This is a genomic window from Xenorhabdus koppenhoeferi (assembly GCF_900116635.1).
Lineage (GTDB): Bacteria > Pseudomonadota > Gammaproteobacteria > Enterobacterales > Enterobacteriaceae > Xenorhabdus > Xenorhabdus koppenhoeferi.
This window is the reverse complement of record NZ_FPBJ01000015.1, coordinates 1-57,671: the sequence shown is the minus strand read 5'-3', so window position 1 is coordinate 57,671 and position 57,671 is coordinate 1. Positions and strand designations below refer to the sequence as shown.

The window sequence follows — 57,671 nt, the reverse complement described above, 5'->3', positions numbered from 1 at the left end:
GCTGCCACCACCATCACCGACGGCCATATGGGTGATTTCAATTTTTGTACCCAATGCCGTAGCATTCGCCAACTTATCTGCGCCTAGCTGCGTCAACACCGCAAAATATTTGGTACTCATGGTCTAATCCTCATGTCATCAATAATATGTATTCCTGCACCCACAACATCTAAGCCGGATATCGTCACTTGTTCTGGGAAATAGGGGTAAACCACCAGCTCGTCACCGTCGTAACTGGCTGCCGCGTAGTAATACTCACCGCTTGTATCCAGATTGATATCCAACCCAATCAAATGCCGGCTGACTGGCTTGGCATCAGAAATCAGTTTTTCCAGTTCTTCGAACATCTCATTGGTGATACCGTTTTCCAGTACACCGATATCCAGCCGGAAGGTGCCCGGCTTATCGTTGGTCTGCCACCATTCCTTTACGCGAATGAGATACCCCAGCGGTTCAACTACCCGTCGAACCGCGCCAATCGTTCCTTTATGCTTGTGCAGGAACATCGAGCTTTTGATCACTTCTCTTTTGGTGCTTTCAGACCAGTGTTCATCCCAGCGATCCACTGACCACGCCCATGCCAGATAAGGCAACAACGATGCCGGACAGGTGTCTGGATTCCATAGTTCACGCAGCGGCACGTTGATCTTCTGCAATTCGGCACAGGCTTTGGCCGCAGCCAGTTCTAGCTGGGTAGAGCCCATCGGCAGAAGGCGATCATTCATCTGAGCCTCCCATCGTCAATGTAGTTTTGGTGCAGTAAGAAGCCTGGGTTTTATCCAGTACCACATCTTTCAGCGGGTTTTTCAGTTCCACGCGCTGGATGCCTTCCACATGCAATGCGGCATAAATTGCCGACAAGCAAATATCACGCCCCAGGCGATGTTGTGCTCCAACGTATTCTTTCAGCCTCTGCTCAGCCGCTTTGCGGATCGGTTCTGATTCCGGTGCCGGGAAGGTGTACAGCACCGCATCAATTTCATATTCCACAATGCTCGCTGACTGGACTTTCAGACGATCCGCCACTGGACGCACGTCTTCGTCATTCAGTGCTTTTTCGACTTTTTCCAGCAATTCTTTCGATGCCACCCCTTTGTCTTCACGAGACATGATGGTCACAGTGACGTTGGCAGGCGATGGGCTGATAGCCGAAGCATCTGCGACACGGCCGTCCGCACTGCGGGCATGGTATTCATAGGCACCTACAGGCCCCGCAACACTCAAGCCTTCAAAAGCCTGCGGAATGCGTACGCGGTAATCGTTGTCAGATTCCATCACTGCTGGAGTCGGTGGCATGGTTGAGTTGTCCGCAGGGCTTAGAACCATGCGGGATACGTTGTTGTTCGCACCCAATTGATCCAGATCGCTGCCTGTCGAATAGGCCACCATCACTGCACGGGCGGCTTCGTTAACGCGTTGACGTAAGAGCAGTTCACGATAAACATTCTCTTCCAGCAACTTGACCAAAGGTTCTGATTCCAGTTGCAGGGTTCGTGTAATAGCATCTTGCTGTTCTGCTGGATAAAGCGATATCAATCCTTTTTTACGCTCTTCCAGCAGTTGTTCATAATTCAGCGGCTCAATTACATCCGGCGGTGGCAACTGGCTTAAATCGATTGTTGGCATGCTTTACCTCTCAGGAATAGTCTTATCGGGAATAGTCTTACCGGGAATAGCTCACCGGAATAGAGAGTGAAAATTCCTTGACGGATTGATGATAAGTACCCGTGATATCCACCACCATTTTGCCGTCCTGTCCGGTTTCCATCGTGATGGATGTTAGCGTCACACGGGGTTCCCAGCGGCTGATTGCGGTATAACTGGCCGCCATAACCTGAAGCCGGAGCGCTGAGTTCTGTGGCCAGTCGATCAGTTCAGGTAATAAAGAGCCGTAGGTACGACGTGCAATACGGCTTCCCACGGGAGTTAATAAAATATCGCTGACGGATTGCCGGACGTGTGCTAGATCTGTCAACTCCCGGCCTGTTTGTCGGTTCATTCCTAAGTACATCATAATGGAGTTCCTGACATTCCAAGTGCTGGCACAGGGTGTGTATGGGTATGCACCACCACACCATTAGACTTGAATGTTCCTCCAGAGTGTGTAATATCACCCTCGATTTCTCCTTTCTTCGCTTTCAGCTCAACCGCACTTCCCTCCATCTTGAGTTCACCAGCTTTTAATCCAATTTCACCAGCCTTTAATCCGATCCCTTGACCAGCCTTTAATCCGATCTCTCTTCCCGCTTTTACTCCGAACTCCAGACCAGAATCCATTCCGATCTTTACACCAGCCTTTAATCCGATCTCTACAAGAGCTTCTAACCCGATTTTCGGGGCTTTCAGCTTGATTTCCTTACCAGCGTGTATTTCAATAGACTCTAAAGCTTCAATTTTTGCAGTTTTGATGTGGCGAACAGTCAATGCTCCTGACAGTGGTTCATACTCCATCATTGCTCCATCTGGAAACTGGATATGGGTCGCTTCAGGAGAAGTTGATGGTACCGGAAACTCATTTGAGAAAATTGCAGGCAATACAAAGGCGGTGGTCAGTTCACCACCTATGGACAATAATAAAACCTGCTCGCCGATACTGGGTGCCCACCATGTACGGGAGTGCCCTGCTCTGGATGTCAACCAATGTATCCAATTAGTTTTAAGCCCACCTGATGTAACTCGGCACATACCTTTTGTCGTATCTACTTCTGATACAACTCCTATTCGAATCAGATTACGTAATAAGCGCGTTATTTCAGTAAGTTGTGCATTCATAATATAAGCCTTAGCAGTATGTTCATGGCGTAAGAATGCCATGAAAAAACAGATGCAACATTAAATTGGGCTTGTAGGAACAGGCATACAAAAAAGAATAAAAATCAAATTAAATCAGTAAAATAAAAGCCTTCTTTCATTACAGAAGAAGGCTTTCTTGATGGGATACAATCACTCTGCTTTACACTGCCGGACAACGTCACGCACGTACTGTTGCAGGTAATCTAATTTGGTTTGATCGCGGATGATTCCGGCTCGGATATCGTAAATAGCGCGTCCAGCTTCTGCAGTGAGTTCGATTTGGGCTCCATCGCCCACGCTGCGGGTGCTGGTATTTCGGTCTTGGGTGAGCTGACAGGTAGCAAGGTTGGCGGCGGCGATTTGCACCCGCCGATAACCAGCAGCAATGTCAGTGCGCAAAGCAGCATTTTCTTCGGTAACATGAGTTAATTTTCCTGAATAGTATTCATTCAGTTTCGCAGCCCGATTTTGTGCTTCTTTCATTTGTTGGATGGCTGCCAGAGTTTCTGAACGCGCTTGTTGGTTGATAGCAACAAGCTGCGCAGCATGCTGTTGTTTCAATCCTGCCAATTCACTGATAAATAAGGAACAATGTCCCCACCAACCAGAAATCCCACCAATCACCAGACTGACAATTAAAGACGTTTTTTTCATCGTTCCAATTCCGACAAGCCAGTTAACCTGCATACTACAAATCTTTCGGTGCTTGTTTGATCAGCTCGCTGACAATCTTGGTCGATTTAGATGCGGGTTCTAATTTCAAATTTTCCAGAATATTTTTCAAAATTAGGGTTCGTTTCATCTGTTCTCTACGATTGAGCAGATAGGTCAGAATACCGAGGGTGATACTGGCAAACGCCCCAAGAATAAAGCTCCATTCATATAAAGACAGGCCGGAAAAAATAGCACTGATACTGGCACAGGTATAAGTAGCATGGCTGTATTTATCCATACATGCCTCTTAATCCCAAAGCTGGATAATGGGCTTGCTGGCTGCTGGCATGAACTCCGGCAATTCAATTTTTGTTCCATGAGGCAACACCGCGCCAAAATCAGCCAATCCTGGGTTTGCCTGTAACACGCGTTCTGTCATTCCCAGCGTACGTCCATAATAACGCCAGCATATGGAATCAACCGTTTCATTTTGTTGTGCGATAATTTGCATATACTCTCCTTTTTTTTGCAGAAAACAGTCTGTAAATCGAAGAGTTATGATCGAATAATCAGGAATATGCCTCAATAAGAGAAATTTGTTAGGCTGGTGGCACAAAAATAGACAACAGTTTCGTTTACTTGTTCTATTTATTTCACTTTCAAGTGCAGACATGGTTACTTCAGAAATATTAGCTTGCCTATCGAAAAGTATATCCACTCGCATTCTTTTCTCCCGCCAAATCTATTCTTCTATTGAACCCGAACTTCCCAACACATCGTTATCTAATAAGTTGTTTTTTAATGAATTTTGATAACTACTGAGTCTTTTTTCATAATGTGCGGATAATTCCGCTATCCAAACCAAAGCCAGTTCTTTGTCTTCCGCATGATTGCATTCGCAACTTGTTGCCATTCTGGCAATAAAATTAATACGTTGTGCTACCAATGATTCCATAAGAGATTCCACTGATATACCCGCCCCCATATAAAACTGTATATATATACAGTGCACTTAATTGGAAAAAAATTAAAGTGGTTTTTTTCTTTTATAAGGATAAAATTTAATAGTAAGTAACTATCATTTATTACTTTTATGGAAATATTTACTAATAACACCCTGCTACTTTTGTTATACCACTCCTTTTCATCTCTAGAGTTATTTAGTTTATATGTACAACGTCTATTATATTATTGATGTAAATAATATTAACTCAGTCACTGTTTTTATATATCCAATAGATTTCAAAATGCAGCGTGACGGCAAGGGAGTGAGTTCTCAGGAGCGTAGCAGACTATGTGACTGGGGTGAGTGAGTACAGCTAACAAAGCTGCGACTTGAAAGACGATGGGTATAATACGTTTATCTATGCTCCCTGTCTTTTTAGACGGGAGCATAGATCGGAAACGATGAAACAACTTAATTAATATAAAGCGTCAGTGCTATACCGGGTTTCATTTCTTTGATTTTAATGTTTTTATTCCAGTTTATCAGATCATTGAGATTGACATTATGGCGTTTGGCGATGCTGGAAAAAGAGTCGCCTCTACGTACCCGATAAGTGACAGGGCCACTATTATCGATTTTCAGTACTTGCCCGATTTTGAGCCGATCCGCTGTTTTCAGGCTATTCAATCGTTGTAAATCCCTATGAGTGGTATTGAAGCGCTTGGCTATCGCTGACAATGTATCTCCGGCACGAACTGTATATTGGCCTTGTTGTTGTAGTTTACGGGCGTTATGCGTAACAGACAGGCGGATATCCTTCAGAACGTTTTCATCAGTCAATGAGGTTTTAAACTGGCTGACGTTCTGTTTTGGCAGCATGATGTAATGCGGCCCATGAGGGGAAGTCATACCTTGTTTATAACCCGGATTATATGCTCTGACGGATGTTAACGATAGTCCAGATAGTTTAGCCGCTTGGGATAACATGATTGGTTGTCCTACCTCAACTTTGGTCAACGCTTGCTGATTGTTGGATTCTGGTAGTTTGAAACCGAATTCTTTGCTATGGCGAATAATGTTGCTTAATGCCAATATCTTGGGAACATAATACATCGTTTCCCGTGGCAGTGATAACGACCAGAAATCTGTCGGCTTTCCTTTCGCTGCATTGTTCCTGATTGCACGTATTACCCGGCCTTCACCGCTATTGTAAGCGGCGATGGTTAATAACCAGTCTCCATTGAACCGCTTGTTCAGCTGTTCAAACATATCCAGTGCGGCAGTCGTTGATGCCGCAACATCACGTCGGGCATCGTACCATTTGTCTTGTGTCAAACCATAATGGCGGCCTGTACTTGGGATAATCTGCCATAAACCTGCAGCCTTAGCGTAAGAGGTAGCATGGGGGTTAAAAGCACTCTCCACTATGGGCAGCAATACCAATTCCATTGGCATTTTTCGTTTATCAAGCTGCTCAACTATCCAATAGATGTACGGGCCTGCCCGCAACGTCACATTTTGGAGATAGCTCTTGTGTTTCAGGTAGTAATTTTGTTGCTTTAGCACTCTGCTATTACTAGGAATTTCCATCTTCAACTCATCACGGATATGTCCCCATAAATCTTGTTGGGTTGTCGGACTCTCCTTCCAGTTTGCAGAATCTTCTTGCCCTGCAATACTGTCTATTTTCTGATTCGTCGAAGACATCTTCTGTGTATGCTGCTGAGATGGAGCCTTTGGTTGCAGACTCGATTGACACCCAGCAAGCAAAACAGAAGCGAATAAGATCGCTTTTGTCTTCATGTTCTCTTTTGATGTTTGTCTAAAAGGTGAGCGATCATACTGACCTATTACGCAGAAGACAACCCAACAAAATCAAAATTGATCTTTATAAGCCCTTAATTGCTGAAAAACAGAAGAAAGTGATATTGAATTAGGTTTGATACCGATATTTTTTTGTAAATCAATATTGTGACAATTTAAGAAAACATTAATTTTTTTCTCTGTCTGTAAAGTTGTGGGTACTGTTGCTTGTCTATTTTCACGCCGCTCAATAATTTTTTGGTAATAATTGTGAATGGTTTGATTATCAGGCAATACTGCTTTTGCAAATGCCATATTTGCCGCTGTATATTCATGTGCACAGCAAATTAATGTGTCATCAGGTAGTGATGAAATTTTTCCAAGAGAAGAGAACATTTGTTCAGCGGTGCCTTCAAATAATCGCCCACAGCCGCCAGAAAATAACGTGTCCCCGCAAAATAAGTGGGGAGCTTGATAGAACGCGATGTGGCCGAGTGTATGGCCCGGCAATTCCATGACACGGAAAGAGAAGTGGGCGATTTCAATGGTTTCATGTTCGTGAACAATTTGGGTTGCGCCTTTTCTTCGGGTCTCTTCAGGTCCGTACACTGGTAATTCCGGGTGTTTTATGAGTAATCCGGGTACACCACCAACATGATCGTGATGGTGGTGTGTCAGGAAGATTGCCACAGGAATAAGTTGATTTGCTGCTAAAATGTCAATGACAGGCTGAGATTCTGCGGGATCGATAATGACACAACGTTTGTCTTCATCACAAAGTAACCAAATGTAGTTATCTAAAAGGGCTGAGATCCTGATAAGCTCCATCATATGCCTCATTTTCGTAGTAGATTTATAGTAGGTTGAAAGGAAGATGACATGCAAACAGCACGTTCAGTTAAGCAAATAACCCCTCCCGTTTCTTGGGCTGAGTTACCGTGGGGAGAATATTACCGCGTCGCTCTGGAACGTCAATTGGAACCTTGGTGGCCAAAGATTTTTGGTTTTCATTTATTGAAAATCGGTAGCTTAAGTACAGAAATTGATAGCCGTTCTTGTCTGGTCAGACATCAAGTCAACATCGGTTTGCAGGGGCAGAATATGGATGTAATGGCTGATCCCCACTATCTTCCTTTTGCCACTAAATCTGCTGATGCTTGCCTGTTGGCGCATATGTTGACTTATAGCATTAATCCTCATTGGTTGTTAAGAGAGGTGGATAGAATAATCATTGATGATGGCTGGTTGATTATCAGTGGTTTTAATCCAATAAGTGTATTGGGATTAAGGAAAGCGATTTCACCAATATATCGCCGACTGGTTTGTCGGGCACAAATGTTTTCTATGCTTCGTCAATTGGATTGGCTCCGTCTGCTAAACTACGAGGTGATTCATCACACGAACTTCCATGTTTTACCTTGGCAAAGCGGGGATAGTCGTTATGATGCTGCTGCATCAATATTTGGTTGCCTGAATGTGATTATTGCCCGCAAGCGGACAATACCTTTGACACTGAACCCTGCGCGGGCGACATTGTTAAAACCGAAGTTCAGTAATGCGTTGGGGACAGTGAAAAATTTCCACCGTCGTTAATGTTTTCACCGCCATAATTTGAGAGATAAAGGCGATAATTACAGGCTAATTTTCACTTTCGATATAACCATCATCTGATTGAGCGGGGTTGTTGGCGGCTGCCCGGGCCAGTTCATCGCAGATTTCGTTTTCCCGGTGTCCGGTATGACCCTTGACCCAACGCCAATCAATCTCATGTCGTGAGATAGCTTGATCAAGTCGTTGCCAGAGATCGATATTAATCACAGGTGATTTATCGGCTTTTTTCCAGCCGCGTTTTTTCCAATTGTGGATCCATTGAGTAATTCCTTGGCGGACATATTGGCTGTCAGTTGTCAGGATCACGGTGCAAGGGTGTTTCAGCGTCTCCAACCCGATAATCGCAGCCATTAACTCCATGCGATTGTTGGTCGTGAGAAAATAACCCCCGCTCATTTTTCTTTCATGTTGTTGGTAACGGAGTAAAATGCCATATCCGCCGGGGCCGGGATTGCCCAGGCAAGAACCATCGGTGAAAATTTCTACCTGTTTGTTCATCTTTGGTAGACTCTTCCTATATCATCTTTAATCAAAACTCTAAGTCTGACACAAAAAAACACTATGAGCACTGCAATTACCCGCCAAATTGTCCTTGATACCGAAACAACCGGTATGAACAAGTTAGGTGTTCACTATGAGGGACACAACATCATTGAAATTGGTGCGGTGGAAGTCATCAACCGTCGTTTGACGGGGCGCCATTTTCATATTTATATCAAACCTGAACGCTTGGTCGATCCTGAAGCGTTTGAAGTTCACGGCATCAGCGATGAATTTTTGCAAGATAAACTGTTATTTGCTGATATCGCCGATGAATTCATTGAATTTATTCGTGGAGCTGAATTGATTATCCATAATGCAACGTTCGATATCGGCTTTATGGATTATGAGTTTAGTAAGCTGAATCGTGATATTCCCCCAACGGCTGATTTTTGTACTATTACAGACAGCCTGATGCTGGCAAGGAGACTTTTCCCCGGCAAGCGTAATAACCTTGATGCGTTATGTGACCGTTATCAACTTGATAATTCGAAACGTACTCTCCACGGGGCATTGCTCGATGCCGAGATTCTGGCTGATGTCTATTTAGCGATGACTGGTGGCCAAACAGCACTGGCTTTTTCTATGGAAGGAGAAATTTCAAGCAATGCTTTGATTGCAGAAATTCAGAAAGTTACTCGCCCTCAGTCTGGATTAAAAGTTATTCATGCATCTGATGAAGAATTAATTCAGCATGAATCCCGCTTAGACTTGGTGGAAAAGAAAGGGGGAAGTTGTCTCTGGCGGTCAAAACCCGATCAGATACATTGACAAATCAGATACATTGACAAAATAGTGCAAAATGGAAGGAAATATATTGTTAAGGCTAAAAACTGTGCAAGTGAACCATTTTTTTATAAAAAGCGATTGACGGATTTTATCGTAGCCCGTACTATTCGTTCCGTTCTTAACCAGAACCCCCCGCGGTGCGGTAGTTCAGTTGGTTAGAATACCGGCCTGTCACGCCGGGGGTCGCGGGTTCGAGTCCCGTCCGCACCGCCAGAATTTAGAAGCCCTGAGTTTTAACTCGGGGCTTTTTAATTTTCGGTCAATAAAATAGTTTATTATAAACCTCAAATATTTTAACTATCTTGCCCCGTTTTTCATATTTATCAATAAAGTCATGATGTTATGTAAAGAATAATATCTTTACTATTTTCTCAAAAAACTGGCGGCTGAAATCGTTCTGGATACTGTTCATTCTAGTTTGTCTAGTAATTAAAATACATTACAAGTGAATTTTGTTTGTTTTGATGATGAAAATGATGAAATTTACCGTTATTGAAATCGATAACTTTTTTAAGCCAGAAGTCGTTCGCGTGTTCAGATCATGATTCTAATGTGGCAGAAACACTCGCGTTTTTAGCCTTGATTAAACTCTTGAGTATCGTGTTTAATACGTGGTTTTTATTGCGCAAATATTAGGGATATTATTCCTTTTTGCGCAATATCGCCTCCGGTTGTCTGTGTCAGCCTGAAAACTCGGCAAAACAACGGGGTAAATCAAAGAATTGTTGCAAATTGGAAATTAAGATAGTTTCCATTATCTGGCATTAATGATTGCGGTTTGTATGCTGCACTGCGAAAATTGGTTCTTAAGTTCACTAACGCTTTTATCCGACTTGGAGTAAAGAATGACCACTCGTAAAACCCTTGCTAATGCTATCCGCTTTTTGAGCATGGATGCTGTGCAGAAAGCAAAATCAGGGCATCCTGGCGCACCGATGGGAATGGCTGACATTGCTGAAGTACTGTGGCGCGACTATCTTAATCATAACCCTACTAACCCTAATTGGGCTGATCGTGACCGCTTTGTGTTATCTAATGGCCACGGTTCCATGCTGATTTATAGCTTACTGCACCTGACGGGTTATGATGTTTCCATCGACGATTTAAAGAATTTCCGCCAACTGCATTCCAAAACCCCGGGCCATCCAGAATATGGCTATACTTCAGGCGTTGAAACTACTACCGGCCCACTGGGGCAAGGTATCGCCAACGCGGTAGGCTTTGCGATTGCAGAACGGACGCTGGCAGCACAGTTCAACCGTTCTGGTCATGACATTGTCGATCACTACACTTATGTATTTATGGGTGATGGCTGCATGATGGAAGGTATCTCCCACGAAGTGTGCTCTTTGGCAGGTACTCTGAAACTGGGCAAACTAATTGCTTTCTATGATGACAACGGTATTTCTATTGATGGTGAAGTAGAAGGTTGGTTCACTGATGATACCGCAGCGCGCTTTGAAGCCTATGGCTGGCATGTTATCCGTGGTATCGACGGACATGATTCAGACGCTATTGCAGCAGCCATTGAATCAGCACGCAAAGAGATCGGTAAACCATCTTTGTTAATGTGTAAAACCACCATCGGCTTTGGTTCACCAAATAAAGCAGGTAAAGAAGAGTGCCACGGTGCCCCACTGGGTGATGCAGAAATCGAAGCCACCCGCAAGGCGCTGGGCTGGGAGCATCCTGCATTCGAAATTCCTCAGGATATTTACGCTGGTTGGAATGCACAAGATGCAGGTAAAGCCAAAGAAGCCGCATGGGCCGAAAAATTTGCAGCTTACGCAAAAGCGCATCCAGAGCTGGCAGCAGAGTTTACCCGCCGTGTCAGTGGTGAACTGCCAGAAAATTGGGAAGCAGAAGCTAACGCATTCATTGAGAACCTGCAACAGAATCCTGCTTCCATTGCCAGTCGTAAGGCATCACAAAATGCACTGGAAGCCTTCGGTAAAATTCTGCCAGAATTTATGGGTGGTTCCGCTGACTTAGCACCAAGTAACCTGACCATGTGGTCTGGTTCCAAGCCTTTGAATGAAGTTCAGGATGGTAATTACATCCACTACGGTGTACGTGAATTCGGTATGTCTGCCATCATGAACGGTATTGCCCTGCATGGCGGTTTTGTGCCTTATGGCGCAACATTCCTGATGTTTGTCGAATATGCCCGTAATGCTGTACGCATGGCGGCGTTGATGAAAATCCGCAGCATCTTTGTATATACCCATGATTCTATCGGCTTGGGTGAAGATGGCCCGACTCACCAGCCAGTTGAGCAAATCGCTAGCCTGCGTGTAACCCCGAATATGATCACATGGCGTCCATGTGATCAGGTTGAATCTGCAATTGCGTGGAAATATGCAATTGAGCGCAAAGATGGCCCGACTGCTCTGATCTTCTCCCGCCAAAATCTGGCACAGCAGGCGCGTACTGCTGAACAATTGGCGAATATCGAGAAAGGTGCTTATATCCTGAAAGATTGCGCGGGTCAGCCTGAATTGATCCTGATCTCGACTGGCTCTGAAGTTGAACTGGCAGTGAAAGCGGCTGAGCAATTAAGTGCAGAAGGTCGTCAGGTTCGCGTGGTATCCATGCCATCCACAGAGGTTTTCGACAAGCAAGATGCAGCATACCGTGAGGCAGTACTACCAGCGGCAGTATCTGCCCGTATTGCTGTAGAAGCGGGTATTGCTGATTACTGGTACAAATATGTTGGTATTAACGGCGCTATCGTCGGCATGAATACCTTCGGTGAATCTGCCCCTGCTGATGCTCTGTTTAAAGAGTTTGGTTTTACCGTTGAAAACGTAGTAGCCAAAGCGACATCCCTGCTCAAATAATTAGCAAACGAGACAGTAAGCGCATTCGCATCAAATTTTGTGTGAATGCGCTCTTTTTTTATTCAATTTTTACTTCATGATGCGATTAGTGGTGCTTGCCATCACGCTTTTTTTCTCGTAATCTGCCCCTTTATTAGCTGAACCGTTTCAGTTAAGTATATAAATCGATGTGTAAAATGTCTTGTCCATCACAGTCTAACTAATTTTGTGATGAATCATCCGTACAAGGCGCAGTTGCTCAGTTATTCTAAACGGTTGCATGACAACAGAGAAATTCAGGGAGTAACATGACAATCAGGATTGCGATTAACGGGTTTGGCAGAATAGGGCGGAGTATCTTGCGTGCTCTCTACGAATCCGGGCGTCGGGCTGAAATTTCGGTGATCGCTATCAATGAGCTGGCAGATGCAGAAGGTGTTGCTCACTTATTGAAATACGATTCCAGTCATGGGCGTTTTGCATGGGATGTACGCCTGAATAATGATTTATTGCAAGTAGGAGATGACAGTATCCGGCTGTTTCATCAGCCGGATATCTCAGCTTTACCGTGGAAAGAGCTGGGCATTGATATCGTACTTGATTGTACGGGTAAGTATGGTGAACGGGTGGATGGGGAATCCCATATCGCAAGTGGTGCCAAAAAAGTTCTGTTTGCACATCCGGGAGGAAATAATCTGGATGCAACGGTGGTATATGGTGTCAACCACCATTCATTAGTTGCAGAAGATCGAATTGTTTCCAATGCCTCCTGTACGACAAACTGCATCATTCCAATCATCAAAGTATTGGATGATGAATTCAATATTGAGTCTGGTACGGTGACAACCATTCATGCATCTATGAATGATCAGCCGGTGATTGATGCTTATCACCCTGATTTGCGTCGAACCCGGGCAGCCAGTCAATCTATTATTCCTGTCGATACAAAACTGGCGGCGGGGATCACTCGTATCTTCCCCAAATTCAGTGATCGGTTTGAAGCAATTTCTGTGCGGGTGCCCACCATCAATGTGACCGCGATTGATTTAAGCGTAACAGTTCACGCCACAGTGAATGTTGAAGATGTGAACCAACTCCTGCAAAAATCAGCGACCAGAAAGTTTCGTGGTATAGTGGATTATACTGATTTGCCGTTAGTTTCCACGGATTTTAACCACGATCCCCACAGTGCCATTGTGGATGGCACACAAACGAGAGTCAGCGGACACCATCTGATCAAAACTCTCGTGTGGTGTGATAATGAGTGGGGCTTTGCCAACCGGATGCTTGATACAACGCTGGCAATGGCTGCAACTGGTTTTAAATAATCATCTGTTGTATTGAGTTGTATTGAGTTGTATTGAACGCATTGACAAACAGCACACAGCAGAAGATTGAGTAATTTTATAGAGAATCAATGAGAGGATTCACCATGTCTGTAATTAAGATGGCTGATTTAGAGTTGGCAGGTAAACGTGTATTAATCCGCGCTGATCTGAATGTGCCTGTAAAAGATGGCAAAGTTACCTCTGATGCACGTATCCGTGCGTCTTTGCCGACGATCGAGGCCGCGTTGAATCAGGGAGCCAAGGTCATGGTTACTTCTCACCTGGGGCGCCCGACTGAGGGAGAATACAACGAAGAGTTCTCATTGAAACCTGTCGTTGATTACCTGAAAGGAAAACTGTCTTCTCCTGTTCGTCTGGAAAAAAATTATCTGGATGGTGTTGAAGTGGCGGAAGGCGAGTTAGTTGTACTGGAGAATGTCCGCTTCAACAAAGGTGAGAAAAAAGACGATGAAACATTATCGAGGCAATATGCAGCCCTGTGTGATGTGTACGTAATGGATGCTTTTGGTACAGCACACCGTGCTCAGGCATCAACCCACGGCGTTGCCAAATTTGCAACAATTGCGTGTGCGGGGCCGCTGCTGTCAGGTGAACTGGAAGCTCTGGGCAAAGCGTTGCGCAATCCGGTTCGTCCAATGGTGGCGATTGTCGGTGGTTCTAAAGTCTCAACTAAACTGACAGTTCTTGATTCACTGTCCAAAATTGCCGATCAGCTTATTGTCGGTGGTGGGATTGCCAATACTTTTGTTGCGGCAGAAGGGCATAATGTTGGTCGCTCCTTGTACGAAGACGATTTGATTCCAGAAGCGAAAAAATTGCTGGAAAGTTGTGATATCCCGGTTCCGACTGATGTTCGTGTTGCAACTGAATTTTCTGAAACTGCGGAAGCAACGCTGAAATCCACCAGCGAAATTAAAGATGAAGAACAGATCCTTGATTTGGGTGATGCTTCTGCTGAGCGTCTGGCTGAAATCCTGAAACACGCAAAAACCATTCTGTGGAATGGGCCAGTGGGTGTTTTTGAATTCCCTAACTTCCGTAAAGGAACCGAAATTGTTGCCCGCGCGATTGCTGAAAGTGATGCTTTCTCTATCGCAGGTGGCGGTGATACTTTAGCGGCAATCGACTTGTTCGAAATTGCTGACAAGATCTCTTATATCTCTACCGGTGGTGGTGCTTTCCTTGAGTTCGTTGAAGGTAAAAAACTGCCAGCCGTTGTGATGCTGGAAGAACGTGCTAACAGTAACTAAGTTTTGTGATAACAGGCAGCGTTGGCTGCCTGTTCAATGTCAATACAGGGCCACGTAACATGTCTAAAATTTTTGATTTCGTAAAACCGGGTGTCATCACTGGTGATGATGTTCAAAAAGTCTTTGCTGTCGCTAAAGAGAACAACTTCGCGTTACCAGCGGTTAACTGCGTCGGCACTGATTCCATCAATGCAGTGTTGGAAACAGCGGCAAAAGTACGTGCTCCGGTTATTATCCAGTTTTCTAACGGCGGTGCATCTTTCGTTGCTGGTAAGGGCTTGAAAGCAGAAGGCCAGCAGGCAGCGATTATCGGTGCTATTTCTGGTGCCCACCACGTTCATCAGATGGCAGAACATTACGGCGTTCCTGTGATCCTGCATACTGACCACTGCGCACGCAAACTGTTGCCATGGATAGACGGCCTTCTGGATGCAGGTGAAAAACACTACGCGCAAACCGGCAAGCCACTGTTCTCTTCCCACATGATTGACCTGTCAGAAGAATCTCTGGAAGAAAACATCGAGATTTGCAGCCAATATCTTGCCCGCATGGCGAAACTCGACATGACTCTGGAAATCGAACTGGGTTGTACGGGTGGTGAAGAAGATGGCGTTGATAACAGCCATCTCGATAGTTCTTCCCTGTATACTCAGCCAGAAGATGTGGCTTACGCATATGAAAAACTGAACGCGATCAGCCCACGTTTCACCATCGCAGCCTCTTTCGGTAACGTTCACGGTGTATACAAACCGGGTAACGTTAAACTGACACCGAAAATCCTGCGTAATTCACAGGACTACGTTTCTGAGAAATTCAACCTGCCACACAACAGCCTGGACTTTGTTTTCCACGGTGGTTCCGGGTCTACCGCAGAAGAAATTCAGGAAGCAGTTAGCTACGGCGTAGTTAAAATGAATATCGATACCGATACCCAGTGGGCGACTTGGGAAGGTATTCTGAACTACTACAAAAAGAATGAAGGCTACCTGCAAGGCCAACTGGGTAACCCAGAAGGTGCGGATAAACCTAACAAGAAATATTATGATCCACGTGTTTGGCTGCGTGCTGGCCAATCCTCCATGATTGTTCGTCTGGAGCAGGCTTTTAAAGAACTGAATGCGGTTGATGTGCTGTAATTGCGATAATTAATTGCGTAGATAGCAGATTCTTAGATTGCACTCCGTTAGGGAGTGCAATCTGATCTAGGGCTTAATCAGGTCAATAAATTTGCGGGCTAATTCCTCTTGTTACTAGCAATTACCTATTTTTATCACGCTTATCATGTAACTAATTTATTTACTTTAACTCCTGAGTGAAATAACTGCTATTTTGTGATTTCATTAACAAATTTATATAAATTAACTGTTTCTGGATTTTAATCTGGCTTATAGTATCTTAATAATGTGAATAGATATTCATGCTTTTGTTTATATATTACTTTTCATATATTATAATAAATTAAAATAGAACTAACAAAGTTTAAAATATTTCCTTCTTGACTTAGCAACATCGATCAATTTTTGTGAATTCTACAAAAAATTATCAGTTCAATCGATTTTTTAATATCCAATAAATAATATTTATAATATGGATTTTTATAATTCCATACATAAAATATAACTTATTTATATAGTAGGAAATTATGAATCTAAATGAATTAAAAGTTTGTAGCTATGTGAGTGAGAATGGTCATGGGCTTATTGTTGAGTTTGGCGATGCTGAATTTTTGAAGATGCAAAATGAAAGCGCTTTATATTGCCAAGAGTTGAAACCCTACATTGTTACTAGTATTGCTGAAGACAAAATGAAAGGTTTTCTCTCAAAAAATAAAGAATTATTTAGTGAAATATCTTGGTTTAGAGAAAAGGAAAAATTCAATTATCTAGTTTTTAAAAATTGTTTTTCAACAAAAAATATACCACCAACCCCGACAAATGATTGTCCGCCAGATACAATTTTGTGGAGGACACCAGCATCTTCTTTGCTCGCTGCGATATCGATCACTGGTCATAAAGTTGCCAGCTATGAGGGGGAGATGTCGGGTAGGTTGGCTCACATGGTAATGCCTGCTAAAAATTCGGAAGCCTCACAATTGCGCTCAACGAAGCAGCTAAGTCCACACACTGAGGTTGTTAATGGTCAATGGGCAGAAATGCTCCCTCAAAATATAGGTAATAATCTTATTTCACCTGAGATTTTTGGATTGTGTTGTCTCAGAAACCCTAACGGAGCGGGTACAACGATTTGGTATTTATCTGATATTCTAGATCACTTACCGTACTCAATAATCCAACAACTTTGTAAGCCTGAATACTCAGCAAAAAGCCAATCTAGTTTTGACTACAACTTCGATTTAGAGAATATCAGCGTTATATCTGAGATCAATAGTAAGCTGTGTATAAGATATAGTTCTTCTAAATTGGTGGGATTAACAGATAGAGCATCTAATGCGTTATCAGAGCTAGAGAAACACCTTAATAATCCTAAATTTACAGATAAGGTTGTTTTAGAGCCTGGTGACATATTTATCGTTAACAATAGGATTACTCTTCATGGAAGAGAATCTCTTACGCACGAGGCAAAATATGACGGGACTGACCGATGGCTTCTACGTATGTATGGGTTTAGTCAAGACGCATGGCGCAAGCTAAATAGAAATCCACAAATGGGCCATGTTGCAATCGTTTAATAATAAAGGAAAAATAAATGTCTCCATTAGTTGGAAGTGATCGCTATTTTGACCTAAATGGTCATCCTATTCTCTTTACATCAGGTGTTGGCCATAAAATTTATGATCAAAATTCAAAAGAGTACATGGATTTTATCTTAGGTATTGGCCCAGTAATTTTGGGTCATGCTAATAGAACATTCAATGAAGTACTAATGGCTGCACTTAATAAAGGGCTTTCATTTCCTGGATTTGGTGCTATTCATTCACAATTGGCTGAAGTTTTCGAAACTATATACCCAGCTCATAAGGTAGTATCAATTTTTAAAACAAGTTCAGAAGCTGTCACGGGAGCATTTCGTTGTGCAATGCTTGACACTAAGAGAACTAAGATTCTTCGTTGTGGTTTTCTTGGATGGCATGACTCTCAGTTATATAAATCTCCTAGCTGGCATGAGCGAATTGGCAGTGAAAAGAGAAATGAACTGAGATACCTAAACGGTATGCGCGGTGTTGAAGGTGAAGAAAAAGTATTGAACTGGATCGATTTTTCAATGGATTCACTTGAGGATACACTTAAAGCTCATGGTAACGAGATTGCTATCTTTGCAATTGATGTATACCAATTAGCATTCTGCGAAATTAAAGTACTAGAAAAAGCGATTTCACTTTGTAAAGCCTATGGTATCAAAATTTTGTTGGACGAAACAAAAACTGCTGGTAGAACTAATGCAGGTGGTTTTTTATCTAACTATAATATTGACAGTGATTATATTGTGATGGGTAAAGCCATTGGTAATGGTTTGCCAATTTCTATATTGATGGGAAAGCCAGAAGCCATTGATATTTATAAAGAGTCACGCATTGGTGGAACTCATACAAAAGAAACACTTTCAGCAACAGCAGTTATTACTGTTGCTGATATTATGTCTAAGGAAGATGGATATAGCATAATTTCTTCAACCGGATATGATCTTGTAAATACAATAAATAATGCATTTTCGCAAGCTGGTGTTAACCATCTTCTAGAAGCAAAGACATTATTTAATAGCGCTCTTTTTGATATTATTTTTTCAGATGAGATTGTTAATGATTTCAGTGTGCGAAATTCCCTTAAAATGCAATTGGTTGATAATGGGATTTTAATCATGCTTGGTCATAATTCATTTATTAGCTTGGCGCATCAGAGTGTGAATAAAGATAAGTTTGGGCAATTAATTTTCGATTCCGTCATACAGTGGAAAAGTACAATTTAATATGAAAATAATATGGAGAACATAATGAAGCAAGAGATAAAAAAACTATTAGCCAACTATTCCACTGAATATGTAATTGAATTATTGTACATTAATGAAATGATGGCTCTGCTTGAAGTCAGTCAGCCATTTGATAGTAAAAATGTTGCCGGTCATTTTACAGCATCAGCTTGGATTCTATCGCATGACAAGAGCAAAGTTTTATTGACTAAGCATGCGAAATTAGGAAAGTGGTTCCAACTAGGTGGACATATTGAGCCTACTGACAGAACTTTTTTAGACGCATGTGTGCGTGAGGCTACTGAGGAAAGTGGTATTGTTGGTTTGTCTAAAGCAGATGCTTTCATAATCGATGTTGATATGCACCCAATTCCCGAAAACTGTTTAATGCCAGAGCACCCTCATTATGATATTTCTATGTGTTTCGTTGCACCTAAAGATGCTGAAATTGTTTGCTCTCCTGAATCATTGCAGCTTTCATGGGTGCCTGTATCTGAGGTAAGCGGCATCACTGATGATGCCGCAATTTTACGAATGGTGAGTAAAACGAATTTATTGTTTAAGAGCGCTGCTTAATGCCACATTTAAAATTATTGGCAGCAAATCTAATATGGGGTGGACTGCCTTTATACTTCTATTTTTTTACTAATGTCTCTCCTCTATTTATGCTATCTATGCAGATAATTACAACATGGACGATTCTATTTATTTTTACAAAAAGAGAGATAATCACTAAGAAGAAGCTATTGTCATATATTCCATCAGCTCTGTTCCTTTCTGCAAACTGGGGGATTTACGCTATTACGGTACAGAATGGTTTTATTTTAGAGGCAAGTTATGCCTATTTGATAATGCCAGTTTTGTTTTTAATTGTAGATAGCATTACCAACAAGAGTAAAATGACTTTCCTTGCAAGAGCCTGTGCGATCGTAGCTGTATCTATCATAGCTATTGATGCAATGATGAATGAGGTACTACCTATCTCAGGTTTGATGATCGCATCAGCTTTTACGTTATATGCTCTTTGGCATCGAAAAAAGAGGTTTGAACCGCTATCAGCTTTGAAGAATGAAACATTCTTAATGATGCCGTTGGCATTTTTATTCCTTTTATTCGAGGGAAATCTAGAGGTTAGTTCAACTCAAGTGCTATTACTCCCTATTCTGGGCGTTTTGACATGTCTACCACTTGTGCTGTTTATTACAGGTAGTAAGTTAGTTGAATTTAGATACATTTCTTTGTACCAGTTCGTATCTCCGATAACTGGCAGCATTTTAGCAATAATTTTATTTAATCAATCGCTTTCGAATGGAAGAATGTTCATCTATGCATCACTGATTTTCGTGCTTTGTTTAAACATATTTTTGAACTGGTCAACGGTGGAACATGAAAAGCGAACTTAACTTAGCAGAACTATTATCATTAGTTAAAAATGTAGCAACATCAGCATCTAATTTGATTGAAAAAAACAAATCAGAGGCACAGTTCAGTGAAAAATTGGATCATAGCGTTATTAGTAATATTGACATATTAGCGGAGGAGTATATTCGAGACTCTTTGATGCAGCTTACTCCAGACATTTCTGTTTATGGAGAAGAATTGAGTCCAGAAGGTTTTGACGATGTTGATCGTTTTTGGTTAATAGATCCGATAGATGGAACCTCATGGTTTAAACTGGATATCCCTGTATACGGCTCTTTAATTGCTCTAATTGAAAATAATGAACCGATATTAGGAACGGTTGCAATTCCTGGTTTAAATCAACTGATGTATGCAGCCAAAGGAGAAGGATGCTTTTACACAGATAGCTATAATGATGTAAAGTTACTCAATTCAGAGTCATCTAAATCTATAAGTGCAGCTACTATTACCTCATCTGGCATACATGGAACGTCAACGTGGCTGGAGAATGGTGCTACCCCTTGGGAGTTAATTGAGATAATAAAAATTGCTAAATCATTCAAGTTTTCGGGCGACTGTATTCAGCATTTAAGTGTTGCCCGAGGTAAGGTTGATTTAGCGATTGATACGATTATGAAACCATGGGATAGCGCAGCTTTGATAGTTTGTCTCAAAGAAGCAGGAATGACAGTTATGGATCTATACGGTAACACAGACAATTTGATTCAAAGCAATTGCTTATTATCAGCAAATTCTCTGGAATTGGCGCATTCTGTGATTGAAAAATTAAAAAGTTGAGAGCCAAACAGGATGAATGTTCATTTTATGGATATTTTCTATTCAAACGAGGCAGCTAAACTACCTGAAAAGAAATGATTCCCGCCCATTATTTTTATTATCAACGAGCGGAGAATGTGTTCAGGCAAGCAGAATTAGGTCAATTATGCCTTCATTTCCTCTTTCATAATACGGTTCAGCCATGGCACCATAAAGGCCATAATCACGGCGATAATCAGTGTGGCGACCCCGATTTTACCAAACACACCCATATAAATTGGCAGGGTTTGCAGGGGATCAGTTACGCCGATTGGTGTAGCAGTCAATGCCGCCACATGACTTGCTAACATTGATGCCACCGCTTGTGACAGGAACCACATCCCCAGAATAAAGCCAGTCAGATAACTGGGAACAAATGCTGCCACCATTGCCAGACCTAAGGCGCTAATCATCAATTCTCCCACGCTCTGGAACAGATACACCAGCACGATAAATCACGGGGAAGTAATGCCTTGGGCATCAGCAAACAAACCCGAAGCGGCGGCTGTCAGAAAGCCCAGAGAACATAGGAACATACCGAAGGTAAATTTTGTTGGCATCGAAAAATCTTTGCTTTTGGTACCTAGCTTGGTGTATACCACGGCCAGTATTGGACTGATGATGATGATCCAAAATGGATTTAATGCCTAGAAACTGATGGGATTGATATTAAAACCAAGGATCTGGTGATGAACGTTATTGATGGCGAAGAAATTAAGAGAAGTGGGCATTTGGTTATACAGGATGAAGAATACAACCGCCTGAAGCATCAGAATAAAAGCCACAAACATTTTATTACGGCTTACTTTATTCTGCTTGAACGCTTGCCAGAAGAAAATAATTATTACAATAGTAGTAATGGCGAACAAGGCAAGATTGGCAATTACCGGTTGTGCAATAGCCATGCGCAAGCGCCAATCGTGGCTACACTACCCACCAGAACGACCAGCAGGTTGAGTGGTTTGAGCGGCTGATGATCTGGCTTAGAGCCGACGTTATGGACTATACGGCGGCAGGCGAAATACACCAGCAGAGCGATAATCAGGCCGATACCGCAGATATTGTAAGTGACGGTATAGCCATGTTTTTCAGCAATCACAGGGGCGAGGGAAAGGGATACCAGGGAACCGATATTGATCGACATATAAAACAGTGTAAATGCGCCATCCAGACGAGGATCTTGTGGTTGGTAACATTTAGCCAGCAGGCTGGCAGGATTGGCCTTGAAAAGACCGTTACCGACGGCAACCGTACCCAATGCATAAAAAATCAGTTCTGGCTTCATGATAGACAGGCCAATCATAAAATAGCCGATTGCCATGATAATCGCGCCCAAAACGATGGTTCGTTTAGTCCCGAGTATGTGATCGCCAACATAACCACCAAGAGAAATCAGGCCGTAAACCAGTGCAGTAAATGCACCAAAGGTAATAAACGCTTGTGCTTCGGAAAATCCGAGTTGTTGGACGAAGTATACGGCAAGAATTCCTTGAACGCCGTAGTAACCAAATCGTTCCCATAGTTCCACAAAAAAGATCATGAAAAAGGGCTTCGGTTGATCCCATAAACCGACCGGGGTGGTTTTACTCATAATGAATGCCTTTGTTAGCTACCATTCCAATTGGCAATACATCCAGATTATTATACTGCTGTTAACATATTTGTAACGTAATGTATCGCACGGGTTGTGATTTCGTTTATTTATTCAGGGTGATCGTGAAGAGGGGGAGGTTAATATACTGATATGATATCTTCTCAACGGTAGATCACATTAACGTAAAAGAGTAATACCAGATCTGGCAGAATATTCACTAAATTACTATCAAAAATTATTAATATGGAGTTTATGTGTTCGTAAATGAATCAATTTGAGTGTGATTTGACCTTTGTTGTTTATTAGTTATCGAAAAAATGACAGATGAAAAGCGTGATAGTATAGATATGAATTACTAATATATATATTAAATCTTTATTATATATTGGCTATTTTCCTAATTTTGAAATTGAAGCCGTGATTCTTTATGAAGGCTCTTGGAGAAAGAACCTTCATATTAAGAAACTACAGGAATGAGTTTTGAGAGAAATTATGTTGAGTGCAATGCTGTTTCAAATATGGTGTTGTTTAACTTAAACAACTGCTTCCATACTTTTATCCATCACAGGATGAAAATCACGTTTAAAGTAGAGCAATCCATGACCTTCTTGACGCACAATAATTTGCTTTATCTCGATTAGATATACATAGTGAGTTCCGATTTCCTGTATTTTCTCAATACTCCCTTCCAAATTGGCGAGTGTTTCTTTTAGCAGGGGTTGCCCCAGCATACCGGTTTGCCAAATGTCCCAATTAAAGCGTTCTTCCATACTCATTTTGGTCATGCCTGCGAAGTGACGCGCTATCAACTCCTGTTTATGATTCAGGATATTGACACACATATGCCTATTTTCCTGAAGTGCAGAATTCACGACGCTATTGCGATTAATACATACCATCAGAGTTGGAGGTGTATCAGTTACAGAGCATACCGCTGTCGCAGTTATTCCCCGGCGCCCGGCGGGACCATCAGTGGTGATGATATTCACCGCAGCGGAAAGGCTTGCCATCGCATCCCTGAAACGCAGACGATGTTCATTTTCTATAGACATAATAGGCCTCCTGCTACCGATTTATTTCAGTAGCTTATCCAGCAGGTTAATATCACAATTATTGTGTAAATGGGGTTTGGTCCAACCATTCAAATCATAATCAGAGAGGCAGCGATCTACCAATTCCATCATTTTATTCATGTTGCCGGAACCATAGGCATGACGCAGACATTGCAGGCGAATTTCATCCTGGCTACCAGCATAATTGATTTCATATAATTCATGACGACCGCCGAATTCACTGCCAATGGCATCCCACATTAATTTCAAAATTTTAATTCGTTCTACATGATCAATTCCATTCGAGCCACGAACATATTTTTCAAGATACTTATTGATTTCAGGATTATTTATATCACGTACGCTGGATGGTAAATAAATCAAACCACTGGTGACATTGCTTTCAATAATATTCTTGATTTTGGTATAGGCCATTGGTGCCATTACGCGATAAGTTTGAATTGCCTGGGTATCTGGCAGATAAGCACCATTTTCCCATGGTTTCGCTTCTGCCCACATAGCATCCGTCAGTGACCAGAACAGATTGCGCCATGCGACGACTTCACCCAAATCGGCCTGAACACCACGAAAATCCACCACACCTGTGCATTCAAGGCTCTTTTGCAAAAGTGCAGTGATGAAATCCAGTTTCACAGCAAAACGCACACAGGCCTGAATGGGAAACAGGCTGGCAAACCCACTTTGTACCGCCCAATTACGGGCACGATCAAAATCGCGATAAATTAACACGTTTTCCCACGGAATTAATACCTTATCCATGACTAAAATCGCGTCATTTTCATCAAACCGGCTGGAGAGAGGATAATCAAACGGCGTACCTGTTGCGCCAGCCATTAATTCATAAGAGGCACGAGAGATTAATTTCACACCATCGACATCCATTGGTGCAACAAACATCAGGGCAAAATCAGGGTTATCCCCGATAACCTGCGCAGAACCAAAACCGATAAAATTATAGTGGGTCAGTGCAGAATTGGTTGCGACAACTTTAGCACCACTGACAATAATTCCGGCATCCGTTTCTTTTTCTATCTGGATAAAAACATCTTTGACCTGATCCGCGGGTTTATGGCGATCAATCGGCGGGTTAACAATCGCATGGTTAAAATAGATGCAACTTTCCTGAATGCGTTTATACCAGAGGCGGGCGTTATCAGCGAATGGCCCATAATATTCAGGGTAAGCACCTAATGAACAGCAAAATGCGGCTTTATAATCGGGTGAGCGTCCCATCCAGCCGTAATTCAGACGTGACCATTCCGCAATGGCATCGCGCTGTTGACGGATATCATCAGAGCTGGTGGCAAAACGGAAAAATTTGTGTGTATAGCCTCCAGTTCCGGTATCGGTATTCCAACACAGAGCATCATGGGTTTCGGGGGAGTGCAGGGCATCATATAACTGTCCAATAGAGGCAGCCGCATTACGGAAAGCCGGATGTGTTGTTACATCCTTAACACGTTCCCCGTAAATATAAATTTCACGGCTATCCTGAAGGGAATTCAGATATTCTTCGCTAGTAAACGGACGTTTATGATCGGCACGAAAATCTTCAAGTCTCATGGCTACCTCATTATTGTCACAATCCCCTTATTTGACCTTGTTATTTATATGGGGAATAAATGTTAATTTTATGTTTGATTTATCTTGACTAATTGAAGCGGTTAAAGATCTTTTATTGAAGAGACTTTAGGAGGATTTGTGGGTACTTTTCGTTGGAAATTGATAGATTATGGTGTAAATGTGATCGTCTTAGTGTTTTGAAGATAAAGAATCTGTAACGTTATAATTTTTGTACTGAATAGGCTTTATCAATCTTTTTCCCTCCAGGCACTCGGTGAACATCCCACCAATCGATTAAAAAACCGGGCAAAGTAAGCCGGGTCTTTAAATCCGAGTTGATAGGCTATTTCAAATACCGGGCTATCACTGAACAGCAGCAATCGTTTTGCTTCCCGCAATTGCCGATCAAAGATCAACCGCTTAGGCGGGCGATTGGCAAATCGGCGACACATATCTTTCAGACGTGATTCTGTAATCCCCAGTTTTTCCGCATATTCCGGCACGGCAATATGCTCATGATAATGATGATCCACCAACTGGTTAAAGCGCTGAAACAGTTTTAATTCTCCTCTAACACCACTAGGGCGATGATCATCAAGGGGAATACTGCGCAGCAGAAAGGTAAACAGAGATTGAGCCAGAAATGCCAACGATTGTTCTCGCCCAGCAAATTGATTGGCAGATTCACGCCCTATCAGTGCCCAATAATGGTTGAATGTTTCCAATTCATCGTATTTATCTGCGACAGAAAGACAGATAGCTGGAATATCCACCACCTCCCGATGAGTGGGATAAAGCGAACTGAGCAACGGGGTGATCAATTCCTGACGGACGGTCAGTACATAACCGTCGGTGTCTTCCTGAGTAAAAAAGGCATGGGGGACGGAAGGTGGAGTCAGGATAAACAGCGGAGCCTGTACAGAATAACGTTGTTCGTCCAATTGCAGTTCAATCCGTCCTGTCACCAGATAATGCAGTTGGAAAAAACTATCATGACGATGCGCCTGCATATCACGACCAAAAAATGCAGCCATGCGACCAAAAGTTTGATAGTGAACATCATCCGATCCCTGAGTTTCATCATAATCTTTGCTGATATCGATATTGGTAATGATAGGCTTGGTCATATTGGATGCAGACATCAGTTTTTTCCTTCCGTACCCAGCTGTTGTTTAATTTATTGTGTGCTTCGTTATTTATGGTGTTGTTCGTGGCTTTGAGTGTTCCATTGGGATCAATAAAACCATCAAGGCTCCAATGAGTAGCAAGCCTGCGACAAAATACAGCCCTGAGTTGAAACTGCCAGTTTGATCTTTCAGCCAGCCGATCAAGAGGGGACTGACAGCAGACCCTACATTTCCCGTGGCATTGATCACGGCGATCCCGACTGCACGGGCGCGTAAGCTGATTGATTGATCCGGTGTTGTCCAGAAGACCGCCATAGCCGTGAACGATCCGGTGGAAGCCATGATAATCCCCAGTAGCTGCACCATGCTGTTATCAGTCGATGACGTTAAAATCCAGCCCGCCGCGGCGAACAGATAAGGCAGTGCGGTGTGTATTTTGCGTTCTTGCAGGCGATCTGAGCGCCGGCTCCAGTAAATCATGCCCAAGATTGTGCAAAATTGTGGAATCGCTGTCAGAATGCCGATGACTACATGGCTGCTGCTTTGATTGAAACTCTGCATGATTTGCGGTGTCCAGATATTAATGGCGCTCAGCGTATTGGTCAGACAGAAGTAAGCAAAGGTATACATCAGGATAATCGGAGTAAAAATCTCACGCCATAAGCTTATGTTTTCTTTCTGGGGATCTTGCGGAGGATGTTCATTGGATTTTTCTGGCGAAAGCTTATCGTCCTCTATCATCTCTTGAAGGCATTGTTTATCTTCACGGGTGAGCCATTTGGCTTTTTCCGGTGAATCATCCAGATAAAACCAGACAACAACACCAAGCAAAACAGAAGGAAAACCTTCCAGCAAAAATAACCACTGCCAGCCACGCAGATTCCAGATGCCGTCCATTTCCAGAATATAGCCGGAAATCAGTGAGCCAAATGCCATTGTTACAGGCATGGCTATCATAAACAGCGCATTGGCTCGGGCGCGATAGTAGGTGGGAAACCAATAAGTCAGATAGACTAAAATACCCGGTAAAAAACCCGCTTCTGCAATGCCTACCAGCATACGCAGGATGTACAGGCTGGTCGGGCCGGTGGCAAACATCGTCGCAGTAGAGGCAATTCCCCATAACACCATAATAGTGGCAATCCAGCGGCGAGCGCCCACAATACTGAGCATCACATTACTGGGAATGCCGAAAATGACATAAGTGGCGTAAAAAAACGTGGCTGCCAGCCCGAACATGGTGGAAGTTAATCCCAAATCTTTTCCCATCGTCAAACCCGCAAAGCCGATATTGATGCGATCCAGAAAAGAAAATACAAACAGAACAAAGAGAAAAAGGATTAAACGTCGGAATAATTTATTGATGACGTTTTGTTGTTGAGCAGTGAGCTTGTTATGTTGACCGGAAGGATGATCCGCTTGGCGTGTGGCGCGAGGTGAAATGCTCATTGTCGTTTCCTTTCTTATTGTTCTTAAAGAATTATTATCAGGAACTTCAACTGCAATGGCAGATGCTGCTATCAACATCTGCCTGTATGGCTTATTGTTAGTGTCGGGTGTTTAATAAACGTTCGATGATGATATGGTTTGTTTATCCTGAATGTTGTTAAACTGTGCTGCCAGAGCGTTAGCCGCACCTGTCAGCAAAGTTGTATCAACACCTACGGCGACGAAAAGAGCACCTAGCTCAAGATAATGTTTAGCTGCATCGACATGAGTCATCAAAATACCAGCCGCCTTACCTGAGGCTTTGATTTGCATAATGGCTTGTTCAATCGCGGTTTTGACTTCAGGATGTTGCGGGTTGTTGATGTGTCCCATATCTGCGCTGAGATCTGCCGGGCCGATAAATATACCATCGATACCTTCGACAGCGGCTATTTCCGGTATATTTCTCAACGCCTCACACGTTTCTACCTGCACCAACACGCACATTTCATCATTTGCACGGGAGAGATAATCAGGAATACGGTTCCAGCGTGAAGCACGCGCCAGTGCACTGCCAACACCTCGAATACCCGCAGGTGGATAGCGAGTAGCCTGAACCGCTTGGCGCGCTTGCCCGGCATTCTGGATCATCGGAATCAATAGCGTCTGAGCACCGATATCCAATAGTTGCTTGATGATCACCAGATCATTCCACGGTGGACGAACAACAGGCTGGCTGGAATAAGGGGCAATACTCTGTAATTGCGAAAGAATGGTAGAAATATTGTTGGGGGCATGTTCACCATCAATCAGCAACCAATCGAATCCCGTTCCTGCCAGAATTTCTGCGCTATATCCACTGCATAAGCCAAGCCACAATCCAATTTGTGGATGCCCTGTTTTTAGGGCTTGTTTAAACCTATTTGTTAGCTGATCCATGATTTCACCTCTGGAGATCTTAAAACAGGAAACGTTAAACAAAATGACAGCTAATTGAGCCTAACACACCATAATCCACATGAAAGGTATCGCCTTTACGGGCTGGAATAGGCCGGGTAAAGGAGCCAGAAAGAATGATCTGGCCCGCTTCAAGTTGCACACCATGTGGAGCCAGTTTATTGGCAAGCCATGCCACACCATTGGCGGGGTGATTGAGAACTGCCGCTGCCACACCGGATTCTTCAATCACACCATTGCGATAGAGCAGGGCACTGACCCAGCGCAGATCCAGCTCATCCGGCCTGATCGGACGCCCTCCCATGATGACACCGCCATTGGCGGCATTGTCAGAAATCGTATCGAACACCTTACGCGGGCGCTGAGTTACGGGATCGATGTTGTGACAGCGGGCATCAATCAGCTCCAGTGCCGGAATAACGTAATCTGTCGCGTTATAAACATCAAATAACGTACAGTTTGGGCCGCTCAACGGTTTGGCCAGCACAAATGCCAGTTCAACCTCAATGCGTGGCACAATAAAACGTTCGCAGGGAATGTCACCGCCGTCTTGAAAAAACATATCATCCAGCAAAGCACCGTAATCCGGTTCATCAATTTGTGAACTGGCTTGCATGGCCCTGGAAGTCAGGCCAATTTTATGTCCTTTGAGAGTCCGGCCTTCCATGATTTTCAAATCCACCCATTCGCGTTGAATGGCGTAAGCATCCTCAATCGTCATTTCTGGATAGTCCAGTGAGATTTGACGGATCTGTTCACGATCTTTCTCTGCCTGATGTAAACGGCGTGCAATCTGTGATACGACTTCTTGCTGTAGCATAGCGTATTAAGCTCCTTTAGTTTCTAATCCTCCAAAACAGAGGTATTTCACTTCCAGATAATCTTCGATACCGTAACGTGAACCTTCACGACCCAATCCCGATTGTTTGATGCCGCCAAATGGTGCAATTTCGTTAGAAATCAGACCTTCATTGATGCCAACCATACCGCTTTCCAGTGCTTCCGCCACGCGGTAAATCCGTCCAATATCGCGGGAATAAAAATAAGCCGCTAAACCAAATTCCGTATTGTTGGCTATACGAACAGCTTCGTCTTCATTACGGAATTTGAACAGGGGTGCCAGTGGGCCGAACGTTTCTTCGTGAGCGACCTGCATGGATTCAGTAACATCTGCCAGTACCGTTGGTTCAAAGAACAGTCCACCCAGTGCATGGGATTTACCACCAGCCAGAATGCGTGCACCATTGGAAACAGCATCGCTGATATGCGCCTGTACTTTTTCTACTGCCGCCTGATTAATCAGTGGCCCTTGTTGTGATGTTTTGTCAGTAGCCGGCCCGACATTAAGTTGTTTTACTGCGTGTGCCAGACGTTCTGCGAAAGCATCGTAAATGCCTTCTTGTACCAAAATACGGTTGGCACAGACGCAGGTTTGCCCGCTGTTACGGAATTTTGCTGCCAATGCACCCTCTACAGCGGCATCAAGGTCTGCATCATCAAAGACGATAAATGGCGCATTGCCTCCCAATTCGAGAGAGAGTTTTTTCACCGTGTCGGCGCTTTGTGCCATCAGTAATTTGCCGACACGGGTGGAACCCGTAAATGAGAGTTTGCGCACGATAGGGCTTGAGGTCAGAACTTCGCCAATGGTTTTGGCGTCCGTTCCTGTCACAATATTCAAAACCCCTGCCGGAATACCTGCCCGCTCTGACAAAACTGCCAGTGCAAGGGCAGAGAGAGGCGTTTCAGCCGCAGGTTTCAGTACCACAGTGCAGCCAGCAGCCAGTGCCGGGCCAACTTTACGGGTGATCATCGCATTGGGAAAGTTCCACGGTGTAATCGCAGCAACAACACCAATCGGTTGTTTGATAGTGGCAAGACGATGCCCCGGCATCGGAGAGGGGATCGTTTCACCGTAAATACGCTTACCTTCTTCAGCAAACCATTCGATAAAACTGGCACCGTAAGCAATTTCACCCATTGCTTCGGCATGGGATTTACCTTGCTCCATGCTCAGTATTTCAGCCAAGTCAGTTTGGCTTTCCATTATCAGATGGAACCATTGCCTGAGTTTTTGGCTGCGCTGCTTTGCAGTCAGTGCCTGCCATGCAGGGAGCGCATTCTTGGCAGCTTCAATAGCAGATTGTGTCTCTGTGGCACCCATATCACTGATATTGACAAGCACTTCCCCAGTGGCAGGATTGGTGACTTTAAATGTCGCTTTATTGTCTGCATCAATCCACTGACCGTTGATATAAGCCTGTTGGCGCAGCAATGATGTATCCAGGTGACCTGTCATGATTTCCTCTTTAACTTAACAAAAGGTGAACTTAGTGTGCTTAATTATGTCATCTATACCCAATGGATTTCGAGTTGCAGCGCGACGGGGATATCGTCGTTACTCTTTTGTTTTAAACAGGTGATGAACGTTATTGGATTTATAATTCAGCACAGGATCGAGTTCTTCCATCGTGAAAGAGAGACCAAGATAACGTTGTGCCACCAGGTCGGCAAAATGGGTTTTGATTAAGGCAAACAGCCTCTCCCCGACTTTTTGCCGCTCTTCAAGGCTGCGCCCTGAGCCAATTTTCAATGTCATGTGAACAAATGCGTAATCTTGTTTACCATCCGCCATTTGCCACGTATCTAACCAAATAGCACGGCTACGAATGCCACCCAGCGGGAAAATTCCCGTATCTGCCAGCATTTGGTTCACCTTGGCAAACAATTCCGGCAAATTGGCAGCTTCACGGATATTCTCTGTACATTCAGCGTAAAAATGTGGCACGGTTTTCTCCTGCCAGATATGTAGTTAATAAATAGAAAATGTATTAACAGCAAATTCTATTGGTCGTTTAGTTCGGCAATGGAAAAACTGCATTAACTTGCCCTGTTCCTGAACTGGCAAACAGTTCCGTCAAGAATTCCACTTTGCCGTCATAACTATCCCAGCCGAGCAGACCAAGCAGCATCACCGTATCGTGCATATTGCCTTCACCGCGGCAATATTGCGCATATTCCGGCAACATCTTACAGAATTCTTTGAACTTACCTTCTTTCCAAAGCTGCACGACCCGGCGATCCATTTGTTCATCAAATTCACGGGTGTAACTGTTCATGCCTGTTTCGGCGCGTTGATCCTCAATGAAACTGTGTGACATTGAGCCGCTTGCCAGTACGGCAACGGTGCCATCGTATTTCTCAATCGCCCGTAAAATGGCTTGCCCCAACTTGCGGCTGTCCTCAAACGCATGGACAGTACAAAAGGCAGAAATTGAAATCACCTTAAAATGGCGGTCGCTGTTCATATAGCGCATCGGCACCAGAGTGCCATATTCCAGTGTCAGGCTCGGGATCTCATGTGACTGCGCTCTGACACCCATCTGGCGCGCTTCTTCCGCAATCATCCGGCCCAGCTCAGGATTGCCGTCATATTCGTAGGTCATATCACGGATGAAATGGGGCAGTTCATTACTGGTATAGATACCGGAAAAATGGTCAGAACAGTTAATATGATAGGCGCTATTCACCAGCCAGTGGGTATCAAATACAATCATGGTATCCACGCCCATTTCACGGCAACGGCGGCTGATTTCTTTGTGCCCGTCAATGGCTCCTTGCCGGCAACCGTGATGCTTGCCCGGTAATTCGGACAGGTACATCGAAGGCACGTGTGTAATCTTTGCTGCTAACGCTAACTTTCCCATAAATCCTCACTCGATATCAGGCTGGTATCTGTGGTCAACGCTGAAATTTATGATTTATTTGCCGCTCAAACGCCCCAACGGGGAATTGAATGTTCTCCCATTGAAATACAGACATTTTTCACTTCAGCAAATACGTCGAAACTGTATTCCCCGCCTTCACGTCCTACACCGGAGGCTTTTATGCCGCCGAATGGCTGACGCAGGTCGCGGACATTCTGAGAATTGACGAACACCATGCCCGCTTCAATGCTACGAGCCAGACGCAGCACTTTGCTGACATCTTGTGTCCAGATATAAGATGCCAGACCGTACTCCACATCATTGGCCATGCGCAGCCCATCCTCTTCGCTTTCAAACGGCAGCAAGCAGGCAACAGGGCCGAAAATCTCTTCCTGTGCGATACGCATACGGTTATCGACATCAGCTAAAACAGTTGGACGCAGGAAATGGCCATTTTTCAGATGATCGGGGAGATCACTGGGTTTATCAGGGCCACCTGCCAGCAGAGTTGCACCTTCTTCGACTCCTAAGCGAATATAGCCGGAGACTTTTTCCCAGTGTTGCTGGCTGATCAGGCTGCCAACCTGAGTATTCGGATCCAGGGGATCGCCGACCCGCAGGCGATTGGCCCGTTCAGCAAAGCGTTTGACGAATTCGGGATAGATGCTTTCCTGAATGAAAATACGCGAGCCTGCCGTACAACGCTCGCCATTGAGGGAGAAAACGGTGAACAGGGCGGCATCCAGTGCACGTTCAATATCTGCATCTTCAAAAATCAGAACAGGCGATTTTCCACCCAGCTCCATGGAATATTTTTTCAGCCCGGCATTCTGCATAATCAGCCGTCCGGTTGCTGTTCCGCCAGTAAAAGAAATAGCGCGCACATCATGGTGTTTCACCAGCGCATCGCCGGCGGTGTTACCGTAACCCTGTACCACGTTCAGTACACCAGCCGGAATACCGGCTTCAAGTGCAAGCTCTCCCAGCCGATTGGCCGTGAGTGGGGAAAGTTCGGACATTTTCAAAACCGCCGTATTTCCTAAAGCCAGACAAGGTGCGACTTTCCATGTGGCCGTCATGAAAGGCACATTCCACGGCGAAATTAACGCACAAACACCGACAGGCTGAATCAGCGTATAATTGAGCATTTTGTCATCAACCGGATAGGTGCGCCCATTCATCTGTTGGCAAGTTTCAGCGAAGAAATTGAAATTCTGCGAAGCCCGTGGGATCAATACATTCTGTGTCTGGTGGATGGGCAGACCCGTATCTTTAGTTTCCGTCGCAGAAATATCGGGAACATTCTGGTCAATTAATTCACCCAAACGGCGCATCAGACGGGCGCGCTCATTCATGGGTGTATTTGCCCACTTTGGAAAGGCATCTTTGGCGGCGGTAACGGCCAGGTCGATCTCTTCTTGTCCTCCCGAAGCCACTTCAGCCAGTACTTCACCTGTTGCCGGATTCGTAGTTTCGAAATAGGTTTTACTGCCCATGCTTTTACCGTTGATCCAATGATTAATCGTACTCATGATAAACGTTCCTCATAATCTTGCTGGCTGACAATGTGATTCACCAGACATCCCACGCCTTCGACTTCTACGATGACTTCATCACCTGGCACAACATCGGACAATCCTTTTGGCGTACCCGTGGCGATCATGTCTCCTGGCTGTAATGTCATAAAATCACTGAGATAGGCGATCAGGAAGGGAATATCGAAAATCAAATCGGCGGTTGTACCCTGTTGACGTAATTCACCATTTACCCACGTTCTCAGGGCCAGATTATGAGGATCGGCGATTTGGTCTTTATCGACGATCCACGGGCCAATAGGTGTCAGAGTATCGCGGCTTTTTACACGCAGATTGGGGCGATAGTAATTCTCCAGATAATCGCGGATGGCGTAATCATTGCAAACGGTATAGCCGGCAACATAATCCATCGCATTTCCTTTGGCGACTTTATGAGCAGTCTTGCCGATAACGACAACTAATTCTGCTTCATAATGCATATATTCCACATGGTCGGGACGGACGGAAACCTGACGGTGCCCGGTTAAGCTGTTGGCAGCTTTGATAAATACCAGAGGTTCCTCCGGCGGTTTAAACTCCAGCTCTGTTGCGTGGTCGGCATAATTTAGCCCCAATGCAAACAGCGTCCCGTTAGCGGGAGGAAGCCATAAAACATCTTCACCGCTTATCCTGCTTCCATCAGGTAAAAGAACATTTTCCTGCTCGTCAACGGTGACATTCAGATCCTGCCCCTGATAATGAATTTTTGCGTGTTTCATTCCTGACCTCCAGCCAATGCGACGGTATTTTCTAAGCCAGGGAAGCCTTCGGCCTTGACTGTAATTTTGTCAGCAGGCTGGAGGGTTACACGCTGGTGAGGAGTGCCCAGCAGAATAATATCTCCGGTTTTTAATGTGGCAAATTCGCTCAACGCCGCCAATAATTCTGATGCTGAACGCACCAAATCTTTGGTTGACCAGCGATCAACTTCCTGACCATTGATTTCTGTCACGATATCGAGTGATTCCACTGTACTTGATTTAATCATTTGACCTATTGGACAAAAACCATCACGACACTTTGCCTTAATGGCCGGACGATAAAATGAGGTTTCTGGTAAGCTGATTTCATTTGCCAATGCGTAACCTGCAATGTGCTGATTGGCATCCTGTACAGAAATGTTGCGTGAGGTCTGCCCAATGAACAAAGCCAGAGTTGCGCCGCTTTGTACGGTTTCCCCGATGGGATGAGGGATCACATCACCAAATCCGATCACTGTATTGCGGGGTTTGATAAACCAAATTGGAGTTTTTGGTGGTGTTTTATAAGGAGCTTTGTGAAACTCCCCCCGCCAGAAATCTATCTGGCTACGATGATTGAGGGCAACGGCAAAAACAGTACCTATCATTGACAACTCCTTTAAATCTGGACGATGCTTAATAGAGATATTATTAATATATTAATAAACTATATATTCCGAATCTTCAATATGTTAATCTGATTGTTAATTTTAATTGTGATCTATATAACAGCACCTGTTTGCACTTGTTTTTAACACATAAGATCAGACTGTTATATTTTAATAATGGTCATTTGAGATTAATTTTAACTTTATGTTAACTTTTTTTTGCCGAGATAATTTTATTTATTTGTTAACATTGAAGTCTTTTCCCTTTGTGGATAAATATGGGCGTGTTAGTCTTTTTGATGTTTATATTATCTATAATAAATAGCGTGCGCGTTAAACTTATAGAGAATGACTAACAATTAACTAAAGAGTCCCCCTTACTTATGCATGAATCCCTGACTATTGCATTACTTCAAGCGCGGGAAACCGCAATGGGTTTTTTTCGCCCTATTTTGAAGAGCTATAATTTAACTGAGCAGCAATGGCGTATTATTCGCGTACTTGCGAATAGCCGTTCGATTGATTTTCATGATTTGGCTTGTCTTACTTGTATCTTGCGCCCAAGCCTGACGGGTATTTTGACACGCATGGAACGTGATGGTCTTATTTTTCGCCTGAAACCGATGAACGACCAGCGTAAGCTATATGTTTCTTTGACCCCGGAAGGCCAGGAGCTTTACGAACAGGCAAAAGGAGAGATTGAAGAGGGTTATCAGGCGATTGAGGCAGCTTTTTCTCCAGAAAGAATGGCTCAATTCTTGGAATTACTGGATGAATTTATTGCTATTGGAAACCATTCTCAAGAAGATATGAGTGAAGAAGACGAGTAGTTAATTCAAGGTTTTATTAATATATTAACCAGCTAATTAATCGATAGTGGTATAAAGACCGCCGTAATGAATTGCATATGGTCATTATGCAGTATATTTCGGCGGTTTTTCTATTCTGGCAAAAAAATTAGGGTTTAAAATAATCTAAATAAATAAAGTATTATTAGTAGAAAAATTAAAGTATTTAAAACTGCTTATAAATAGATATCCTGAGAGATTTTGTGTTTAAGGGGATATTTAATCGCATATTATGATCTGAATTTAGCTTAATGATAAAAATAAATTAGGTCTATTTTGCCATAACTCAGAAAATAGAAATGGAGCGGTGACGCTATGTTACAGTCATTTTTTAAATAGTTATTTAAATATTGAAGCCATTGGTGGCGTAAATCATTTTGGAAATGGACACACATAAATCCCCAGTCACATAGCTAACTATGTGACTGGGATGAGTGAGCGCAGCCAACAAAGCTGCAACTTGAAAGACGACGGGTATATAAAGTATTAATGACCTAATAGAGAGTCATTTATTTACTCAGTGACTGAGAGCGATAACGTTTCGCGACTTGAGCAGAAAAATTACTGCCTGCACTGTCAACTGTTCCCGTAATCACATTAGCGGGTGATTGAATGATCCCTGAACAATTATGACAAGCCGGAAAATCTTGTCCTGCATTTGCCGTGGTCAATCGTTTGGTGAAAATTGATGATTGAAGCATTGTTTTGGCATAGCGTGCTGGATTGAGAGGCTCATCCTGATCTGCTGTCATAAATATCTGGTTCAATGCCTGTACTTCTGCATGCAGGCCAGCAATGCCTGCCATTGTCGGCAAAATGCCTCCATTATATTCAATATGTTTTTCAACCAGTCGTTGAGTCATTGGGTGTAACGTTTGTTTATTTTTTTCATACATATCTCGTAATCCTTTAATAAAGGCAGGAATACTTGTTACCCGATATTCATTTGCCATGTTATTTCTGAACGTATCTTCGATATTATAGGCAAGTTTATTTCTCCGTGGCCCTATCGGTCTGTTTATCTCGATGGTTTCTTGAGGTATTAATTCCACGCCGGGGAACAATTTTCCGGGGGCTAGGTTTTGATTATTATCCTTAAAGTTAACAAACTCATCTTGATAAGATTCGTTATGCACATAGCCGGCATGGGCTGCAAAGTTTAGTAATGCCTTTTTGGAATATTTTTTGGGCGTTGTTGACTTTTTCTTGGGTGTAGAGGGTTGTTTGGATTCTTCAAGAATTGAGTCCGTTTTATTCTGGAATCTCATCATGACATGAGGCAATTGGCGCTGATAGGCAGCAGAGACTTCTGCTGTATAAGGTGTATCGAGATGCAAAGTTTCCAATGTCGTATTCGATTCTGGCTTTTTTCTGTAAATCATTTTGTTGTCATAACTGTATGTCATATTTTTTCCTGAAAATATATCTTTTATATCTGTATCTATGGTGGCATCAGAGGAAATATCACTCAGCAAAACATAGATATTTCTGCCATTTTGTTTGATTGATGGGGGATTAAATAACTTATTCTGTTTGACAATGAATTCGATTGAAATCTATCTATTGTAAAATTGATAAATTCATTTCATTCTGGATGGAGCCGTGAAACATGTCATCATTTTTTTCATGTCACCTTACCCGAAAAAGGACAGGAATTGGCTACCCGGCTGACCGATAATTTCCCGACTTTAATTCCTGCATCTTCAAGTTAATTGCGTATATATGTCTTTTTGATAAAGTGTATGAGAAGGGAATTTATGACTTTTATAGTCATTTTCCATATTCTTTAGCTGCTCATAAATTAAAAAGACTTTATTGTATAGATACTCCCCTTCTTCCGTTAAAACTAATCCTTGGCTCTTTCTAACAAAGAGTTTTACTCCCAATGAAAACTCTAGTTTTTTTAAGCTTCGGCTAATTGGCGACTGTGTGATAAAAAGCTCCTTTGTTGCCTTATTTATCGATTTGTTTTTAGCTACAATGATAAAATTTTCTAATTCTTTTGAAATAAACACTTAAGTTCCTTTTTTAAATGCAATAGAGTTTATTCACTGTTTTATAAATATTTTAATAAAATTGTTACATTTTTTATTTTAAATGCCTAATTTGATGTAGTAGCTTATCATATTTAAATGATTAATTACGCAATAATAATATATAAACGTTGGTATTTGTCAATAATACTCCATGTGAATTAATATACAAATAAAAACGAAAATTCAAATAACAAAAGTTAATGAAATAATAAAGAGTCATTAACCAAATGATGTGGAAGTGTAATCGTTTCATCAGAGAAACGAGACGATGAAAGTGTTTCATGGATATTATGATTTCTCTGTTTAGATGTTCTCTGGTAATCAGAATGTATTGGCATGTTTATCATATCCTTAATTATGGTCTCAGATTTTATCTTTTATAAGGTTTTAAATTGCTCATTGGAATAGTTGTCAAAAAGGATATTTCAGTATCATTAACGGTCCATGATTCAGGGCGATAATTGTTGCGTCTTCGAGATTCGGTATATCAAGAAGAATGGAAGGTTTCATCTTCCCGGTTCTTCCATTTGGTAATGGAATCAATTTTCCTTTCTCTACTCCAATCTCATAAAGCTCCATTGATATTTCATAAAGTGGTGCTCCTGAGCTTTGCCCTCCTGCTTCAGTATTGACTGCGGTAGAAACCCAAACGGTTGAGCGATCTTTGGTATATTTTATAAATGTGGAAAGGTCATTTAGTTTAGGTGTTCCTGCTTTTTTCCATTTATTAATCTCATCAATAATATACCTGGGCAAACTCTCAACATTGTCATTACCCAAAAATACACTGGCAAATTTTCTCGCTTTTTCACTGTCAAGATTCACCCAGGACTTAAATCCCTCAGGACTACTTTTTTGTAACTCTTCAAAGCTCCGGTTATCTGCCCGATATAATGTAAATGGTTTTTTATGTTGTTTGTTGGTGCTGGTATCGGTGCTACTTTTGGATTTTGTGTATCAACGGTCGTTGCGCTGGTAGAAGTTATTACCTCAGAGGTTGTTGGTGCCTGTTGAAAGTTTTTCTTTAATTCCGCTATTCTTGATGTTGTTGCATGACTATCATTGGCAGTATCTTGATTAGGACGGCAGGATTGATTTTTCTTTTCTTCTTTATGTTTAAAACTATACATGATAATATTCCGATTTAAATAATTTGTTATAAATATTAATAATTTCTGTTTACACTTCTTAGTTTTGAATAATCGAATGCCACGACATCATGATTTAAATCTCTTATTTCATTAGAAATAATTTTTTTATAGATGACACTCCTTGTGATTCTTCTTTCTTCATAAATATATGATACGAAAAAAGGTTTTCACTATCTTCGGCAGCAATATTTTTACATTTAAATATAATTTGATTACCTTTTTTTATTCCAAGAGATTCAAGATCTCTCCTTATTGTTAATAATTCGTACATTTTAACTCCTTTATTTAGTGAAAAATAACAAGGATGATATCTATTTTGTTGGCTGCGCTCGCTCACCCCGGTCACATAGTTATCTATGCTCCCGGGGATTTGCTCTCTTGCCGTCGCGATGCAACTTAAAATCCATTGTGTATAGCTACTGATCAAAAATTTTATTTCTGACTAAGTGATGTGATTTGTGTCATTTGTTCCACTGTAGAAGAAAGCGTGCTCACTGGAGTCACTTCATCTTCAGCATCAGTGAGGCTAATTGGTACTGTCACTGAGTAATTCAGAGAAAGTCGTGGGCGATTCCCCAGTGACTGCCAGAAATTCCCTAAGCTGTTTAAACTTTCTTTCGGCGGCACAACTTGCGTATAAGCACCGGGAATTCCCGTTAATTGGCGGTTATTAATTAAGGCGTTCAAGACTTGCGACATGACCTTTATTGCCTGATTATCAGGTTGACTGTCAGGACTGCTGAGATCGATTTCGGATCTGGTCGATTCCCAGTAAGTAATCAGATAATTGCATTTAATATTGACCCGACCTGGCAATAATTTCCCTGAAGAGGTATTAAACGCTCTGGATTCTGTTGTTCTGAGCTGTAAATCTTCATGAATATCATAAAGAAAGACACTCACCATCTCATTTGATGGCCGCGTATCTAATTCAGGTAAAACAAAACTAATCACAAATTTGTTACCCAAATATTTTTCCAGCATAGTTTTCATTGCGTTATTGACATCAATAATGGTTTGCGTTTTTAACATAAATAATCCTCTTAATTTATTATTGTGATAACGATTAAATTATCAGTACATTTAATATATAAATAGACTTTCATAATAGTGATACACACAAATTATGAGGTACCCTTACTCCTCGCGGCGCGAGGAGTAAGGAAGTGATCTACAATTTTAAATTGTTACTTAGGTATTTTGATTGATATGAATTTTAAAAAGTTAACCGTCCCACTTTGGCTAATTCGCGTTCCAATGCTATTTGGATATTTTCATTACTGACTTCGTTATGACTATTTTCTGCGGCAAAAAATGAAGACAGTAAAGCAATATTGCGAATATTTGCGCCAGTCACACTGGTTTGTTGGGCTAATTTATCGAAATCCACATCTTGGGAAATTTTTATATTTTTAGGCCAGATTGCCTGCCACATTTTCTTGCGAATGGTTTCATTCGGATAAGTAAAGCGAGTAATAAAAGTAAAACGTCGATTAAAAGCACTGTCTAAATGGCTGCGGTTATTGGTGGATAAAATAACCAGCCCCGGAAAATTTTCCAGCCGTTGCAGTAAATAAGAGACTTCAATATTGGCATGTCTGTCTTGCGCATCTTTGGTTTCGCTACGTTTGCCAAACAGGGCATCCGCTTCATCAAAGAATAAAACCCCGGTATCCTGCTCTGCCAAATCGAAAATACGGGATAAATTTTTCTCTGTTTCGCCGATATATTTATTCACGACGGTGGATAGATCCACTTTAATTAAATCAACGCCAATATGGTTGGCAATCACTTCTGCTGCCATCGTTTTTCCGGTGCCGGAATCACCATAAAACAAGGCACTGATACCGGTGCCATAACCAATTTTATCTTTAAACTCTCCTGTCAGAACATGTTCCCGGTATTTAATTGCCGTGAGTATTTCTTGTATCTGCCGGGCAATTTCGTCGGAGACTAACAAATCTTTTAACGAACGTTTAGGGATAATTCTCTGTGCCAATTGCCCAAAATTTTGCTGGACCCGTAAATTGAGGGCCTTGCGGATATCGCATTGCTGCAAGATACCTAAAGGATCCCGCTGCTGTTGGTAAAGTTGCGCCTCTTGCAAAATCAATGGCAGGGTTTCGGGATTAAACGCGTAACGTTGGCTTAAAGCGATGGCATCAATATCATTTGAACAGTTATTGGGTAAGCGTGCAGTCAATAATCTGGCTTTTTCCACTGCGGTAAAAATGGGCATTTCGATCAGTAGTGTTGCTATATTTTTCAGCCATACTAACGGTGAATAGGGTTCGACCAGGCAAATAATCCTTAATTCTGGTTGATTTAATAAGGCCGACAGGGAATCCAGTAGCTGTTTGTTCTGTTCTGCAAATAAGCAAAAATTTCGCAACAATAAACAGGCACCACGTATGAGAGTCTCTCGCAAAATAGACTTTATTTGGGAGAATAGGGTCTTATCATCGTTATCAGCCAGTTTAGCCATATCCACCAACAGCGTTTGTCGCTGTTCTGATGCCATCATATTGGCAACCGCATAGGCTCTGGCACTGCCAGCCATTCCCTGTAACAAAGTAACAGGTCGAATATTATCATGCTCAGATAACAGAACATGACTCAATGCTTGTTTTAAGCCTGTGGGATAACTGCCAATTTCTGTGGGCGTTATCCACTCAGCACAATATTCTAAAGCTGGCGTAATATGGTGATGTCCAAGTAAAAAATGATATACGCTGCTGTCAGTGATAAAGGATGTCTGGAGCCAGGATAATGTTTTTGGGTGGCTATCAATGAATAATAGCTGGCAGCCAATCAAGGGGGAACGGTGCAGGAAACTGGCCTGCTGTGCCTGTTTCTCCGGCACTGAGCGGCAAAACAATTCCAGCGTCAGCGCAAAAGAGGGAAGACAGGGTTGTTGTTCTTTCTGAATCAGTGCAAACAGTTGATAATAGCGATTATCAAAATGGGGCAGTAAACCTAGCAGCAAAACATCTCTTTCAAAATCAGTCAGTTCAAAACGTGCAATCAGGTCAGTTAATCGGGATGCCACGGGTGTGACGGTTTGCGGTATTACCAGACAATCATCGCTGAGCCAATGAGGTTTACCCAGTGGATTATCCAGTCTGGCTATAACATCTTCTTCGCTTAGCAGGAACTCATCAAGGAGGTCAACTTTCTGATCTGATCTGCAATGGAAATGATATTGAAGAACCAGATCGATACGTTCTAGTTGGCTAAATAAAAATACCAGATTAGGGTCATTATTTTGCTTAAATAAATCAGAAAAAACAGGCGCTGTATTCATAAATTTCTACTCAAACTAAATGATTGTGATCGAGGGTTATAACCACGTGATGGTGATGGGGTGTTTCAACCAGCTAAAACTCGCTATGTTCATGGGCCACGGCCATTCGCTTATCAGTGCATCGTAAACTTCGGGTTGAATATGGATGTTTGTTACACCGTTCAGTTCGCTCAACTCCCCGGATCGTTGCAGAAATAAGTGACGCACATCGCTTGCGCCCATTTTTTCCCAGGCCGGAAGCTGTATGAGGGTTTTTTCCAGCCATTGGTTGATGGCCGCTCGCTGTCCTGGTTCTGGTGAATGCCATAGCGAGTTGTCATTTATGGGAAGACCGCAGATCACTTTGTTTAGTGCCAGCCTCCATGCAGGTATTCCCTCTTCGGCCCAAATCAACCAGTCAAGTAAACAGACGGCTTCTCTTTGCACTTCAAGGCTGATAAATCGGTTTGTATCCAATAAATCAAAGGCACGGAAAAATGTTGGCAATAACGGCCATAAAATCATGCAACCGGCATTGCTGATGGGTAAAATCGACTGTGCTGATGGGGTTTGAATTCCATTATCAGGTTGTATGGAGGATATCTGCGCTGATAAAGCGGTTTTCAGTAATTCCTTGTGTTGTTGCCTGTTTTGTAAAGTTGCAGGGTTTTGTTTTACCGTCTTCTTTATCAAACTATGATGCTGTTGTGTGGCCGCTGATTGAGCGGATATTTGCATGGGCTGGAGTGCAAATGGCGGTACTGCATCCATTGGCATGTCAGTTTTATTGTGATGCTGTTTTAATAGATGGCTATCATTTTGAGTAATATTTACCCTCGATGTTTGCTTATTTTGAGTTTGCAACCCAAGTGCTTGTTGCGTGGCATGGGTATGCTTCACCTGATGTTGCAGGTAATATTCAGCCGCTAAACTCAATTTTTCTGGTGTCACTTTTTTATCTGTGATTATCTGTGCTGGATAATTAACAAATTCGGAAGTGGTTGTTTTAGTAAATAACTGGCAAAGCATACTAAGAACATCTGGCTGGCAGATTTTAATTAAGCGGCTTAGCCCCGCAGGTTGTAAGCAGTGTTTGGCTAACATAGGTAACCATTGTTGTGGATGATAATTAATCTGTTGCCAATGTTCTCTGTCAATATTCAACGTATTTGTTGCAGGATGCTTATTGTTATCAGATAACCAGTTTCCCTTATGTAAGTAATAATCCACTTTTTTTATTAATGGAGATCCAGCAAAAGTACGATGGGGAACACTCTTTTCTGATCGTGGAAAGTATTTTTGTGGCAAGTGTTTTTTCTCTTTCCACGGAGTATCTTCGTGAGAGTGAAAATATTTTCGTAAAATTTTTTTTAATTCAGATTCCAGCTTTATAGGAATTTCCGTTTCAAAAAAATCAGTCTCAATATTACCTAAATCCACGACTATTTTTTCTAATAATAATTTGTTATTACTGGTTGATTCTAATTTTTTAATATTTTCTTTAATGATTGTTTCTAGCTTTTCATTAAAGAGATACGAGCATTTATCCATTATTTTTTCACCATTGTAATCTGCGGATTCAATAGTGATAATGGTTTTTAATATAATGCCGCTTGTTTCTTCAGCCAATAAAGTCATTAGATAACTTAACTCCATAAATAAAATGAATTATGTAAGTTAGCAATGGGTGTTTACTAATGCCCATTGCTACTATACACTTCGTCTTTCAAACTGCCTCTTTGTTGGCTGCGCTCGCTCACCCCGGTCACATAGTTATCTATGCTCCCGGGGATTTACTCTCTTGCCGTCGCGATGCAACTTGAAATCCATTGTGTATAATATAAATCAGGAAAATTTCATTAGAGTTTAATTATAAAGGCTAGGATATAATACGGTACGGTGACATTATTATTATGACTATGTTGACCGCTGGTTAGGCTAATATTATGGGAATGTTCTTTTCCTTCACCACTTTCAAATGTATATGGTCTGTACCTGGTTATAGTTGAATCACGACCAGAGCTTCCACCATTAACCCAGTCACGATTACTTATATCATCTGTGGAGCCATTATGACACATCGCCTCTAGGTTTAGGATTTCGCCTTGTTCATGTTTGTGTGGGCCATTTTGCTCAGCAGTTAGTGCATGTCCTTCTGTTCTTCCTGATATATGAACAGTCTGGTTTTCTGATATGAACGTAAATTTCTTATCGTTTTCGCTACCGGAAAACGTATTTAAAGACTGACCATGAATATTCTGTGTTGTACCTCCCATAATAAATCTATCGATAAGATCAGGTGTTCCATTTTTACCATCACACAGTGCCCATCCTGTCGGAATGTTACTTCCAGAAAACATCACAATTATTCCTGTGGGAAGTACAGTATTGGGATCAATACTGACACCATTTGAATCAACCGTGATACCATTACCCTGACTAACACATATTTCATTGGTTTTATTAATCAGGCCACTGCCCAGCTTAACAGATAAAATGTCATTCTCCAGTGTTAATGGAGAAAAGCCCTTATTCTCAATAGAGCCTATTTTTAAATTAAGTTTACCGTCATCGCCCAGCTTTAATCCTGTTCCCGGGCCATCTTGTTGTGGCGACTGACCACAGGCTTTGCGACCAACATCTGCAATATCAATTAACTGATTAAAATCTGTTTGTAAAGGAATACTGCCCTCTTTAAATTTATCTTTTAATTTAACAGTCTCAGGCCCAACACCTTTTTTATTAGGCAAAGTGTGTTGGTTTTGTGTTGTTGTAGAATGATTAATATCTTTCATGGCTAACTCCATAAATTATTTTTAATATAAAATTGTGACTGGTAGGTGCTTATTTTCTTATTCGTTCTTTTTCGGAACATAGAATAATTCATTCTGGATTATTTTATCGGTATTCCAGTGATCGTTGTTTTCACCGACAACTTCCTTTCTTTGGGGTAGAGTCGCAACACGCATTGTCCCTATTCCTTTTAAAGAGGAAGGTAATTTACCTAATGTCAGGCTTTCCAGAATCGAATAGGCAGCATCACCCAAAGGTGCACCATTATTTTGCCAACGTTGGTAAGTAGTGCCGAAATTTGAAAATGCTTCCTGATCCATCCAGTGAATAATCATAGAAATATGGGCAGGAAACTCGGTAAGAATGGTTTCTTTTACCCACTCTTCTAATTTATAGGGATCAACATCGGAGTCTTGAATTAAATCACTGTTTACCACCACACTGATAACAAATGAAAAACGATCGGTTTTTTCATACTCTTCACCTGAAAAATGCCAATTGTATCGCCATGCTTCTTTCTCGTCAGGGAACTCCAATGTCGAACTAGCCTGACGTTCAATAATCAAGGTGCCCTTGATGCGATCAAAGCTGACAACTTTTGCATTTAACTTTTCTGATTTATCAGCATATTCCTGTGTGACTCCGGCTATCCCTAAAGATTTGGTCAGAGTAATTTCATTATCTACCGCAATCAGGGACGGGAAGGGGGTTTGTGCTGTGCGGGTCAGCCGTTTTTGGCTTTGAGGTAAATTGTTGCCATCCAGGGTTTGATCTTCGGCATAGGCTAAACGGTAATTCATATCTTCCATCCAGACCACGCTGTTTTGCCAGAACAGTTTTTCCGCGTTGGCAGCGGCTATTACCCGTTCCAGATTGTATTCCAGTTGCGTACTATTACCCGCGTCCAGCCAAAACTGATTTTCCTCGGCTTTGACTATCATCTGACCACGTATCGTAAATCGGTTTTTGTTCTGTTCACCTTCATTGAGAATTAAATTGATTATTTGCCCTTGTTTCAGCTCGCCATTAATACTGGCTTGCTTAATCACCAGATAATGCTGATCAGTCTGGCTCTCTTTCTCTTTTGTTACTGAATCTGGTTTCTGCTCTTTATCAAACTGGCTATTGGGCTTGATTGGCAGCAATGCCCGGTGTTCCACCAGATAAAAAGGCAGTTTTCTCAGGTTTGGCTTCGATTTAAACAGCTCACCACCTAACCCCAGACGGGCAGCAATGCGCTTTTGCAGCGACGATACCTGATCAATTTGAATATTGGCACGGTGGTAAGTCAATGTCGGTTGTTGAGCCAGATAGCCCTGTTGCACTGCGCGAAAATCATTAATGTCGGTGGTAAAGGTACGCAGTGCTCTCTGGGTGCCAAAGTATCCAAGCAGATAATTGACGATATCCAATTCGTGATTGCTATCGAGCGCGATCTGTTTTAACCACTCCTTTAATTGAGGAGCGTAATCGTGATGGGCTTTCTCATTGACAGAACCCGGCTTAAACGGCCACTGATCACCCCATACTTCATATCCCTTGCGCTGAAAAGCCAACAATTGTGGCAGCATGGCAATTTGCTGGCAGCCGCCAGCCAGCAGTTGTTCAAATGGCAGTATAAACTGATGAAGTGACAACAAACGTTGAGCATGTTCACTTTCAGATAAAGGCTGCTGCATTTCATAGCAAGCAGGTAACGTATCGCTGATGGGATAATAACTAGCTACATCGCGATGCCGACCGTAAGCCAATACCACAGGTTCATTCTGAATCAAAGGTGGATTAGGTAAACTTTTCCGAATTTTTTGTTCATCAACCGTAACGCTGATCCCGCCTTTGGCGATCACCCTGAGCGGGCCATCCTGTTGTGCCAGTTGATGGATGGGATCTTTACCCCACAAGCGAGGGTAGTAGCCTTCTTTAATTGACCATGACCAGCTATCCTCTTTGATCGGTTTAATCAAGGTCTTGTTAAAGCTATCGTCCAACTGAAGGCGATTCACATTCTGAATGCCCTTAATCTCAAGCAGTTTATTAACCAGCCGGCTAAGATTTAGGGTGATCGGTTTCGTATAGTCACGGGCTGTCGGCAATTCAGGGATCCAGCCATGTTTTAACTGTGGCCCTTCAAAGATTTCATCATTGTGCATTCCAGCATCTTGCAGCGTTTCAGTGCGGTAACGCTGTGCCTCAGGCATCAAATACTGCTCTGCGGTACTATAGACGGCAGCGAAAATACCGGCGACATCCTGTACATCGTCATCCAGTTCGATATCCAGTGATAGCGGAAAATCAACCGGTTCTGCCCAGATAATCTGACTGACTGACTCCCCGATATTGCGGTTTTGGGTCAAAAAGTCTGTTAATTGCTGGGTAGCTGCGGTCCTGTTCTCCTGTGTACGGCGGGTGGGTTCCAGATAGAGCCAGTAATTGCCCCTCAGCGTAAATTTTTCTGCCTTTTCCTCTTCACTACTGACAAAGCTATATTCCCTTTTGGTGGCATCATACCAATAGGTATAGCGCGGTTTTTCTGGTTCATGAACCAGTTGTACGTTACGGAACAGAAAATCTTCTTTATCCTGTAGAGTAGTTTTCCCTGCCCAGTCGCTGCTATGCAGGTCCAGCAACGCTCTCCGATAATCATCGGTAGTGATTGGCCCACAAGTCAGCGTCTTATGGGGACCAAAGTCTGTGGGGAAAATCCCTCCATCCTTATCCTGTTTTTCTGGTACAGGAGTCAGTAAATCTGCCAGGGGCAGGGTATGACGGTAAGCCAAATCTGACACACCGTAACTGAGTCCTTCCAGAAAGGTGATGCCGGGATCGTGTTCCGCCGTGTCGCTCCACAGTTTTCCGGCCTGCTGGTCAACCACCTGATGGGCTTGTTCCAGTAAGGTATCAAAGTGAATATCGTCTTTCACTTTATGAAACAGTGCATCTTGATTATTCATCGTTATTTCCTCGGCCTTGTATCTTACCGTCTGCGTTCCAGACTAAAATCAGCACCTCATTATCTTTGGCTTCCACTGATGCGGTGATATCACAGCCTTGAGCTGCACTCTTCCGGCATAGCGTCAGACAGGTGACCCGCTCAACCAGCGGGTGCTGTTGAATGGTCGCCAGTAGCTGGTAATAGTTAATGCTGTTATTCAACATGACAGGTCGCTGCTCATTGACGCTCCAGGGCATATACGTTGCACTGAGTTGCTGCCGTAGCTGGCGATAGCCAAAATCGTTGTTAACATCCGGCTTAAAAGCTACCGTGTAATTGATGTTCACATTAATGTATTCGGGATTTTTGATCTCAATCGCAGCCCAGGAAGAGGCTTTTTGCTGTAACCACGCGGCCATTTCTTGCAGACGTGCCGGGTTTAGTACCGGACGCAAAGGGTCATCGCTGTCGTTGTATCGGTTAGCGGGAATGATTGTCAGTTTCTGTTTATCCAATGTCGGTACTCGGGTGAGTTCATCATTGCCGGGATATTTGACATCAAAGATGCTGACATAACGCTCTTTTAACAAAGTCGCCATATTGCCCCAGGTTAAGGCTCGGTTACGGTGGGACAAACGCTGGGCTCCCCGTTCAAAAAAAGCGCTGTCAGTTTCCGGTACACGTCCATTCCATGACGCCCAAGGCTGGTTGACTGATGACACTACAATGATGGGTTCAACCGGACGCTGAATGCTGCCTGCCGGTAATGGCGTTAAAAAATGGCTGTGACTGATGTTATCGGCATTGACCAATGTTGCTGTCAGGGCGTTATAGATCAGGCCGTATAACCAAGGGTTTTCCCCCAATGAACCTTCAGGTTTGAGGATAACCACGATTGCCTTTAACCAATAGCGTCCCGCTGGCATTTTTGTTGCCTGACTGGAGGCATCAGCGGGCAGAACAACCTGCCATGTGCCATCCTGATACAGACGTTTGGTTTCATCATTGACCCATGCATCCAATGCAACCCATTGATTCTGTTTATTCAGGTAATACCAGGAAACTTGTTTGGGTTGCTGCGGTGATTTTAATTTCCAGTATAGCGACAGGGTTTGTCCCGGTTCGACATCAGTGATACCGAGGTATAACGCGGGGTTTGCTTCCAATGATTCAATCTCATCACTATAGCCAAAGGGGGTGATGTGATACGTCTCGAACGAGTTTTCATTTATGGTCTTTTCTTGCACTTTGAGTTTGGTCACCTTGGGCAATGCCGTGCTGTCTTTTCCCTGTTCCTGGGGTACTGGCTTATTATCCGCATTCTCTGGGGTATTTGCTTGAGTCTGGGTTTCAGTTGTCGCAGACAGTGCCTGGCTGTCTTTTCCCTGTAGCCGGAGTACTGGCTGGGTGAAAACCAGATTATCCAGATCCTCTGGGGCATTGATTGCCGGCTCTTTATCCGAAAGCGTCAGGATGACTTCTTTTTTATTCCCTTCAACCCCTTCAACTTGTAAAGTTAGCCATTGATTGCCACTGCTGATTTGTGCCAGCAAACTTAGGTCACCAATGTCTTTCTCAAAGGTAACCGTTATCTTTCTGGTCCCTTCTTCCATCGCCAACTGTGCAGAAGTGATCAACACGCCGCCCAGCACGGATTTATCCTGATCCGTTTCGCTAAATAACCGTATCCCACCAGATGGCAATGATAACTGTGCTTGTGAATCCCAAGGAGCAGCGCTAACCCATTGATGTTGTTCTTTATTCCGTAACCAGTACAAATCACTGATATAACCACGGTTCGCCAACAAACTGGCATCTAGCGCATATTGCAGGGCATTGCCTTGTGCATCTTGTCCCGCTTCAAACAAGGTGCCTTTAGTGAGCAGTTGCTCTGTCACGGTTGAATTCAGTTCCACCGATAAGGCAACCTGATCGGGTTGCGCTGAACGAGGGGACAGCCCCAGAAGTGCCCGATAATAGAGATTGCGATGAGCCGCAGGTAAGGTATTCAATAAGGATATGGGTGTTTCCAATAATCGCAATACGGCTAATAGAAAAGCTTGATGAGGTAATAATTCCCCATTGGCTTCGATTCCTCCTTGATATAATTCAGCCAGTTTCTCTGGCGTATTATTCGCCATAAAGAAAAAGTCATTCCATTTGTTATTACCCTGATTGAAGGGAATTCTTTTTGTGTACTCTTCAATATATTGGAGTAATTGCAAACTGGTTCGATTATCTAATTTAAAATCGCTCGTCGGCACCAAGTCTGACAATTTATTATTTAACTCAGTTGATTCCATAATATCACCTGTGTGGCACAGAGATTCCTCTTTGAATAAAGGATTATTCACGCCATTTAAATTCGATTTGTTTCAGCCAAGGCCTTAATTCACGGTGGCAAAGTTTTGTTGAGTGATAAAACTTCCTTTGCCCGATGAAGGCGTTATAACATCCGGTTGCGGCGGGTTCACGGTATTATTCATGGCTGGTAATTGAGGCGTAAACATGGCTGTAAACTTCTGCCCCTTGATAATTAAGGCCTTGCCACTGGTACATTGAAGGGCTTGCTGATTGGAATCCAACGCACTGATGGTAATGGTGCCGGTTCCCGATGTTGTATGCGTTGCTGTGATATAGGTTGCAGAAACCCTGACTTGTTGCTCATCCCCCAGTATGCAGACTTTCTTACCGTTTACCTGCGCATGTCCTGTGCCACTGATCTTGGCTGGACTGGAAGGTGTCACCTGTCGATTTCCAAAGTTGAAATCAAACTGGAGCATGTCTCCGTCTGTCACAATGGACTCACTCATACCACCTCCAATACCTTACTACCTTCACTCAGTGCCAGTATTCCCTGAATTTGCTGATTGATATCGCTCCCCCGCAGGCGATACATGACCTGCACTTGCAGAGTATTTTTGCTATTTGGCGACTGAAGGACCTGAATATTCGTAATATCCGCCCGTGATTCATAACGCAATACACTGTCATGGATATGGGATTCAATGTCAGCAAACAGTTCGTTGCGGATATTTTCAAACATAAAATCATTTAATCCGCAGCCATAATTTTCGCGCATCAGGCGTTCCCCTGGCTCAGTGCTAAACAGAATGTGCAAACTCTGGCGCACATCTTCTGCCCCCTCAGCCATTTCCACTCCCTTTTCAAGGGAAAAGGCGGGAGGGAACGCCCAACCACGACCATAGAGTTGTGTCAGTATTTGGTTTTCCATTGTTCACCTTTCACTGGGTAAGATTAATTTTGGCACCTTTGATTTCAACACTGTTTTTGCCGGACATATTGAGCGATTTATCCATTTGGGCATTCATTGTCTGCGCTTTCAGTATTAATTCTTTTTTTGTTGACAGAGAAATATCTTTATCCTGCTGGAGCGTTATTTGATTATCTCCCGCATTGATTCGGATGATTTTCTCTTTGCCATTGATGACAATTTGCTGTTGGTTTTCACCTTGCTTAACCACCAAGACTTTTTCCTGATTATCTTGAGTGGGTTCTAAAGGTGCCTGATTTTTCGGATTGTGCATTGCCCCCAGAATCACCGGATAGCGTGGATCATTTTCAAAGAACCCGACAATCACTTCGTCACCGGGTTCCGGGTAAAAACAAAAACCGCTTTGGTGGCTGGCGTAAGGTTTTCCCAGCCTTGCCCACAGAGATTCATTCGGGCGATTCAGCACAGGCAAAATAATCGGAATGCGGTTCAAGGCTGCCTTGTCCTGCTGGTACTTCGCTACCGTCGCAATATGCAGTTCAGGGGCATCGGGCAATACGGGCATATATTCCTGCTGTAAGCCCATGCTCAGGGTAGTTTCCCAATCAATTCGCCGGTTAAAACGATGGCGAACCGCAGTAATGCTAGCTGTACCATCCAGTTGTGAACCAAATCCCGTTAGTTGAATGTTATCCCCTAACTGATAACGTCCATCGCCTTTAAGCAGGAATTCGCCTGTGATGCCAGAAATGCGCTGATTCAACAATAGTCCCTGTGCCAGAGAACCACTTTCTTGGGTGGTTAACGGGCTGCTGTAGCGGATGTCCCAACTTGTTTTATTCAAAGACACCAGCCTGTCAAGGGAGAGGGCTGCTTTTCCCACGGCAACACTGCCGTAGCGGCCGCCGGATAATTCCTGTTGTTTACTGATATCCCAGCCACTGACTACCAATGAAGCGGGGTTAAGATGATTGTCAAACTGCCAGCTTGCATCTTTGACGACGATATCTTTTTTCTCATCCCCCCGGCTTTTCAGGGTATAGGTTGAATTCGATTTCAGGGATTCAGGCTGGGTAAGCCGAACGCCTTCTGTCGTGGGTAACAGCCATACGCCAGTGGCTGATAGCCGACACAGCAGAAAACGCCAGTCTGAACAGCGAAATTGCACCATCTGCTCATGCTTTTGCTCTAACGCGGCTATCTGTTCAAAGTGAGCCTTGATGCCAGCCTGATTCAGTAGGGTGTTTAAGACGGATTTTTCGTTGCTGTCTTTAAACAGTTGTGAATGTTGGGTATCCACCATCAGTTGCAAGCGATGCTTGACGAGCAACGTGAGCAATAATTGCTTATTTTTGATCTTCAAAGTGTTACGGGTAATCAGGCCGTTAAACAACACCGATTTCCGGCTGCCATCAGTTACTTCCAGACGCAGGGTTTTACCTACCTGACAATGGGCCAGTTCTGCCTGTACATCTGTCTGGCTGAAAGAGGAAAGTGGCCTGTCCGGCAGGCTGAATTTCAGCGTTGCCGAAGGGATGCTGTTAACACGGTAATAGGTATCCACATCGACGGCGGCCAAAAGAGACAATACCTTGCCATCTGCAATTATTTTCAGTTGATGGCTCATGGTGCGTCTTCTCCTTTGGTGGCCTGTAATATTTCACCCGGTACGAACCCGTTGAGGTTATCCAGCCCGTTTTGCCAGGCCAGTGTCAAATAATCGATGCCACCGGATAGAGTTGATGCCGTACCAGCTGCTATCAGCGCCAGCGATGCGCCATCTTGTACCCGTAAGGCGATTTTTGCCGGCGATTTCAGGTTTTGTTCTGTCTCCTGCAAGACCAGACTTTCATCCGCCACCAGTGTCAGAATGACCCGCGCCCGTAAGGGAGTGGCATCACGATCAAACAAGGTGTAATTCACAGACAGACCTTTCGCCCTGCCAGAAAAATAACCGCGGTTTTCCCAACGCATTTTTCCCCATTTAATTTGCAGGAATCGCGTTTCATTACTGGTGGCATCCACGCTGCACAGTTGTTTGAGCTGCATTAGCTGAGCTTCAACGGGGGTTTTGTTACCCGGCATCGTGGCATCAAAAATCAACTCAAGGGATAACCCAGCGGGCCTGGCCTGTACATAAATACTGCTTTGTTTCTCACTATTAATAGCCTGAGATTGTTGATAATCCGTTTGGTAATCCAGTTGCAGGGAATCGGGGTTATACATGGCTTGCACAGTGCCTGCCCGTATTTTCCCTTCCCTGTCTTTATAAGCATTAATGGTCAGCTTCGCTAAACCACGTTCAATCAGACTCATGGACGCCACCCTTCCTCATCGCGTAATGCGGCCAACACTTCGCGTTTAATTTTTTCAATCAGGATTGCTTCATCCAGACTTTCCTGAATCAACGAATGGCCTTGTCGGTCTGATTCAGTTGCTTGTGTTGGTCGTATTGGCGCTGATGGCACCACTTTTGCCTGAATGATTAATTCTCTGATTTCTACGGTCATACTTTGACTCCCAGCCAGCATATATCCTGATAGCGCAGCTCAAGGGTATTCACCAAAATAGCGTTGCTGTTCGCGTCAAAATCGCCGGTTTGCCAGCGAACCGGCAAGGCATTGCTCAGTGTCCAACTGGATACGGGCAGTAAATTTTCGTTTAACAGCATAATCACCACATCCGCATAGGCGATTTTTTCTCCGCGTAATACGCGGTCAAACATCCAGGTCAAAGGAGAAACCGTCATCACGCCACGTTCCAGCGTTAATGTGCCGTGTTGGATCTTCTCGGCCAGATAGTTATTGCGGGCGTTTTCGCCGCCTTGACTGTGCTGGGTCACTTGAAGCTCCCGACTCAGGCCGGAAATGCGCTGAAAGCGGATATCCAGCGGATCGGGAATGCCATTAAAAATAAAACTCGCCATAAAACGGTGGGATACCACTGGGGTGTAATAATCGTTCATTGTGCTCTTTCCTTCTTAAGACAAAAGCGCTCCCGTCTGGGTATCAAAAACCAAACTGATCTCGACAAATTCAGCGGGAGACAATACAGCCAGGGCAACTTTCATGACCATTTTTCCGGCACGGATATCCTCTTCGGTCATCGTCTCATTTACCCCTAACAGCACAGTAAATGCCTCATCTTCCCGTGAGCCGTACAAACCACCCTGTAACCACAATTGTCGTAACCAGTTGTAACTTTGCCCCCTGCATTTCATCCATGTCAGTTCGTTATTGGGTTCAAAGATGTACATACGGGCCAATTGCGCCAAATGCACGGTGACATAAGAAACCAGACGGCGGGTTTGCAGGTAACGCCAGGGTGTGCTGTCTGTGTTTTCCAGCGTGCGGCATCCCCATACGCGTATGCCTTTGCCGGGAAAACTGCGGATCACATTGAGCAAAATGCCATCGGCGTTAAACAGCACACTCCCCTGAAGATAGGATTTAACCGGCCGGATAACCTGAGACAGGGCAATATTGGCTGGCGCTTTCCACACACCGGTTTCGCTATCTGTGCGCTGAATAAGTGCTGCGATGGCGGCGGTGGGGGAGAGCACGATACCTTTTTTGCTGGCTGTATCTCCGCTGGATACGTCCTGATAAGTGGTTTCCAGACGAGGCCAATAGGCCGCCCCCCATTGGCGATACCCTGATGATAAATCCCTCAGACATTGTTGAGCCTGTTCAACCTTATCCGGCGCATCCAGCAGCACAAAAAGGTTGGAACGGATTTGGCTCAGTTGCAGCAGTGTCGTCCAACTTTCAGACCACAGATTGACTAAGGTGTTTTGATCCTCAATCACACTGTCATTCAGTCGGGCGATATCCGGTGTCAAAATCAGGGTAATTTGTGTTTCACCGCCAATGGCTTCGGTTACCGCATCAGAGCTTAATACTGCTATCAGGGTCTTGGCTTCCGCTTGGGTGATATTTGCTGAGGGCATATTGCCTTGCAGCGGTAAAACAAAAGCCCGTTGCCCGCCATTATCGAAATAGTGCCTGACTGCCAACGCCATCAGATGATTTTCACCAAATCGCCGGTGATATTCCGCCAGGTTATTGATATGGATCGCGGTTTTTACTGGCTGCGGATGACAGGCGGTATAGCCAATAAATACGGGCACTGCGCTGGGTATCTCTTGCTGGCCTGTGGTAATGATACTTTCTGTTAAGGTCACGCCCGGTTGAATTCTTTCCATCATCATCTCCTCCAAAGTGTTTAGATAGGCACTGTTAATACAGTGCCTGTGTTTAATCATGGAGATTACTGAGCGACATCCTGCGTAAATTGCAGAACGATAAATTCAGCCGGTCGTACTGCGGCCAGACCTACTTTCATGATCATTTTGCCTTGTTTGATATCAGCATCAGACATAGTGATATCCTGACCAATATGGACAAAATAGGCTTCTTCCGGGCTGTTCCCCATCAGGGCATTTTTTTGCCAAAGGGCATAAAGATATTGGTCAACGGCGGCCTTGGCACGCATCCAGGTCGGTTGATTATTGGGTTCAAATAACACGGCACGCAGTGCCTGGCGGATATCGCGTTCAACGGAATTGAACAGGCGACGGACAGGGACATAGCGCCAATCTTCTTTATTTTCCAGCGTTCTTGCTCCCCAAACGGTGGCACCGGTATTGCTGAAATTTCGGATCATATTGATGGCACGGCCGGAGTTGTATACGCCCTGCAATTCATCCGTGACCAAAAATTTAGGTTTCAGACCGCCTTTCAAGGCAACATTGGCTGGTGCTTTCCATACCCCACGGGATAAATCGACGGAGGCATAAACCCCTGCCATAACAGCACTCGGTGGAATGTCTTTCTCCGCCCAATCCGCTTTTAGCCACGGGTAATAAACTGCGGCAAACTCTGTGGCGGTATATTTTCCTTTCTCTGTTTGTTCGCCGTCAATCGTCAACTCGGTTTCAGAACCATCAAGAATGGCAAATAATCCTTTTTCTGGCTTACATAAAGTATCTACTAACGTTTTAATATCTTCGCCCGCAGCCACCAGTAATGTCACATCATCCAAAGTCGGAATGACTTTTACTAAATTATTCGTTTTGACCAAGTAGCAATATCCACCGCCATTGGTAAAATACGCCCGCAGAGAAATAGCTAAATTATCATCAGCAGAAAATTTACCTTTAACTAGATTAAGATAATCCATCCAGGAATTAATACGAGTTGCGGTATCTTCATTGACAAGTTTATTGTCTTTATTCACCGCAAAAACAGGAACGGCTGTGGCACTATTTGATACGGATAAAGCCAGGCTATTTAATTCTTCAATATAAACGCCGGGATAACTGGTAGTGGTTGTCATAAAAATTCCTTTATACAAAATGATTAACTATGTAATGCCTTAAACAGCCTGCATGGTTACACGATCAGCTATCAGACTAATTTCCTGAACGGCAATATCATTGCTGGTGGCATCAAAGGAAGGCGAAGTCAATGAGGTAGGGAAAGCATTAGCAACACTCCAGGTCATCAATAATTCGGTGCCTGCGTCATTGGTTAAGCTAATGATAATATCTTTTTTCTCGACTTGATTAAGCTGGATAGAATTAATCCAATCAAACAGTTCAGTTTTGCCGGGGAAAACACCTTTACGCAGGGTAATATTGATTGGCTGACGTTGGCCGGGCATTTTGAACCAATTACCCACACCATCGCGGTACTCAATGGTTTCATAGCCAATATCCAGTCCTGAAACACTGTTAAATGGAATTTGTTCATCCCCAACAGAAACAATGAAACGATAAGAGGGAATAGGATATTCAACCGCAATTTGAGACGTACTTGTAGACATAATAGCCTCTTTAAAAATAAGAATGGTTATGATTAATATCAATTAAAATAGGGTGTAAAAAATATATTTAGATAAAGCTACCGCCACAAAATGACAGGTATATCATTCTGAAAATATTTTTGTAGGGCTATATCATGCTTATATCGAGAGTCATCGTGCCGAAAAAGCGATAATGAGTATATTGCCAATAATGCAATTTGCTTTTTACGCAACTTTATTTACATGTAAACGAAGATAAAGATATTATGTCTTGCTTGTTAAATCTTATTATTTTTTAAAACTTATGCGGTGAATTAACCCAATGATTTTTCCATTTCATTATGACCGGGAATATCGGAATTTAGCGTGGTTGTTATATGATGATTCTGCCCTTGGAAGATGGGAAAAAATATTCAAATAAAAAATATGTTCTGCTCAAGAAAAATCGGACACGTTTACGAAGGCCATTTCATATTCCACGGGTGTTAAATCATTATTGGCCGTGTGCAATCGTGTTAAATT

At 43.1% G+C, this 57,671-nt stretch carries 56 protein-coding genes, 1 tRNA gene and 1 pseudogene (1 of these 58 running past the window's edge); 13 read left to right on the top strand and 45 right to left on the bottom strand.

Annotated features, from left to right (window positions below):
• From BM329_RS06750 to gloB, 11 genes are all read right to left on the bottom strand, one after another.
• Positions 1–120, bottom strand: partial view of a phage tail protein gene (locus BM329_RS06750; protein ID WP_092550709.1) — the beginning only. It extends 1,014 nt beyond the left edge of the window; the window shows 120 of its 1,134 coding nt (coding positions 1–120); it begins with the start codon at positions 118–120; the stop codon falls past the left edge of the window.
• The gene (locus BM329_RS06745; protein ID WP_092550706.1) at positions 117–725 is read right to left on the bottom strand and encodes a phage tail protein I; all 609 of its coding nucleotides are present in this window, start codon (positions 723–725) and stop codon (positions 117–119) included. The genes BM329_RS06750 and BM329_RS06745 overlap by 4 nt, the downstream gene beginning before the upstream one ends.
• On the bottom strand, positions 718–1,626 hold the full coding sequence (locus tag BM329_RS06740) for a baseplate assembly protein (protein ID WP_092550703.1): 909 nt from the start codon (positions 1,624–1,626) through the stop codon (positions 718–720). Before BM329_RS06740 ends, BM329_RS06745 begins: the two co-directional genes overlap by 8 nt.
• A 37-nt stretch (positions 1,627–1,663) precedes the next feature.
• Positions 1,664–2,014, bottom strand: a complete 351-nt coding sequence (locus tag BM329_RS06735) for a GPW/gp25 family protein (RefSeq protein ID WP_092550700.1) — start codon at positions 2,012–2,014, stop codon at positions 1,664–1,666.
• Entirely contained in the window at positions 2,011–2,772 is a 762-nt protein-coding gene (locus BM329_RS06730; protein WP_092550697.1) for a phage baseplate assembly protein V, read from the bottom strand. The genes BM329_RS06735 and BM329_RS06730 overlap by 4 nt, the downstream gene beginning before the upstream one ends.
• Positions 2,773–2,943: 171 nt before the next feature.
• Complete coding sequence (locus BM329_RS06725) at positions 2,944–3,447, bottom strand: lysis system i-spanin subunit Rz (protein WP_245759026.1); 504 nt, start codon at positions 3,445–3,447, stop codon at positions 2,944–2,946.
• 34 nt (positions 3,448–3,481) lie between these two features.
• A complete protein-coding gene (locus BM329_RS06720; RefSeq protein ID WP_092550691.1) occupies positions 3,482–3,745 on the bottom strand; it encodes a hypothetical protein in 264 nt (87 codons plus the stop codon).
• 9 nt (positions 3,746–3,754) lie between these two features.
• A complete protein-coding gene (locus BM329_RS06715) occupies positions 3,755–3,958 on the bottom strand; it encodes a tail protein X (protein WP_092550688.1) in 204 nt (67 codons plus the stop codon).
• Between the two features lie 231 nt (positions 3,959–4,189).
• Positions 4,190–4,402, bottom strand: coding sequence for a hypothetical protein (locus tag BM329_RS06710; protein ID WP_092550685.1), 213 nt, complete (start codon positions 4,400–4,402; stop codon positions 4,190–4,192).
• A 462-nt stretch (positions 4,403–4,864) separates the two neighbouring features.
• Positions 4,865–6,196 carry a murein transglycosylase D gene (mltD, locus tag BM329_RS06705; protein WP_092550682.1) on the bottom strand — a complete coding sequence of 444 codons (1,332 nt, stop codon included), beginning with the start codon at positions 6,194–6,196 and terminating at the stop codon, positions 4,865–4,867.
• A gap of 72 nt (positions 6,197–6,268) precedes the next feature.
• Positions 6,269–7,024, bottom strand: a complete 756-nt coding sequence (gloB, locus tag BM329_RS06700; protein ID WP_092550679.1) for a hydroxyacylglutathione hydrolase — start codon at positions 7,022–7,024, stop codon at positions 6,269–6,271.
• Between the two features lie 51 nt (positions 7,025–7,075).
• Between gloB and BM329_RS06695 the strand changes: the two genes are divergently transcribed.
• A complete protein-coding gene (locus tag BM329_RS06695) occupies positions 7,076–7,789 on the top strand; it encodes a methyltransferase domain-containing protein (RefSeq protein WP_092550676.1) in 714 nt (237 codons plus the stop codon).
• Between the two features lie 45 nt (positions 7,790–7,834).
• Here the strand turns inward: BM329_RS06695 and rnhA are convergent, their stop codons facing one another.
• The gene (gene rnhA, locus BM329_RS06690; protein ID WP_092550673.1) at positions 7,835–8,305 is read right to left on the bottom strand and encodes a ribonuclease HI; all 471 of its coding nucleotides are present in this window, start codon (positions 8,303–8,305) and stop codon (positions 7,835–7,837) included.
• 63 nt (positions 8,306–8,368) lie between these two features.
• On the opposite strand from rnhA, the gene dnaQ reads away from it, so the two are divergent.
• From dnaQ to BM329_RS06635, 11 genes are all read left to right on the top strand, one after another.
• On the top strand, positions 8,369–9,118 hold the full coding sequence (gene dnaQ / locus BM329_RS06685) for a DNA polymerase III subunit epsilon (RefSeq protein ID WP_092550670.1): 750 nt from the start codon (positions 8,369–8,371) through the stop codon (positions 9,116–9,118).
• A 154-nt stretch (positions 9,119–9,272) separates the two neighbouring features.
• Positions 9,273–9,349: transfer RNA gene (locus BM329_RS06680), tRNA-Asp, on the top strand.
• A 632-nt stretch (positions 9,350–9,981) separates the two neighbouring features.
• The gene (tkt, locus tag BM329_RS06675; protein WP_092550667.1) at positions 9,982–11,976 is read left to right on the top strand and encodes a transketolase; all 1,995 of its coding nucleotides are present in this window, start codon (positions 9,982–9,984) and stop codon (positions 11,974–11,976) included.
• 287 nt (positions 11,977–12,263) lie between these two features.
• Positions 12,264–13,283 (top strand): erythrose-4-phosphate dehydrogenase, encoded by a 1,020-nt coding sequence (gene epd / locus BM329_RS06670; RefSeq protein WP_092550664.1) that lies wholly within the window; start codon positions 12,264–12,266, stop codon positions 13,281–13,283.
• A 104-nt stretch (positions 13,284–13,387) separates the two neighbouring features.
• The gene (gene pgk, locus BM329_RS06665; protein WP_092550661.1) at positions 13,388–14,554 is read left to right on the top strand and encodes a phosphoglycerate kinase; all 1,167 of its coding nucleotides are present in this window, start codon (positions 13,388–13,390) and stop codon (positions 14,552–14,554) included.
• 59 nt (positions 14,555–14,613) lie between these two features.
• On the top strand, positions 14,614–15,690 hold the full coding sequence (fbaA, locus tag BM329_RS06660; protein WP_092550748.1) for a class II fructose-bisphosphate aldolase: 1,077 nt from the start codon (positions 14,614–14,616) through the stop codon (positions 15,688–15,690).
• A 506-nt stretch (positions 15,691–16,196) separates the two neighbouring features.
• Positions 16,197–17,243, top strand: coding sequence for a TauD/TfdA family dioxygenase (locus BM329_RS06655; protein WP_092550658.1), 1,047 nt, complete (start codon positions 16,197–16,199; stop codon positions 17,241–17,243).
• Positions 17,244–17,260: 17 nt separating this feature from the next.
• Positions 17,261–18,478 (top strand): aminotransferase class III-fold pyridoxal phosphate-dependent enzyme, encoded by a 1,218-nt coding sequence (locus BM329_RS06650; protein ID WP_092550655.1) that lies wholly within the window; start codon positions 17,261–17,263, stop codon positions 18,476–18,478.
• A 24-nt stretch (positions 18,479–18,502) separates the two neighbouring features.
• Positions 18,503–19,054: an NUDIX hydrolase gene (locus BM329_RS06645; RefSeq protein ID WP_177216206.1), complete on the top strand. Its 552-nt coding sequence runs from the start codon at positions 18,503–18,505 to the stop codon at positions 19,052–19,054.
• Entirely contained in the window at positions 19,054–19,881 is an 828-nt protein-coding gene (locus tag BM329_RS06640) for an EamA family transporter (RefSeq protein ID WP_092550649.1), read from the top strand. Before BM329_RS06645 ends, BM329_RS06640 begins: the two co-directional genes overlap by 1 nt.
• Positions 19,865–20,677 (top strand): inositol monophosphatase family protein, encoded by an 813-nt coding sequence (locus BM329_RS06635; protein ID WP_092550646.1) that lies wholly within the window; start codon positions 19,865–19,867, stop codon positions 20,675–20,677. The genes BM329_RS06640 and BM329_RS06635 overlap by 17 nt, the downstream gene beginning before the upstream one ends.
• Before the next feature lie 143 nt (positions 20,678–20,820).
• Here the strand turns inward: BM329_RS06635 and dtpB are convergent.
• The 13 genes and pseudogenes from dtpB to BM329_RS06570 form a co-directional block, all read right to left on the bottom strand.
• Positions 20,821–22,286 (bottom strand): annotated as a pseudogene (dtpB, locus tag BM329_RS06630) (dipeptide/tripeptide permease DtpB).
• Between the two features lie 536 nt (positions 22,287–22,822).
• Positions 22,823–23,341: a 4-hydroxyphenylacetate 3-monooxygenase, reductase component gene (gene hpaC, locus BM329_RS06625; protein ID WP_092550643.1), complete on the bottom strand. Its 519-nt coding sequence runs from the start codon at positions 23,339–23,341 to the stop codon at positions 22,823–22,825.
• Positions 23,342–23,362: 21 nt separating this feature from the next.
• Positions 23,363–24,925, bottom strand: a complete 1,563-nt coding sequence (gene hpaB, locus BM329_RS06620; protein ID WP_092550640.1) for a 4-hydroxyphenylacetate 3-monooxygenase, oxygenase component — start codon at positions 24,923–24,925, stop codon at positions 23,363–23,365.
• A gap of 248 nt (positions 24,926–25,173) precedes the next feature.
• A complete protein-coding gene (gene hpaA, locus BM329_RS06615; protein WP_092550637.1) occupies positions 25,174–26,067 on the bottom strand; it encodes a 4-hydroxyphenylacetate catabolism regulatory protein HpaA in 894 nt (297 codons plus the stop codon).
• Between the two features lie 54 nt (positions 26,068–26,121).
• The gene (gene hpaX, locus BM329_RS06610; RefSeq protein ID WP_092550634.1) at positions 26,122–27,501 is read right to left on the bottom strand and encodes a 4-hydroxyphenylacetate permease; all 1,380 of its coding nucleotides are present in this window, start codon (positions 27,499–27,501) and stop codon (positions 26,122–26,124) included.
• A gap of 111 nt (positions 27,502–27,612) precedes the next feature.
• Positions 27,613–28,419: a 4-hydroxy-2-oxoheptanedioate aldolase gene (gene hpaI, locus BM329_RS06605; RefSeq protein WP_092550631.1), complete on the bottom strand. Its 807-nt coding sequence runs from the start codon at positions 28,417–28,419 to the stop codon at positions 27,613–27,615.
• 34 nt (positions 28,420–28,453) lie between these two features.
• Positions 28,454–29,257 (bottom strand): 2-oxo-hept-4-ene-1,7-dioate hydratase, encoded by an 804-nt coding sequence (hpaH, locus tag BM329_RS06600; protein WP_092550628.1) that lies wholly within the window; start codon positions 29,255–29,257, stop codon positions 28,454–28,456.
• 6 nt (positions 29,258–29,263) lie between these two features.
• A complete protein-coding gene (locus tag BM329_RS06595) occupies positions 29,264–30,736 on the bottom strand; it encodes an NAD-dependent succinate-semialdehyde dehydrogenase (protein WP_092550625.1) in 1,473 nt (490 codons plus the stop codon).
• Positions 30,737–30,835: 99 nt separating this feature from the next.
• Complete coding sequence (locus BM329_RS06590) at positions 30,836–31,225, bottom strand: 5-carboxymethyl-2-hydroxymuconate Delta-isomerase (RefSeq protein WP_092550622.1); 390 nt, start codon at positions 31,223–31,225, stop codon at positions 30,836–30,838.
• A gap of 67 nt (positions 31,226–31,292) precedes the next feature.
• Positions 31,293–32,144, bottom strand: a complete 852-nt coding sequence (gene hpaD / locus BM329_RS06585; RefSeq protein ID WP_092550619.1) for a 3,4-dihydroxyphenylacetate 2,3-dioxygenase — start codon at positions 32,142–32,144, stop codon at positions 31,293–31,295.
• Positions 32,145–32,209: 65 nt separating this feature from the next.
• Positions 32,210–33,676: a 5-carboxymethyl-2-hydroxymuconate semialdehyde dehydrogenase gene (gene hpaE, locus BM329_RS06580; protein WP_092550616.1), complete on the bottom strand. Its 1,467-nt coding sequence runs from the start codon at positions 33,674–33,676 to the stop codon at positions 32,210–32,212.
• The gene (locus tag BM329_RS06575) at positions 33,673–34,437 is read right to left on the bottom strand and encodes a fumarylacetoacetate hydrolase family protein (RefSeq protein WP_092550613.1); all 765 of its coding nucleotides are present in this window, start codon (positions 34,435–34,437) and stop codon (positions 33,673–33,675) included. Before BM329_RS06575 ends, hpaE begins: the two co-directional genes overlap by 4 nt.
• A complete protein-coding gene (locus BM329_RS06570; RefSeq protein WP_092550610.1) occupies positions 34,434–35,066 on the bottom strand; it encodes a fumarylacetoacetate hydrolase family protein in 633 nt (210 codons plus the stop codon). Before BM329_RS06570 ends, BM329_RS06575 begins: the two co-directional genes overlap by 4 nt.
• Positions 35,067–35,449: 383 nt before the next feature.
• Here BM329_RS06570 and hpaR point away from each other — a divergent pair, with 383 nt between their 5' ends.
• Positions 35,450–35,896: a homoprotocatechuate degradation operon regulator HpaR gene (gene hpaR, locus BM329_RS06565; RefSeq protein WP_092550607.1), complete on the top strand. Its 447-nt coding sequence runs from the start codon at positions 35,450–35,452 to the stop codon at positions 35,894–35,896.
• Between the two features lie 527 nt (positions 35,897–36,423).
• Here hpaR and BM329_RS06560 read toward each other — a convergent pair.
• The 20 genes from BM329_RS06560 to BM329_RS06465 form a co-directional block, all read right to left on the bottom strand.
• Complete coding sequence (locus BM329_RS06560) at positions 36,424–37,320, bottom strand: YwqJ-related putative deaminase (protein WP_092550603.1); 897 nt, start codon at positions 37,318–37,320, stop codon at positions 36,424–36,426.
• A 297-nt stretch (positions 37,321–37,617) separates the two neighbouring features.
• Positions 37,618–37,929, bottom strand: coding sequence for a helix-turn-helix domain-containing protein (locus BM329_RS06555; RefSeq protein WP_092550600.1), 312 nt, complete (start codon positions 37,927–37,929; stop codon positions 37,618–37,620).
• 432 nt (positions 37,930–38,361) lie between these two features.
• Positions 38,362–38,775 (bottom strand): hypothetical protein, encoded by a 414-nt coding sequence (locus tag BM329_RS06550; protein ID WP_092550597.1) that lies wholly within the window; start codon positions 38,773–38,775, stop codon positions 38,362–38,364.
• Positions 38,772–39,080, bottom strand: a complete 309-nt coding sequence (locus BM329_RS06545) for a hypothetical protein (protein ID WP_092550594.1) — start codon at positions 39,078–39,080, stop codon at positions 38,772–38,774. The genes BM329_RS06550 and BM329_RS06545 overlap by 4 nt, the downstream gene beginning before the upstream one ends.
• A 103-nt stretch (positions 39,081–39,183) precedes the next feature.
• Complete coding sequence (locus BM329_RS06540) at positions 39,184–39,438, bottom strand: hypothetical protein (protein ID WP_218153257.1); 255 nt, start codon at positions 39,436–39,438, stop codon at positions 39,184–39,186.
• Positions 39,439–39,533: 95 nt separating this feature from the next.
• Positions 39,534–40,133: a Pvc16 family protein gene (locus BM329_RS06535; protein ID WP_092550588.1), complete on the bottom strand. Its 600-nt coding sequence runs from the start codon at positions 40,131–40,133 to the stop codon at positions 39,534–39,536.
• Between the two features lie 184 nt (positions 40,134–40,317).
• Entirely contained in the window at positions 40,318–42,405 is a 2,088-nt protein-coding gene (locus BM329_RS06530; protein ID WP_092550585.1) for an ATP-binding protein, read from the bottom strand.
• A gap of 36 nt (positions 42,406–42,441) precedes the next feature.
• The gene (locus BM329_RS06525; protein ID WP_092550582.1) at positions 42,442–44,022 is read right to left on the bottom strand and encodes a contractile injection system tape measure protein; all 1,581 of its coding nucleotides are present in this window, start codon (positions 44,020–44,022) and stop codon (positions 42,442–42,444) included.
• 221 nt (positions 44,023–44,243) lie between these two features.
• Positions 44,244–45,179 (bottom strand): tail fiber protein, encoded by a 936-nt coding sequence (locus BM329_RS14805; protein WP_092550579.1) that lies wholly within the window; start codon positions 45,177–45,179, stop codon positions 44,244–44,246.
• 57 nt (positions 45,180–45,236) lie between these two features.
• On the bottom strand, positions 45,237–48,128 hold the full coding sequence (locus tag BM329_RS06515) for a hypothetical protein (protein ID WP_092550576.1): 2,892 nt from the start codon (positions 48,126–48,128) through the stop codon (positions 45,237–45,239).
• Positions 48,121–50,412 carry a baseplate J/gp47 family protein gene (locus tag BM329_RS06510; RefSeq protein ID WP_177216205.1) on the bottom strand — a complete coding sequence of 764 codons (2,292 nt, stop codon included), beginning with the start codon at positions 50,410–50,412 and terminating at the stop codon, positions 48,121–48,123. Before BM329_RS06510 ends, BM329_RS06515 begins: the two co-directional genes overlap by 8 nt.
• An 84-nt stretch (positions 50,413–50,496) precedes the next feature.
• On the bottom strand, positions 50,497–50,922 hold the full coding sequence (locus BM329_RS06505; protein WP_092550570.1) for a hypothetical protein: 426 nt from the start codon (positions 50,920–50,922) through the stop codon (positions 50,497–50,499).
• On the bottom strand, positions 50,919–51,344 hold the full coding sequence (locus tag BM329_RS06500; RefSeq protein ID WP_092550567.1) for a GPW/gp25 family protein: 426 nt from the start codon (positions 51,342–51,344) through the stop codon (positions 50,919–50,921). Before BM329_RS06500 ends, BM329_RS06505 begins: the two co-directional genes overlap by 4 nt.
• Before the next feature lie 10 nt (positions 51,345–51,354).
• Positions 51,355–52,971: a phage baseplate assembly protein V gene (locus BM329_RS06495; protein ID WP_092550564.1), complete on the bottom strand. Its 1,617-nt coding sequence runs from the start codon at positions 52,969–52,971 to the stop codon at positions 51,355–51,357.
• Positions 52,968–53,660 carry a CIS tube protein gene (locus BM329_RS06490; protein WP_092550561.1) on the bottom strand — a complete coding sequence of 231 codons (693 nt, stop codon included), beginning with the start codon at positions 53,658–53,660 and terminating at the stop codon, positions 52,968–52,970. Before BM329_RS06490 ends, BM329_RS06495 begins: the two co-directional genes overlap by 4 nt.
• Positions 53,657–53,854 carry a DUF5908 family protein gene (locus tag BM329_RS06485; RefSeq protein ID WP_092550558.1) on the bottom strand — a complete coding sequence of 66 codons (198 nt, stop codon included), beginning with the start codon at positions 53,852–53,854 and terminating at the stop codon, positions 53,657–53,659. Before BM329_RS06485 ends, BM329_RS06490 begins: the two co-directional genes overlap by 4 nt.
• Complete coding sequence (locus BM329_RS06480; RefSeq protein ID WP_092550555.1) at positions 53,851–54,309, bottom strand: phage tail protein; 459 nt, start codon at positions 54,307–54,309, stop codon at positions 53,851–53,853. The genes BM329_RS06485 and BM329_RS06480 overlap by 4 nt, the downstream gene beginning before the upstream one ends.
• A gap of 15 nt (positions 54,310–54,324) precedes the next feature.
• Complete coding sequence (locus BM329_RS06475; RefSeq protein WP_177216204.1) at positions 54,325–55,548, bottom strand: phage tail sheath family protein; 1,224 nt, start codon at positions 55,546–55,548, stop codon at positions 54,325–54,327.
• 65 nt (positions 55,549–55,613) lie between these two features.
• Positions 55,614–56,681, bottom strand: coding sequence for a phage tail sheath family protein (locus tag BM329_RS06470; RefSeq protein ID WP_092550549.1), 1,068 nt, complete (start codon positions 56,679–56,681; stop codon positions 55,614–55,616).
• A gap of 39 nt (positions 56,682–56,720) precedes the next feature.
• On the bottom strand, positions 56,721–57,170 hold the full coding sequence (locus BM329_RS06465; protein ID WP_092550546.1) for a phage tail protein: 450 nt from the start codon (positions 57,168–57,170) through the stop codon (positions 56,721–56,723).
• Positions 57,171–57,671: the final 501 nt, after the last annotated feature.

Excerpts from the sequence above, each read along its gene's own strand:
- pgk (WP_092550661.1), top strand. The coding sequence starts at position 13,388 with ATGTCTGTAATTAAGATGGCTGATTTAGAGTTGGCAGGTAAACGTGTA.
- tkt (WP_092550667.1), top strand. The coding sequence starts at position 9,982 with ATGACCACTCGTAAAACCCTTGCTAATGCTATCCGCTTTTTGAGCATG.
- BM329_RS06640 (WP_092550649.1), top strand. The coding sequence starts at position 19,054 with ATGCCACATTTAAAATTATTGGCAGCAAATCTAATATGGGGTGGACTG.
- BM329_RS06560 (WP_092550603.1), bottom strand. The coding sequence starts at position 37,320 with ATGACATACAGTTATGACAACAAAATGATTTACAGAAAAAAGCCAGAA.
- epd (WP_092550664.1), top strand. The coding sequence starts at position 12,264 with ATGACAATCAGGATTGCGATTAACGGGTTTGGCAGAATAGGGCGGAGT.
- hpaH (WP_092550628.1), bottom strand. The coding sequence starts at position 29,257 with ATGCTACAGCAAGAAGTCGTATCACAGATTGCACGCCGTTTACATCAG.
- BM329_RS06515 (WP_092550576.1), bottom strand. The coding sequence starts at position 48,128 with ATGAATAATCAAGATGCACTGTTTCATAAAGTGAAAGACGATATTCAC.
- BM329_RS06715 (WP_092550688.1), bottom strand. The coding sequence starts at position 3,958 with ATGCAAATTATCGCACAACAAAATGAAACGGTTGATTCCATATGCTGG.
- BM329_RS06595 (WP_092550625.1), bottom strand. The coding sequence starts at position 30,736 with ATGACAGGTCACCTGGATACATCATTGCTGCGCCAACAGGCTTATATC.
- BM329_RS06655 (WP_092550658.1), top strand. The coding sequence starts at position 16,197 with ATGAATCTAAATGAATTAAAAGTTTGTAGCTATGTGAGTGAGAATGGT.
- BM329_RS06530 (WP_092550585.1), bottom strand. The coding sequence starts at position 42,405 with ATGAATACAGCGCCTGTTTTTTCTGATTTATTTAAGCAAAATAATGAC.
- hpaB (WP_092550640.1), bottom strand. The coding sequence starts at position 24,925 with ATGAGACTTGAAGATTTTCGTGCCGATCATAAACGTCCGTTTACTAGC.
- BM329_RS06730 (WP_092550697.1), bottom strand. The coding sequence starts at position 2,772 with ATGAATGCACAACTTACTGAAATAACGCGCTTATTACGTAATCTGATT.
- hpaR (WP_092550607.1), top strand. The coding sequence starts at position 35,450 with ATGCATGAATCCCTGACTATTGCATTACTTCAAGCGCGGGAAACCGCA.
- BM329_RS06495 (WP_092550564.1), bottom strand. The coding sequence starts at position 52,971 with ATGAGCCATCAACTGAAAATAATTGCAGATGGCAAGGTATTGTCTCTT.
- BM329_RS06500 (WP_092550567.1), bottom strand. The coding sequence starts at position 51,344 with ATGGAAAACCAAATACTGACACAACTCTATGGTCGTGGTTGGGCGTTC.
- hpaI (WP_092550631.1), bottom strand. The coding sequence starts at position 28,419 with ATGGATCAGCTAACAAATAGGTTTAAACAAGCCCTAAAAACAGGGCAT.
- BM329_RS06545 (WP_092550594.1), bottom strand. The coding sequence starts at position 39,080 with ATGTATAGTTTTAAACATAAAGAAGAAAAGAAAAATCAATCCTGCCGT.
- gloB (WP_092550679.1), bottom strand. The coding sequence starts at position 7,024 with ATGGAGCTTATCAGGATCTCAGCCCTTTTAGATAACTACATTTGGTTA.
- BM329_RS06695 (WP_092550676.1), top strand. The coding sequence starts at position 7,076 with ATGCAAACAGCACGTTCAGTTAAGCAAATAACCCCTCCCGTTTCTTGG.
- fbaA (WP_092550748.1), top strand. The coding sequence starts at position 14,614 with ATGTCTAAAATTTTTGATTTCGTAAAACCGGGTGTCATCACTGGTGAT.
- hpaA (WP_092550637.1), bottom strand. The coding sequence starts at position 26,067 with ATGTCTGCATCCAATATGACCAAGCCTATCATTACCAATATCGATATC.
- BM329_RS06735 (WP_092550700.1), bottom strand. The coding sequence starts at position 2,014 with ATGATGTACTTAGGAATGAACCGACAAACAGGCCGGGAGTTGACAGAT.
- BM329_RS06740 (WP_092550703.1), bottom strand. The coding sequence starts at position 1,626 with ATGCCAACAATCGATTTAAGCCAGTTGCCACCGCCGGATGTAATTGAG.
- BM329_RS06510 (WP_177216205.1), bottom strand. The coding sequence starts at position 50,412 with ATGGAATCAACTGAGTTAAATAATAAATTGTCAGACTTGGTGCCGACG.
- BM329_RS14805 (WP_092550579.1), bottom strand. The coding sequence starts at position 45,179 with ATGAAAGATATTAATCATTCTACAACAACACAAAACCAACACACTTTG.
- BM329_RS06720 (WP_092550691.1), bottom strand. The coding sequence starts at position 3,745 with ATGGATAAATACAGCCATGCTACTTATACCTGTGCCAGTATCAGTGCT.
- BM329_RS06475 (WP_177216204.1), bottom strand. The coding sequence starts at position 55,548 with ATGGAAAGAATTCAACCGGGCGTGACCTTAACAGAAAGTATCATTACC.
- rnhA (WP_092550673.1), bottom strand. The coding sequence starts at position 8,305 with ATGAACAAACAGGTAGAAATTTTCACCGATGGTTCTTGCCTGGGCAAT.
- dnaQ (WP_092550670.1), top strand. The coding sequence starts at position 8,369 with ATGAGCACTGCAATTACCCGCCAAATTGTCCTTGATACCGAAACAACC.
- BM329_RS06725 (WP_245759026.1), bottom strand. The coding sequence starts at position 3,447 with ATGAAAAAAACGTCTTTAATTGTCAGTCTGGTGATTGGTGGGATTTCT.
- mltD (WP_092550682.1), bottom strand. The coding sequence starts at position 6,196 with ATGAAGACAAAAGCGATCTTATTCGCTTCTGTTTTGCTTGCTGGGTGT.
- BM329_RS06525 (WP_092550582.1), bottom strand. The coding sequence starts at position 44,022 with ATGACTTTATTGGCTGAAGAAACAAGCGGCATTATATTAAAAACCATT.
- BM329_RS06575 (WP_092550613.1), bottom strand. The coding sequence starts at position 34,437 with ATGAAACACGCAAAAATTCATTATCAGGGGCAGGATCTGAATGTCACC.
- BM329_RS06710 (WP_092550685.1), bottom strand. The coding sequence starts at position 4,402 with ATGGAATCATTGGTAGCACAACGTATTAATTTTATTGCCAGAATGGCA.
- hpaD (WP_092550619.1), bottom strand. The coding sequence starts at position 32,144 with ATGGGAAAGTTAGCGTTAGCAGCAAAGATTACACACGTGCCTTCGATG.
- hpaX (WP_092550634.1), bottom strand. The coding sequence starts at position 27,501 with ATGAGCATTTCACCTCGCGCCACACGCCAAGCGGATCATCCTTCCGGT.
- BM329_RS06485 (WP_092550558.1), bottom strand. The coding sequence starts at position 53,854 with ATGACCGTAGAAATCAGAGAATTAATCATTCAGGCAAAAGTGGTGCCA.
- BM329_RS06745 (WP_092550706.1), bottom strand. The coding sequence starts at position 725 with ATGAATGATCGCCTTCTGCCGATGGGCTCTACCCAGCTAGAACTGGCT.
- BM329_RS06470 (WP_092550549.1), bottom strand. The coding sequence starts at position 56,681 with ATGACAACCACTACCAGTTATCCCGGCGTTTATATTGAAGAATTAAAT.
- BM329_RS06535 (WP_092550588.1), bottom strand. The coding sequence starts at position 40,133 with ATGTTAAAAACGCAAACCATTATTGATGTCAATAACGCAATGAAAACT.
- hpaC (WP_092550643.1), bottom strand. The coding sequence starts at position 23,341 with ATGTCTATAGAAAATGAACATCGTCTGCGTTTCAGGGATGCGATGGCA.
- BM329_RS06480 (WP_092550555.1), bottom strand. The coding sequence starts at position 54,309 with ATGAACGATTATTACACCCCAGTGGTATCCCACCGTTTTATGGCGAGT.
- BM329_RS06645 (WP_177216206.1), top strand. The coding sequence starts at position 18,503 with ATGAAGCAAGAGATAAAAAAACTATTAGCCAACTATTCCACTGAATAT.
- BM329_RS06650 (WP_092550655.1), top strand. The coding sequence starts at position 17,261 with ATGTCTCCATTAGTTGGAAGTGATCGCTATTTTGACCTAAATGGTCAT.
- BM329_RS06635 (WP_092550646.1), top strand. The coding sequence starts at position 19,865 with ATGAAAAGCGAACTTAACTTAGCAGAACTATTATCATTAGTTAAAAAT.
- BM329_RS06490 (WP_092550561.1), bottom strand. The coding sequence starts at position 53,660 with ATGAGTCTGATTGAACGTGGTTTAGCGAAGCTGACCATTAATGCTTAT.
- BM329_RS06570 (WP_092550610.1), bottom strand. The coding sequence starts at position 35,066 with ATGATAGGTACTGTTTTTGCCGTTGCCCTCAATCATCGTAGCCAGATA.
- BM329_RS06465 (WP_092550546.1), bottom strand. The coding sequence starts at position 57,170 with ATGTCTACAAGTACGTCTCAAATTGCGGTTGAATATCCTATTCCCTCT.
- hpaE (WP_092550616.1), bottom strand. The coding sequence starts at position 33,676 with ATGAGTACGATTAATCATTGGATCAACGGTAAAAGCATGGGCAGTAAA.
- BM329_RS06505 (WP_092550570.1), bottom strand. The coding sequence starts at position 50,922 with ATGAGTGAGTCCATTGTGACAGACGGAGACATGCTCCAGTTTGATTTC.